This is a genomic window from Rhizobium sp. RHZ02 (genome assembly GCF_014851575.1).
In the GTDB taxonomy this organism is placed as follows: domain Bacteria; phylum Pseudomonadota; class Alphaproteobacteria; order Rhizobiales; family Rhizobiaceae; genus Rhizobium; species Rhizobium altiplani.
The window spans coordinates 1-57671 of sequence record NZ_JACUZX010000020.1; the positions used below are offsets into that span (position 1 = coordinate 1).

48 protein-coding genes and 1 tRNA gene (1 of these 49 running past the window's edge) are annotated in these 57671 nt (G+C 59.6%); 26 read left to right on the top strand and 23 right to left on the bottom strand.

Annotation, left to right across the window (positions count from 1 at the left end; all coding sequences use genetic code 11):
- On the top strand, positions 1-267 hold a 267-nt coding region (locus IB244_RS31910; RefSeq protein WP_210334312.1), incomplete at its 5' end, for a hypothetical protein.
- A 127-nt stretch (positions 268-394) separates the two neighbouring features.
- Here the strand turns inward: IB244_RS31910 and IB244_RS22805 are convergent.
- Positions 395-1381, bottom strand: a complete 987-nt coding sequence (locus IB244_RS22805) for a sterol desaturase family protein (protein WP_246734602.1) — start codon at positions 1379-1381, stop codon at positions 395-397.
- A gap of 230 nt (positions 1382-1611) precedes the next feature.
- Between IB244_RS22805 and IB244_RS22810 the strand changes: the two genes are divergently transcribed.
- The 19 genes from IB244_RS22810 to IB244_RS22900 all read left to right on the top strand — a co-directional run bounded on the left by IB244_RS22810 (position 1612) and on the right by IB244_RS22900 (position 20442).
- Positions 1612-2514 carry a DMT family transporter gene (locus IB244_RS22810; protein WP_192305675.1) on the top strand — a complete coding sequence of 301 codons (903 nt, stop codon included), beginning with the start codon at positions 1612-1614 and terminating at the stop codon, positions 2512-2514.
- 273 nt (positions 2515-2787) lie between these two features.
- The gene (locus tag IB244_RS22815) at positions 2788-3537 is read left to right on the top strand and encodes a GntR family transcriptional regulator (protein WP_192305677.1); all 750 of its coding nucleotides are present in this window, start codon (positions 2788-2790) and stop codon (positions 3535-3537) included.
- Positions 3538-3605: 68 nt separating this feature from the next.
- Positions 3606-5123 carry a putative N-acetylmannosamine-6-phosphate 2-epimerase gene (locus IB244_RS22820; protein ID WP_192305679.1) on the top strand — a complete coding sequence of 506 codons (1518 nt, stop codon included), beginning with the start codon at positions 3606-3608 and terminating at the stop codon, positions 5121-5123.
- Between the two features lie 45 nt (positions 5124-5168).
- On the top strand, positions 5169-6500 hold the full coding sequence (locus IB244_RS22825) for an extracellular solute-binding protein (protein ID WP_192305681.1): 1332 nt from the start codon (positions 5169-5171) through the stop codon (positions 6498-6500).
- Between the two features lie 52 nt (positions 6501-6552).
- Entirely contained in the window at positions 6553-7419 is an 867-nt protein-coding gene (locus IB244_RS22830; RefSeq protein WP_192305683.1) for a carbohydrate ABC transporter permease, read from the top strand.
- A gap of 2 nt (positions 7420-7421) precedes the next feature.
- A complete protein-coding gene (locus IB244_RS22835) occupies positions 7422-8243 on the top strand; it encodes a carbohydrate ABC transporter permease (protein ID WP_192305685.1) in 822 nt (273 codons plus the stop codon).
- A 103-nt stretch (positions 8244-8346) separates the two neighbouring features.
- The gene (locus IB244_RS22840) at positions 8347-8718 is read left to right on the top strand and encodes a hypothetical protein (protein ID WP_192305687.1); all 372 of its coding nucleotides are present in this window, start codon (positions 8347-8349) and stop codon (positions 8716-8718) included.
- 421 nt (positions 8719-9139) lie between these two features.
- Complete coding sequence (locus IB244_RS22845; protein WP_210334313.1) at positions 9140-10579, top strand: exopolysaccharide biosynthesis polyprenyl glycosylphosphotransferase; 1440 nt, start codon at positions 9140-9142, stop codon at positions 10577-10579.
- Between the two features lie 305 nt (positions 10580-10884).
- Complete coding sequence (locus IB244_RS22850) at positions 10885-11256, top strand: VanZ family protein (RefSeq protein WP_192305689.1); 372 nt, start codon at positions 10885-10887, stop codon at positions 11254-11256.
- 106 nt (positions 11257-11362) lie between these two features.
- A complete protein-coding gene (locus tag IB244_RS22855; protein WP_192305691.1) occupies positions 11363-12400 on the top strand; it encodes a LacI family DNA-binding transcriptional regulator in 1038 nt (345 codons plus the stop codon).
- Positions 12401-12785: 385 nt separating this feature from the next.
- Positions 12786-13016 (top strand): hypothetical protein, encoded by a 231-nt coding sequence (locus tag IB244_RS22860; RefSeq protein ID WP_192305693.1) that lies wholly within the window; start codon positions 12786-12788, stop codon positions 13014-13016.
- 188 nt (positions 13017-13204) lie between these two features.
- Positions 13205-13280 (top strand) — tRNA-Val (locus IB244_RS22865).
- 280 nt (positions 13281-13560) lie between these two features.
- Positions 13561-13833 (top strand): hypothetical protein, encoded by a 273-nt coding sequence (locus tag IB244_RS22870; RefSeq protein WP_192305695.1) that lies wholly within the window; start codon positions 13561-13563, stop codon positions 13831-13833.
- A gap of 411 nt (positions 13834-14244) precedes the next feature.
- The gene (locus IB244_RS22875; RefSeq protein WP_210332916.1) at positions 14245-15324 is read left to right on the top strand and encodes a Gfo/Idh/MocA family protein; all 1080 of its coding nucleotides are present in this window, start codon (positions 14245-14247) and stop codon (positions 15322-15324) included.
- A 12-nt stretch (positions 15325-15336) separates the two neighbouring features.
- A complete protein-coding gene (locus IB244_RS22880) occupies positions 15337-16239 on the top strand; it encodes a sugar phosphate isomerase/epimerase family protein (RefSeq protein ID WP_025658231.1) in 903 nt (300 codons plus the stop codon).
- Between the two features lie 65 nt (positions 16240-16304).
- Complete coding sequence (locus IB244_RS22885; protein WP_018856680.1) at positions 16305-17537, top strand: ABC transporter substrate-binding protein; 1233 nt, start codon at positions 16305-16307, stop codon at positions 17535-17537.
- 111 nt (positions 17538-17648) lie between these two features.
- Positions 17649-18551, top strand: coding sequence for a carbohydrate ABC transporter permease (locus tag IB244_RS22890; RefSeq protein WP_018856679.1), 903 nt, complete (start codon positions 17649-17651; stop codon positions 18549-18551).
- Positions 18548-19375: a carbohydrate ABC transporter permease gene (locus tag IB244_RS22895; protein WP_192305697.1), complete on the top strand. Its 828-nt coding sequence runs from the start codon at positions 18548-18550 to the stop codon at positions 19373-19375. The genes IB244_RS22890 and IB244_RS22895 overlap by 4 nt, the downstream gene beginning before the upstream one ends.
- Complete coding sequence (locus IB244_RS22900) at positions 19372-20442, top strand: ABC transporter ATP-binding protein (protein WP_192240006.1); 1071 nt, start codon at positions 19372-19374, stop codon at positions 20440-20442. The genes IB244_RS22895 and IB244_RS22900 overlap by 4 nt, the downstream gene beginning before the upstream one ends.
- A gap of 39 nt (positions 20443-20481) precedes the next feature.
- Here the strand turns inward: IB244_RS22900 and IB244_RS22905 are convergent, their stop codons facing one another.
- Genes IB244_RS22905 through IB244_RS22915 form a run of 3 tightly spaced genes read right to left on the bottom strand, consistent with a single transcriptional unit; the run spans position 20482 to position 25279 of the window.
- A complete protein-coding gene (locus IB244_RS22905) occupies positions 20482-21513 on the bottom strand; it encodes an aldo/keto reductase (protein ID WP_192305699.1) in 1032 nt (343 codons plus the stop codon).
- Positions 21514-21560: 47 nt separating this feature from the next.
- The gene (locus IB244_RS22910) at positions 21561-23459 is read right to left on the bottom strand and encodes an ABC transporter ATP-binding protein (RefSeq protein WP_192305701.1); all 1899 of its coding nucleotides are present in this window, start codon (positions 23457-23459) and stop codon (positions 21561-21563) included.
- Between the two features lie 11 nt (positions 23460-23470).
- Positions 23471-25279: an ABC transporter ATP-binding protein gene (locus IB244_RS22915; protein ID WP_192305797.1), complete on the bottom strand. Its 1809-nt coding sequence runs from the start codon at positions 25277-25279 to the stop codon at positions 23471-23473.
- Positions 25280-25730: 451 nt separating this feature from the next.
- Between IB244_RS22915 and IB244_RS22920 the strand changes: the two genes are divergently transcribed.
- Positions 25731-27137: an FAD/NAD(P)-binding protein gene (locus IB244_RS22920; RefSeq protein ID WP_192305703.1), complete on the top strand. Its 1407-nt coding sequence runs from the start codon at positions 25731-25733 to the stop codon at positions 27135-27137.
- Here IB244_RS22920 and IB244_RS22925 read toward each other — a convergent pair whose 3' ends face one another.
- The 5 genes from IB244_RS22925 to cyoA are packed head-to-tail and all read right to left on the bottom strand — an operon-like array spanning position 27138 to position 32185.
- On the bottom strand, positions 27138-27893 hold the full coding sequence (locus IB244_RS22925; protein ID WP_192305705.1) for an SURF1 family protein: 756 nt from the start codon (positions 27891-27893) through the stop codon (positions 27138-27140).
- 47 nt (positions 27894-27940) lie between these two features.
- Positions 27941-28342, bottom strand: a complete 402-nt coding sequence (gene cyoD, locus IB244_RS22930; RefSeq protein ID WP_025658240.1) for a cytochrome o ubiquinol oxidase subunit IV — start codon at positions 28340-28342, stop codon at positions 27941-27943.
- Positions 28339-28959 (bottom strand): cytochrome o ubiquinol oxidase subunit III, encoded by a 621-nt coding sequence (gene cyoC / locus IB244_RS22935; RefSeq protein WP_018856668.1) that lies wholly within the window; start codon positions 28957-28959, stop codon positions 28339-28341. Before cyoC ends, cyoD begins: the two co-directional genes overlap by 4 nt.
- 4 nt (positions 28960-28963) lie before the next feature.
- Entirely contained in the window at positions 28964-30967 is a 2004-nt protein-coding gene (gene cyoB, locus IB244_RS22940; RefSeq protein ID WP_192305707.1) for a cytochrome o ubiquinol oxidase subunit I, read from the bottom strand.
- 45 nt (positions 30968-31012) lie between these two features.
- A complete protein-coding gene (cyoA, locus tag IB244_RS22945) occupies positions 31013-32185 on the bottom strand; it encodes a ubiquinol oxidase subunit II (RefSeq protein ID WP_192305709.1) in 1173 nt (390 codons plus the stop codon).
- A 378-nt stretch (positions 32186-32563) separates the two neighbouring features.
- Between cyoA and IB244_RS22950 the strand changes: the two genes are divergently transcribed.
- The gene (locus IB244_RS22950) at positions 32564-33895 is read left to right on the top strand and encodes an MFS transporter (RefSeq protein ID WP_192305711.1); all 1332 of its coding nucleotides are present in this window, start codon (positions 32564-32566) and stop codon (positions 33893-33895) included.
- A gap of 945 nt (positions 33896-34840) precedes the next feature.
- On the opposite strand, the gene IB244_RS22955 is transcribed toward IB244_RS22950, so the two are convergent.
- The 10 genes from IB244_RS22955 to IB244_RS23000 form a co-directional block, all read right to left on the bottom strand.
- Complete coding sequence (locus tag IB244_RS22955) at positions 34841-35311, bottom strand: cyclic nucleotide-binding domain-containing protein (RefSeq protein WP_018856664.1); 471 nt, start codon at positions 35309-35311, stop codon at positions 34841-34843.
- 93 nt (positions 35312-35404) lie between these two features.
- Complete coding sequence (locus IB244_RS22960) at positions 35405-38119, bottom strand: ABC transporter ATP-binding protein (protein ID WP_192305713.1); 2715 nt, start codon at positions 38117-38119, stop codon at positions 35405-35407.
- 195 nt (positions 38120-38314) lie between these two features.
- Positions 38315-39448 (bottom strand): glycosyltransferase family protein, encoded by a 1134-nt coding sequence (locus IB244_RS22965; RefSeq protein WP_192305715.1) that lies wholly within the window; start codon positions 39446-39448, stop codon positions 38315-38317.
- Positions 39445-40692 (bottom strand): glycosyltransferase, encoded by a 1248-nt coding sequence (locus IB244_RS22970; RefSeq protein ID WP_192305717.1) that lies wholly within the window; start codon positions 40690-40692, stop codon positions 39445-39447. The genes IB244_RS22965 and IB244_RS22970 overlap by 4 nt, the downstream gene beginning before the upstream one ends.
- Before the next feature lie 11 nt (positions 40693-40703).
- Entirely contained in the window at positions 40704-41912 is a 1209-nt protein-coding gene (locus tag IB244_RS22975; protein WP_018856660.1) for a glycosyltransferase family protein, read from the bottom strand.
- Between the two features lie 90 nt (positions 41913-42002).
- Entirely contained in the window at positions 42003-43175 is a 1173-nt protein-coding gene (locus IB244_RS22980; RefSeq protein ID WP_192305719.1) for an ABC transporter permease, read from the bottom strand.
- Positions 43176-44174, bottom strand: coding sequence for an ABC transporter permease (locus tag IB244_RS22985; RefSeq protein ID WP_018856658.1), 999 nt, complete (start codon positions 44172-44174; stop codon positions 43176-43178).
- Between the two features lie 3 nt (positions 44175-44177).
- On the bottom strand, positions 44178-46088 hold the full coding sequence (locus tag IB244_RS22990; protein WP_192305721.1) for an ABC transporter substrate-binding protein: 1911 nt from the start codon (positions 46086-46088) through the stop codon (positions 44178-44180).
- Complete coding sequence (locus IB244_RS22995; RefSeq protein ID WP_192305723.1) at positions 46082-47974, bottom strand: ABC transporter ATP-binding protein; 1893 nt, start codon at positions 47972-47974, stop codon at positions 46082-46084. The genes IB244_RS22990 and IB244_RS22995 overlap by 7 nt, the downstream gene beginning before the upstream one ends.
- 152 nt (positions 47975-48126) lie before the next feature.
- The gene (locus IB244_RS23000; protein WP_018856655.1) at positions 48127-49470 is read right to left on the bottom strand and encodes an adenylate/guanylate cyclase domain-containing protein; all 1344 of its coding nucleotides are present in this window, start codon (positions 49468-49470) and stop codon (positions 48127-48129) included.
- A gap of 432 nt (positions 49471-49902) precedes the next feature.
- On the opposite strand from IB244_RS23000, the gene IB244_RS23005 reads away from it, so the two are divergent.
- On the top strand, positions 49903-51258 hold the full coding sequence (locus IB244_RS23005; RefSeq protein ID WP_192305725.1) for a nucleotide sugar dehydrogenase: 1356 nt from the start codon (positions 49903-49905) through the stop codon (positions 51256-51258).
- Here the strand turns inward: IB244_RS23005 and IB244_RS23010 are convergent.
- Entirely contained in the window at positions 51248-52426 is a 1179-nt protein-coding gene (locus IB244_RS23010; RefSeq protein ID WP_192305727.1) for a DUF3095 domain-containing protein, read from the bottom strand. The two genes, IB244_RS23005 and IB244_RS23010, sit on opposite strands and share 11 nt — an antisense overlap.
- 126 nt (positions 52427-52552) lie before the next feature.
- Between IB244_RS23010 and IB244_RS23015 the strand changes: the two genes are divergently transcribed.
- On the top strand, positions 52553-53032 hold the full coding sequence (locus IB244_RS23015) for a class I SAM-dependent methyltransferase (protein WP_192305729.1): 480 nt from the start codon (positions 52553-52555) through the stop codon (positions 53030-53032).
- Here IB244_RS23015 and IB244_RS23020 read toward each other — a convergent pair whose 3' ends face one another.
- Both IB244_RS23020 and IB244_RS23025 read right to left on the bottom strand, forming a co-directional pair.
- The gene (locus IB244_RS23020) at positions 53033-53908 is read right to left on the bottom strand and encodes an FkbM family methyltransferase (protein WP_113113156.1); all 876 of its coding nucleotides are present in this window, start codon (positions 53906-53908) and stop codon (positions 53033-53035) included. It abuts the gene before it with no gap.
- Positions 53905-55626, bottom strand: coding sequence for an adenylate/guanylate cyclase domain-containing protein (locus IB244_RS23025; protein ID WP_192305731.1), 1722 nt, complete (start codon positions 55624-55626; stop codon positions 53905-53907). Before IB244_RS23025 ends, IB244_RS23020 begins: the two co-directional genes overlap by 4 nt.
- Positions 55627-55819: 193 nt before the next feature.
- Here IB244_RS23025 and IB244_RS23030 point away from each other — a divergent pair, with 193 nt between their 5' ends.
- Both IB244_RS23030 and IB244_RS23035 read left to right on the top strand, forming a co-directional pair.
- Entirely contained in the window at positions 55820-56908 is a 1089-nt protein-coding gene (locus tag IB244_RS23030) for a glycosyltransferase family 4 protein (protein WP_192305733.1), read from the top strand.
- Positions 56905-57654, top strand: a complete 750-nt coding sequence (locus IB244_RS23035) for a polysaccharide deacetylase family protein (RefSeq protein ID WP_192305735.1) — start codon at positions 56905-56907, stop codon at positions 57652-57654. The genes IB244_RS23030 and IB244_RS23035 overlap by 4 nt, the downstream gene beginning before the upstream one ends.
- On the opposite strand, the gene IB244_RS23040 is transcribed toward IB244_RS23035, so the two are convergent.
- Positions 57651-57671, bottom strand: partial view of an MBL fold metallo-hydrolase gene (locus IB244_RS23040; RefSeq protein ID WP_192305737.1) — the 3' end only. It continues 810 nt past the right edge of the window; only the last 21 of its 831 coding nucleotides appear in the window; its start codon lies off the right edge, out of view — the gene reads right to left on this strand; its stop codon occupies positions 57651-57653. The genes IB244_RS23035 and IB244_RS23040 overlap by 4 nt on opposite strands.

Here is a 57671-nt window from a genome sequence, read left to right on the forward strand (position 1 = left end):
CAGGGAAACCTCAAACTGATTTTGCAAGGAAACAGCCCGTTCGGTGGCTGTTTCCGGCAATTAGAAGATCTGCAGATCCTTCGATTCCTATGTCTAATCAGCAGCTTCCGTGTTCTTCACGGCCGACTATTTACCCAAAATCGCGCGCAATATATTGTCAGACCAAAGGGAACAATGCCCTTTCCAATCGAACCATTCTTTTTTGCGGTGTTGATAACAGTCGGCTGTGCGACTAATGCGCCCAGAGGTTTCTGCGTCGAGTTTTAGTCAGGCGGGCGTCGCTACGGGAGACGCCATTCGATCGGTTATCGGAACCATAAGGCAGCCCTTAAACCGCATTGAGCGCTGCAGGGCCGATCGTTGTCAACTGACAGTTCCTCGCAGAATGGCCACTCTATTCTAGTTCGGGGTTACCGTTGGGTTCGTAACGCGCCTGCCGAGACGCACCGCTCGCAGGATGACCTTTGATCGATGGCGGCTTCCGCCCCAGGATCTGCCTGAACCCTTTCGCAGAAAAGGGCTGCACAAGTTGCGCCAGAAAGCCCTCGGCAACCCTTCCGCTGATTCCGATCTCGGCTGGCGGTCGGCGCGCGGGATTGAAATAAGTGCCGAATATCTGATCCCACAATACGAGATTTTCGCCGTAGTTGGTGTTGCCTTCGGCCAACACTCTGGAGTGATGCCATCGATGTAATCGGGGTGTACTGAAAATCCGGTCGAGGGGACCTGTCCTGACATCGATGTTGCAGTGGGTGAGAAGGCCGATGAAGGCCGTAACGGCGCTGGTCCAGAGAAAGACCGGCAAGGGCGCGCCCAAGAGATAGAGGGGGATCTGGCTAAGCGCGATCTTGAAGAGCGAATCGACGACGTGAAAGCGGCCGGTGTTGACGACCCACAGGCGCTCGACGCTGTGATGCAGGGCATGAAACCGCCACAGCGAAAGAAACTCGTGCGCAGCACGATGCGCAACGTAGAGACCGAACTCAGCGATGATCAACCCCAGCACGACCTGAAAGGCGACAGGCCAGTGATCCGGCCAAATTGATGTTGGCGATGTGACTGCCGGCTGCACAACAGTGGCAATCGCAATCGGGGCGGACGCTCCGATCGCCGCGGCAAGCTGCACGCCCCCCTTTGTCAGGAGCGTATGTGCGATGTCGTTGAATGTTTCGCCATCATGCTTCAGCCATTCCTGTTCATAGGGCATCAGCCGCTCGAAGCCTGCGATCGCCGCCACGATCGACAGATAGACAACGTTGAACCACAACAGCGGTGCCTCACTGTTAAAAGCCCAACCCGCCCCGATCAATCCAGCCGCAAAGATTGCGGGCCATAGTGCCCACGACGCCGCCAAGTAAAGCGCCGACTTGCCTTCATTCATCACGCGCACCCTTCTGCCTTGCGTCAGATGGCGCATGATACACCCCAGTTGTGCCCACGAGGCAAGGCCCGATGCGAGGTTCTTCCCACATCATCAAAGCATTGGCGTCACCGCGAGCGCCAAGACGCCGGATTGGCCGAGGCAGCTTTGCACTATGATTTCTTGCGATTGTCACGAGGCGAGCTTCTTGCTAGGCGTCACGCACAAGACGTAACTCCCGCCGCAGGCCAATGCTCCAACGATCCCCTGACCCCGCCCCGAGCCCGCTCGTCGGAATTGCGCTCGCATGTTCGGGTTATTCACTGTTTGCCATCCAGGACGCAGTCGTGAAGTGGCTCGTGGCGGACTACGCTGTTCCGCAGATCCTCTTCATGCGCAGCATCATGATTGTTGTTATCGCCGGCATCATGGTCCGCCGGCTGCGCCATCCGTCAATACTCAAGAGCCCACACCGGAAATCGCTGCTGTTGCGGGCGGGGCTCATGCTTTCGGCATGGATGGCCTATTATACGGCTGCACGCCATCTCGGTCTCGCCGAGATCACGACGATGTATTTCTCAGCACCCATCATGGTCGTGGTACTGTCGATCCTCATTCTCAAGGAAAATGTCGGGCCGATGCGCTGGCTCGCGTGCATCGGCGGGTTCGCCGGCGTGCTGCTTGCCGCTAATCCAGCAGAAGCGCCAAGTCTCGTACCGGCGGGGATGGTCATCTTCGCAGGCTTCTGCTGGGCGTGGAGCACCGTCCTCGTTCGTCTTGTCAGCCGCACCGAAAGCACGCTGAACCAGATGATGGCAACAAGCTTCCTGTTCGTTGTCGCCTGCGGCGCGATGCTGCCATGGCTGTGGAAGACGCCGGATCTGTTCGGTTGGGCATTGATGATCGGTCTCGGCATTGTCGCTGCAGCCGGCCAGTATTTGCTCTACGAGGGCTTCCGCCATGCCCCCGCCTCAACGCTTGCGCCGATGGAATATAGCGGCCTCGTCTGGGCGTTCCTGTATGGCTATCTGATCTGGTCGGAGGTCCCGACGGTCAATGTCGTGGCAGGCGCAGTCCTCATCGTCGCCTCCAGCCTCATGCTTGTATGGTGGGAGCGCCGACAGGTGCTCTCTGCCCGTCGCCTGACGGCATAGATCATAGCCACGCTGTCAGTTGTGAGGTTCTGCGCGCGTGCCTCTGGCCTTGCGCGTGTCAGAACAAACAGACCTCAGGCCACTATCGAGCCTGTGCATCAGCACGGCCGGTCGCAATCATCCTTCCACCGTCAGGCTGGCTCTCGAAGACCTTGCAGGTGCAGCGCGATCATCGCAATTCGAGAGCAATTGCATGACCGGCATAATACCAGTATAGCTCCAGATGGCGATTTCCAAGAATCTTTTGGCAATCGATCTGTTGCGAGGATAGGCATGCCAGGTATCAGCTTGATCGAACTTGTAGCCAAGGAACTGAGCCTGACGGCGCCCGATGTGCCGCTTTACAAACGGCTCAAATCGGCCATTGAAGCAGCCATTCGCTCCAATGCCGTGAAGGCAGGCGCCGTTCTGCCGGGAGAGCGGGTTCTTGCCGAGAGCCTGTCCCTCTCACGCGTGACGGTTCGCAAAGCCTTGGCATTGCTTGAGGAAGAGGGTCTTCTCAATCGCCGCCACGGCTTCAAGACGGAGGTCGGATCGCGCGTCGAGAAGTCGATGTCGACTTTGACGAGTTTTTCGGAAGATATTCGCGCTCGCGGCATGGTGGCCGGATGTGTGTGGATTTCCAAGCACATAAGCCGCCCTTCGCCAACGGAGATGATGGCGCTCGGGCTGTCAGCCAATGCAAATGTGATCCGCATGAAACGCGTTCGCACAGCGGATGGCGCACCTATCGCGGTCGAAACGTCAACCGTGCCGACGCGCTTTCTTCCCTCGCCCGATCTGGTCCGGGATTCACTATACGAAGCGCTTGAGGCGCGTGGCTTCATGCCGCAACGGGCAATCCAGCGCATGCGTTCGAGAGCAGCAACCAGCGAAGATGCGCGCCATCTTCATTGCGAGGTGGGCGCACCACTTCTGATGACCGAAAGACGGTGCTTCCTGCCTGACGAGCAGATCGTGGAATACTGCGAGACACGCTACAAAGGTGACGTCTACGACTTCGTCTTCGAGCTTCAGCGATAAGACCAGATACAAACTGGTTGTAATCTGGTATTTTCCTTTTATCGTGATACCGAAATGGAGTGTCACGAGTGCAACGGGAAGACATCAGGAATAGCCTTATCGTATCCTGCCAGCCGGTTCCCGGTGGGCCGATGGATCGTGCCGATTTCGTCGCTGGCTTTGCGAAAGCGGCACTGAACGCCGGTGCCAAGGCACTGAGGATCGAGTCAGTTGCCTATGTGAAAGCTGTTCGTCCCGTCGTTTCCGCTCCGATTGTCGGCATCGTCAAGAGGGATCTTCCAGACAGTCCGGTCCGCATTACACCTTTCGTCTCCGACGCCGAGGCGCTTGCCGATGCCGGTGCCGACGTCATCGCCTTTGACGCGACGGATCGGCCTCGCCCGGCTTCGGTGGAGGAACTGGTCCGCATCATCAAGGCGAGGGGCAAGCTGACGATGGCGGACTGCTCCTCTCTCGATGACGCCAGGCGGGCCCTTGCCGCAGGCGTCGATTTCGTTGGCACGACACTCTCGGGCTATGTTGGCGGACCGGAACCCGTGGACCCGGACATTGAGCTCATCGCGGCGATGCGACAGCTCACGCCCTATGTCATCGCCGAAGGTCGCATCCGTTCGCCGGAGCAGGCTCTGGCGGCCGCGCAAGCGGGGGCGTTTGCGGTCGTCGTTGGTTCAGCCATTACCCGCACCGAGCATGTGACATCATGGTTCAATGAGGCGATCGCCAAGGCCTATAATAGCGCAAACCGCGAAACCGTCCTCTCGATCGACATTGGCGGCACCAAGACGATGGCAGCACTCGTCAGCGGCAGTACCGTTCTGGAAGAGATCGTCGTTCCGACCGCGCGCGACGCTGGACCGGACGCCTGGCTTCTAAAAGTGGCCGAGAGTACCGCAAATTGGCGGAACCAGTACGAACGGATCGGGATTGCAGTGACCGGCTTCATCGAAGGCGGCGCCTGGTCGGCGCTCAATCCGGCAACGCTTTCAATTCCTGATCGCTACCCTCTGGTCGATCGCGTCGCTGCACTGTTTGGCAAGCCCACTTTTGCCGTCAATGATGCGCAGGCTGCAGCCTGGGGCGAGTACAGGTTCGGGGCGGGGTCAGGTGATGATCTTGTTTTTTTGACGATCTCGACCGGTATCGGAGGAGGGGTTGTCATCAACGGCAAGCCGTTGTCAGGGCTTGCCGGCCACTTTGGCCTGATCCGGTCACCATCGCAGGGGCAGGCTCCGTTCGAAGATCAGACGTCCGGCAGATGGATTGCGAGCGAGGCCCTGAAGACCGGCCACCCGATCGACGCCGTCGAGGTTTTTGAGCGCGCGCGCAACGGTGAAACTTGGGCAGCCGATATCATGTCCCTTTCGGCCAATCGCGCCGCGACGCTCTGCCGGGATATCCAGCTGATGTTCGATCCCGATGTGATCGTGATCGGCGGCGGCATCGGCCTGGCGGAAGGCTATCTCGATCTGATGCGCAGCCATCTGTCTGGCATGTCGCCTCGGCTCACTCCGCGTCTGGTGGCTGCAAAGCTCGGCCGCCGCGCCGGTATCATTGGCGCTGCAGATCTTGCTGGTGAGGGCAGGTAGCGGCGGGCGAATGGCATGAAACCTGATAAAAGAAAGGGAACGACGATGAAATCCATAACCAGGTCTCTTCCGACACTGGCTGCGCTCCTTGCGAGCGTCGCACTGCCGGGTATTGCAAACGCGACTGTAACGGTGCTCGGCTGGCCCGGTGGCTCGGAGGAAACCGCGCTCAGAGCAACGGTCGAAGCCTACAATGCTCAGGCCGGCATCAGCGACGCCGACAAGGTGCAGTTGCTGTTCTTCAACCGCGATGGCTTCTTCGACAAGCTGCAGGCCGACATGGCCGCCGGCTCCGATGCCTTCGACGTCAATCTGGTTGCCACTTATTCGATCGGCCGTTACGCGCCTTACATGGAGCCTGTCGAACTGGGCTCGGACGCAGCAAAGGTGTTTGGCGAATCCGTCCTCAAGACGATGCAGTTCGATGGCAAGCAATATGGTGTGCCAACGGATCTTTCCCTGCACTTCATGTACTACCGCAAGGATCTCATCGACGCCCTGATGAAGGACGAGGCGGCCAAGAAGACCTACGGGGAAATCGCCCAGAAGTACCTCGGCAAGGAACTCCAGCCGAAGGACCCCGACAGCTGGACCTGGGACGATTGGGCAGCAACTGCGCTCTATTTCAGCAAGCAGGCGAATTCGGCAAGTCCCGTGCGCTACGGCACTGTCCTGCAGATGAAGAACCTGCTTTTCAACATGATGGTCTTCCAATCCCTGCCACGCTCCTACGGCGGCAACTGGATGGACAAGGACGGCAAGATCACCGTCGATTCCGATGCGTACAAAACCGGCCTCGAGCTCTACAAGAAGCTCTATGATGCAGGCGCTTCCCCGAAGGATTCGCTGAGCTACGAGTACGCCGAGACCAATGCCGCCTATGGCTCGGGCCAGGCTGCAACTGCGCTGCAATGGAATGCAGCAGCGGCCGATCTGACCAACGCTGAAAAGTCGCCGGCCGTTGCCGGAGTGACCGGCATCGTCGCGCCGCCCGCTGGCCCCGACGGCCGCGCGGATCACATCCACGGCCTCGGGCTTGGCCTTAACAAGAATGCCAAGAACAAGGAAGGTGCCACCAAGTTCCTGAAATGGCTGGCAAGCGAGGATGCCGCACTTCTCTACGCCAAAAGCGGTGGTTCTCCGGCCCTTTCGCCCGAAGTCGTAGCCAAGGTCGCCAGCGAGCGTCCTGATCTCGTCAAACTCGGCGAGTTCGCGAGCAAGTATGGCTATGTGATGAACGGCGCCACCTCCGCCAATGCCTTGTCGGTCTATGAACTTCAGGCAAAGGAATTCACGGGCTACTGGGCGGGCCAACAGGGCCTCGACGACGCGCTTGCCCATGTGAAGACGGGCATGCAGGATCTCCTGAAGAAGTAAGACGAACCCGGCGTCAGGTTTCGCCTGGCGCCGGCACACCCGGCGGACCATAATGGCTATTGTAAAACGTGCCGAAGGCAGAGCTTATCTCGCACCGCTTGTGGCATTCCTGCTTCTCTTTCTGGGCTTTCCTGCTCTCGTCAACCTCATCTACTCGGTCTCTACCGTGAGCTTCGAGAACCTGCGCAGTCCGAGCCTCAGCGGGCTTGGCAACTACGCATCTGTGCTGGTCGACCGAGAGTTCTGGCAGGCTGTATCCTTCTCGATGCGCTTCGGCATCCTGACCGCGCTTGCCGAATGCCTGATCGGCCTGTTCCTTGCGATCTTCCTTGCGCCACTGCTTGCGAAGCGATCGTTTCTGATGGCGCCGTTGATGCTGCCATTGATGGTGGCTCCCGCAATGATCGGCCTGATGTATCGGCTTGTGCTGCACGAGTTTGCCGGGCCGGTGCCCTATTATCTTTTCCTGTGGTTCGGTGACAGCCCGGCCTTCCTCGACATCAATAATGCCTTTCGCACGCTGATCGTCGTCGAAACGCTGCAGTGGACGCCGTTTGCCTTTCTGCTCTTTTATATGGCCTACGTTGCGATACCGCTCGATGTGCGGGAAGCGGCCGAGCTCGACGGCGCCCCCTGGTTCAAGATCCTGTGGTGGATCGAACTGCCGCTGATGCTTCCCACACTCGTCATCGCCTTCTTCATCCGCTTCATCGATGGCTTTCGCGTATTCGACAACGTTTACGCGCTGACCGGCAGTGGCGCCGGGGGATCAACGACATCGCTTTCGATCTACATCTACCAGGCCTTTTTCAAGGAGGGCGCCATCGGCAAGGCGGTTGCGGCATCCGTCATGCTGTTCGTCGCCTCGCTTGCGGTGCTCTATGCTCTCAACTGGCTTGCCGGTCGCAGGAGGAGATAGCGATGCTGAACACTGCTCGTTGGCTCGTCTTTGCAATTGCTACGCTCGCAATGAACTTTCCGGTCATCGTTACACTCGTCACCTCGTTGAAGAGCGCGAGTGAACTGTCAATCAATCCCGGTCTCTGGATAAGCCAACCGACACTTGAGAACTACCTTCGGGTTCTGACACACACGGATCGGTTCAATATTTACTCGTATCTCTTCAACAGTACCGTTGCCTCGCTCATCGGAACGAGCCTTGCGATCCTTCTGGCCTTCCCGGCGGCCTATGCCATTGTTCGAAGCGAGGCGGGCAAGCGCACCCTGTTGCCTGTGATCATCAACCTGCGAGCCGTGCCACTGATCATTTTCGCCATCCCGCTTTATATGATGTATCAATGGCTTGGCCTCCTGGATACGCGGCTTGGGCTGGGCCTGATCTTGACGATTGTCAATACGCCACTTGCGCTCGTCATCATGGTCAATGCCATTTCCGACGTGCCCCTGGAACTTGACGAAGCAGCGAAGGTGGATGGCGCCAGCTCCTGGCAAGTGATGCTGATGATCATCCGGCCCGTCGTCAGGCCGGCATTGGTGACCACCTTCATCTTCGGCTTCATCACCGCCTGGAACGAGTTCCTGTTTGGCCTCATGCTGACGACCAGCCAGGCCGTTCCAATGACCGTCGGCGCCTCCTTCTTCTTTGCCGCCAGCGGAGGCGGGGTGCAGTGGGGAACCGCATCGGCCGTCATGATGCTCGGCGCGCTGCCGCCTGCGGTGCTCGGTCTCGTCATGTACAGGCAGATTTCCGGCTCAATGACCGCCGGCGCCGTGAAGGGGTAGGGACACCTGCAAGCCCCAAGATCTCTTCCGAAACCCGGAGGAATCTTGTCGCTCAGCGTTTGCTAATATACCTTTGCAGGGTTGGCAACGAAGGAGCCGGGCCATGCTGAGACTATCTCTTGTCGCCTCCGCCCTGCTGTCATTATCCGTGCTCAGCGCTTTCGGTGACAGCCCCTGGTATCGGATGGTTCCGGTACCAAATGCGCCAGGCTGCAACGTTCTTGCCGACCCGGGCGGCCGGCCCATTTTGCAGCGTTACGAAAAAGGCGGCACGCGCATGTATGGCATCGGTGGCAAGGCATGCCCGGAAAAGTTCCCGGGAATAGACTCCGCCAAGATTTCGATCGCGCGGTCGATCACGACGGACGGGAATTTTGCGCGTATCACAACAAGGACACGCAAGCTGGTGGTCACCCGCGCGGGCACCGGCAACAACTATCAGTTCGCAGTCAACAAGCTGGACGTACCGAGATAGCCGAGCCCAGCGGTTTGCCCGAAAACCTCAATGTTTTCAGGTTCGACAGCGATCCCGGTTACATGGTAGGGCAGGAAGCGCGGTTCCGGCGCGCAAATCGCAAAACGACCTGGCTTCCGCTCGGCAAAAATGGCGCAGGTCGGCGACGAATCCGGCGCATGTAACGCCGCTCTGAGATAACGACACGCGAAAGTGGGCGGATCCAAAGAACAGATCTGAATCAGAGACCATACGCGAATACAAATTAATAGAAACCCATCACAAAAATACAATCTATGCTGCGTATTCTCAAACTATACTTTCCATGATTCGAAATATATTCAGACATTGTCTCAACGTTACGCAATAAGGCGTATTCGAGGATAATTGTTGGGCACGTTTAACCCATGCTAACTATACGGCAGGGTTGAGGGTGTGCTTCATGACCATTCCAGTCGAACAGAGCTGGGGCCCGCATCTTTCGGTCAAGAGCGACCGGAAATGGTTCGGCTTCCACAGCATCGCGATTACCTGCATCGCAGCGGCGTTCGATTTTGTCGTCCTCCTTGCGGCGAGCGCCGCAGGGCATTTGTTCTATGAGCAGATTACCTACGGCACCCTGGCTGACCCGTCACGCTACATCGGGATCGGTTTGCTTGTGGCAACGATTTTCGTACTGGCGATGTTCAGCGTCCACGCTTATCGACCAAGCGAAATGTTCTCCTTCCGTCGCCAATTGTTGCTGATCGTCGCGTTCCTCCCGGCCGCCCTGTTCTTCCTTTTCGCAGTCATCCTGTTCCTTAAGATCGACATGACGATTTCGCTGGGCGCAATCGTCACAAGTGCGGCCCTCTCTTTAAGCGGACTGACGGCGTTGCGCTTGTTCTGGTATCGCTACCTTAACAGGGCGATGGCGCGCGCGGTGTTCCCCACCCGTCGGGTCCTGCTTGTATGCCCAGGCGCGATGTCGACGGAACCGGTCGTTCAACGTGCCGCACTCAGCGGTCTCTCCGTTGAGCATACGATGCGAATTTCCGAGGGTGATCATTCGCTGGCTTCCACGAGCGACGCTTATGTGAAAAGCGGCATAGGCGACGTCGATGAGGTCTTGGTTGCGTGGAGCGACTACGGCAATTTGCGGGCGCTCGAGGAGTGTCTGAACACCCTGCGCCAGTTCTGTGTGCCGGTAAACGTCATGTTCGGTGGAGTGGTCGGTGATGTCGTCGAGGGCTTCGCGCAGACTGTCGGAGAACGGCGCGTATTTCAGACCCATCGCCCACCGCTCGAGCTTTACGAACGCGGGCTGAAGAGAGCGTTCGATATCGCCTTCTCGATAGCCGCGCTTGTGGTCATGTTCCCGATCTGCGCTGCGGTTGCGGTCGCCATCAGGCTCGACAGTCCCGGACCGATTTTCTTTGCGCAGTCGCGAAAAGGATATAACGGACGGACATTTCGGATCCTCAAGTTTCGTAGCATGTCTGTCATGGAAAATGCCGGTGACGTACGCCAGGCGACACGCAATGATCCCCGCGTCACCCGAGTTGGCGGCTTTATTCGATCAACAAGCCTGGATGAGCTGCCGCAGTTCTGGAACGTTCTTAGAGGTGACATGTCTGTGGTTGGCCCGCGTCCGCATGCGTTGGCGCACGATGATCTCTACGGAGCGCTTATTGCCCAATACGCATCCCGTCGCCACGTCAAGCCGGGCCTGACAGGCTGGGCCCAGATCAACGGATGCCGAGGCGAAACCCCGACCGTGGATCGCATGGTTGACCGCGTTCGCCACGACATCTGGTACATCAATAACTGGTCGCTGTGGCTCGACGTGAAAATAGTCTTCATGACGATGGGCACCGTGATTGGCCGCCACAACGCCTACTAGCTCGTCATCGTTTGCAAGTGTTTGCAAGGTGCGTACGTGATACGTCCGTTTCGCCCACGGCTTTCCTGCACTCACCGATTCGGAGCAATTCCTCTACAGATCACGGACGTCTATTGGCCCGAGAACGAGCGTGCAGCCATCTGTATGACACCTCGCTGAAGGCGATGGGATGATGACTGCCTTTCACAAAAGGACGGTGCTCTTCAAGAGATGCCGAGGGTTTTGCAGATGGACGGTATTCTTGAGGCTTTCGCTTTCTTCGCATAGTTGTAATTTGCAATCTCTTGCAAACCGGCGATGACAGGATGTCCGACGTGTCCGACCAAATTGCCAGCGGGCTGACCTTCGTCGTCGTTGCCCAAGCAGTTGCATGGCTACTGCTTGTCTTCATCCTCTTCGTGACGATCGCTCCCATACGGCTGCGTCCGCGGACGATCACTCACGTCAATCTTGACAGAAGCCTTGCTTTCGCGGCGATGGCTTTCTTCTTTGTGCTTGGCTATTCGCAGTCTCCGATGCTGATTGCGATCAGTTGCACTGTTGGCGCCGGCCTTTCGGAATTACTTCAACTGCTGTCGCCGTCACGACATGCGCGACTGCCAGACGCCGTGGCGAAATCCGTCGGAGCCGCCGCCGGCGCTTTGGCAGCGATAGTAACGCTGTCGACCGCTGTGTGAGCAAGAATTGACGCTACGGCTGCGGGTTGCAATCGCGCTTTCCGGAAACGTTTTTGTATGGCAGATAGGGACCTGACGCGTTCAATCCGGAGGAAGATTGCCGCAAATGAAGGGAATTCGCCAACTCGCCAAGCATCTCGACATTTCGATCGGGACCGTTTCGCGTGCGCTGAACGACAGGCCCGACGTCAACGAGGAAACCCGCAAGCGCGTGCTCGCGGCGGCAGAGGAGCTGGGTTATGTGGCAAACCAGTCCGGCCGGAGCCTCCGACAGGGCACGACCAATGTCATCGGCCTGATGATCGAGTCCAGCAAGGAAACGGTCGAAAACAGCGACAACTTCTTCCTCGGCGTTACTGGTGGCCTGCAGAGTGTGCTGTCCCGTCACAAACTTGATCTGTTGATGTTGCCGTGCCCAAACGACGAGGATCCGCATGAATACCTCAAGCGCATGGTCGCGCGACGCATCGTCGATGCGATGATCATCTCGGCGACGCAGCGGGTCGACAAGCGCATCGATCTTCTGGTGAAGGCCAAGATCCCCTTTGTCGCGCTTGGCCGCAGCACCTCCGGCGGAAGCCACCCCTGGATCGATCTGGACTTCGAGGGCGTTGCAGCCTGCGCTGTCGATCGTCTCGTGTCGAAGGGACATCGCCGTATCGCGATCGCGGCGCCATCCAATGACATCAACCTCGGCTATATTTTCGTCGATGCCTATCGCCAATCACTGGAGCGCCACGGCATAGCGTATGATCCGTCGCTGGTGATCCGCGTCAAATCGAGCGAGCAGGGCGGCTATCAGGCCGGTCATGAGATGCTACGGCTCGACAGCAAGCCGACGGCCATCATTCTGATCTACGAGTTGATGGCGATTGGTCTCTATCGGCGCATGAACGAGGCGGGCATCGTTCCTGGTCGAGATCTGGCCGTTATCGGCTTTCGTGAGGAACCTCGCGGAAAATTTCTGCAGCCATCGCTAACCTGCTTCCGTATGTCACTGCGCGATCTCGGCGTCGAGCTCGCCGAGACCTTGCTCGCGACGATGCCGGCTTACGCCGAGCATTATCCCAGGGGTGCCCGCAACACGATCTGGCCCCTTGAGCTCGTCGCGGGCGAGAGCGACGCCTTTTCGCTGGAGGCATAGTCTCCAGCGTGGTCGGAAGGCCCTGCTCATCGCTTTCCAGTGCAGGCGGTATCTCGCTCCGCGTGAACGCGCGTGAGGTGAAGACGAAGTTCAGCAAGACGAGCATCGTCGACTGCTTTCCGATAGGAGACGGCGTCGAAGGTATTGTAATCGACTGGATCACCCGAGTTGAAGGCAATGCGCGCCGGAGGAGATGCCCCTCTCTTCCTACGACACCATTCAAGCCGTGGATCGGCCGGCACAGCATCGAGCTTGAATTCCTGACCACGGCTGCTCCCGTGCGCCAGGTCCTACGGAAGGCGGCCGCTGCCGCAGGTGTTCCCTACTTCACGCCACATGCGATCCGCTCCACAGTCGCTAAGCCCTGTGATGAAGGGCCGCTTCTTTGCGGGATATGAAGGCGCTCAGCCAGAACCTCGGTCAGAAGCAGGTGAGCACGACGTCGAAGTACTATGGTGATGTCGAGCCTCACGTGAAACAGGAGCTGTTCCGGAAGATGCGTGACAAGCAGCGGAACCCGGGCGCCCGCGACATAAGCGACCTTGCCGAGCAGGTCGACCTGGAGACGCAGGATGTGGTTCGTAAGATCCTGCAGATGGCGCTGGACAAGAAATAGTGACATGTAGTGCGCAGTGGCAGACATTTGCCACCGCGCATCGGCTTGGTTGGCCCCTAGTGGTTCGAGCCCTGCAAAGCGCTTCCGAAAAAATAAAAAAAATCTTCACAAACGCTCTTGCGGTTTCCCCACGATCCGCATAAATCACGGCCACCGACGCGGCGGACCAAACGGGACCGATTTCGCGAGGGCGATTAGCTCAGTTGGTAGAGCGCCTCGTTTACACCGAGGATGTCGGGAGTTCGAGTCTCTCATCGCCCACCATTCCTTCTCCTTGAAATGGTTGAACTATCTGATCTTGCTGCACTTTGCGCCATCCCTCTTGGTACACAAAGGTGGTGCACATGGGTCTTGCGATGCCGTGAACGTCGAGTTCCCATCCATCCCGAGTTACTGAAAGAGGGGCTGATAAGCCCCTCCACCCCGTGGGTGTATCCGCTCGATTCGAACTTCGCCATTAGGGCGACGGTAAGCCTCTTCGACGTTGCAGCTTGTCGCAGAATTAGACTTTGCCGATACTCTCCTCGGTTTCTGGAGGGTCGCAATGCAATACGTGATGGCTGCTGTTGTTGGCGTAGGCATCGGCTTCTTCGCCTTTTGTTTGCTTGCGCCGCTGCTCCAGAGGGTGCGCCTTGCTACGATACAATTGGATGGCCTGTCAGAGAGCGAGAGGCGCTTCAGAGCGGTCTTTGCGGTCATGGCAGAAGGGCAGCGGCAGTCGCTCCTCGACCACCACATGCAAAGGCTGGGGTGCAGTAGAGAGCAGGCGATGCGATACGCGGTTGAAGACAGAGAGCGCGATATCAATCGATGGTGAGCTCAGGCCGCGCTTACGAGCGCCTACCCGTTGCCAATTATTTTGCCTGCCTGACGCTCGCGGCTATCGCTCTCAGGCTCCCCAACCGCCCGCTTGTCATCTGCTGACTTCTCTTCAGCGTGATGCTTGCGCTCTGCCTCTTGGTCTTGGGCCTTGCGCTGATCGTGGTTGTCGGCACTCGGCATAGCGATGTCCTCTCTGTCGCTCGCATCGGGAACGGGCGGGCCGGACACGCGCAGGGTCCGAAGCCATTTACCGCGGCGAAATCAGTCAGATTTTTTCCGTGCTGCGGTGCAGCACGTATTAATCTAAAGCCCTAGGTTTGCAGGTGTTTTCCGCAGCATTTCGCACTGTTTGAACCACTATTGACACCAAGAAACGTTTCCGCTTAGTATCGTAAACGTTTACGGGATGCGTTTCGGGAGGAAAACCGGAAACGATCCACCGGAGGAAATCGTGATTTTGAATGCCGTTCTATGCGGGTGCGGAGCCATGTCCAAAGGCTGGTTGCGCGCCATCAAGGAAACCCCGGCTCTTGCAGCCGCGATCGAGGTCAAGGGCCTCGTCGATGTTAATCCGGCAGCCGCGGAAGCACTTGCCGCCGAGTTCGGTCTTGAGGGCGCTGTCATCGGCAGCGATCTTGCCGACGTCATCGCCAGGACCAAGGCCGACATCGTATTCGACGTCGTCATACCGACAGCCCGTTTCAATGTCGTCTCGACGGCGCTGAAGGGAGGTTGCCATGTTCTCAGCGAAAAGCCGATGGCGACCTCGCTTGCAGAAGGAGCCGCGCTGATCGATCTCGCCGCCGAGACCGGCAAGATCCACGCCATCATCCAAAACCGCCGCTTCATCTCCGGTGTCCGCCGCATGCGCCGCTTCGTCGAGAGCGGGGCGATCGGTGACCTGACCGCCATCCATTGCGACTTCTTCCTCGGCCCGCATTTCGGCGGTTTTCGCGAGGAGATGGACAATGTGCTTCTGCTCGACATGGCTATCCATACCTTCGACGCAGCACGCTATGTCGCTGACAAGAAGCCGCTTGCCGTCTATTGCGTCGAACGCAATCCGACCGGATCCTGGTACAAGCACGGCGCATCCGCCAATGCCACCTTCGAATTTTCCGACGACGTCGTCTTCACCTATCGCGGCTCCTGGTGCGCCGAAGGTGAGCGCACGAGTTGGGAAAGCGAATGGCGTCTCGTCGGCTCGAAGGGCATGCTGACCTGGGATGGCGGCGATACATTCAATGCAGCTGTCGCCGGCAAGGATCCCGGCCTCCTGCACGGCTTTACGCCCGTAAACGTTCCCGAGCCCGCGCACGAAGAAGAAACGCACGGCCATGCCAGCGTCATTGCAAGCTTCGTCGAGGCGATCAAGACAGGCAAGCGGCCCGAAACCGCAAGCTCCGACAATATCAGAAGCCTCGCCATGGTCTTCGGCGCGATCGAAAGCGCCAAGACTGGCAAGCGCATCGAAATTTCAGCATAAGGAAAAGCGATTGTGAGCAACCCCGCCAAGTCCATTCGTATCGGCACCATGGTCAGCGCCTCCAAGGGCGGCGCCGACAAGCGCATCGGCCAGATTGCCGATATGGGCTTTGAAAGCTTCGAACCCTTCTTCTGGCAGACGACCAACGGCCAGGATCTGGCCGAACTCGGCAAACGCTCACGCGACGCCATCGGTGACCGTGATATCACGATCTCGACGCTCGGCATGTTCGGCAATCCGCTGGAAACGACCGACATCGACCTGCAGACGCTGCAGGGCTGGAAGGATTGCATCGACAATGCTCACCATTTCGGCGCAACCTGCGTTGCCGGCTTTACCGGTCGAATCCGCAACAAGCCGCTTACCGACAGCCTGCCGCGCTACAAGGAAATCTGGAGCGAGCTTTCAAAGCGCGCCGCCGACAAGGGCGTCAAGATCGCGTTCGAAAACTGCGCCATGGACGGCAACTGGGCGACCGGCGACTGGAACATCGCGCACAACCCGGATGCCTGGGAACTGATCTTCAACGAAACGCCGGACGATCATATCGGCCTTGAGTGGGAGCCCTGCCATCAGATGGTCTATCTGATCGAGCCGCTGCCGCAGATCCGCAAGTGGGCCAAGAAGATCTTCCACGTGCACGGCAAGGACGCGACGATCCGCTGGGACGTCATCAAGGAACATGGCATTTTCGGCAAGGAGAAATTCGTCTTCATGCGTACTCCAGGCTTCGGCGACAGCAACTGGACGGACATCATCTCCGAATTGCGGCTTGCCGGCTGGTCCGGTTCGATCGATATCGAAGGCTGGCACGACCCTGTTTATCGCGACGCGCTGGAAATGACCGGTCAGGTCTATGCGCTCAACCATCTCAAGCATGCCCGGGGCGCCGATTTCGTCGTCGATCCGGTTTGATGACATCGCGGCCGGCGAGGAGGAATCGCCGGCTTCCGACAGGATAACCACAAAGGAGGAGAACTATGGGTATCCGCAAGTTTGCAATGATCGGCGCCTTGGCGCTCGCAGGCGTTTCTCTCTTCGGCCTGGCCGCCAAGGCCGAAGACGTCACCTTGACCCTCTGGTCGCTGGACAAGGACATCCAGCCGGCGCCGAACCTCGTCAAGGAATTCAACGCCCAGAACAATGGCATCAAGATCGAATATCGTCTGATCCAGTTCGATGATGTCGTCACCGAGGCCATGCGCGCCTATGCCACCGGCCAGGCCCCTGATATCATCGCCGTCGACAACCCCGAGCACGCGATGTTCTCTTCGCGCGGGGCCTTCCTCGACATTACCGACATGATCAAGGGATCGTCGGTCATCAAGCCGGAAAACTACTTCCCTGGTCCGCTGAAGTCGGTCGAATGGGACGGCAAGTACTACGGCGTGCCGAAGGCGACCAACACGATCGCGCTCTACTACAACAAGGACATGTTCAAGGCGAAGGGCCTCGACCCGAACAAGCCGCCGCAGACCTGGGACGAGCTTGTCGAGGATGCCCGCAAGCTGACCGACCCCGCAAAGAACGTCTATGGTCTCGCCTTCTCGGCCAAGGCAAACGAGGAAGGCACCTTCCAGTTCCTTCCCTGGGCACAGATGGCGGGCGGCGGTTATCAGAACATCAATGCCGAAGGCGCGGTCAAGGCGCTTGAAACCTGGAAGACGATCATGGACGAGAAGCTTGCTTCTCCGGACACCTTGACGCGCGGCCAGTGGGATTCGACCGGCACCTTCAACTCCGGCAATGCCGCGATGGCGATCTCCGGTCCTTGGGAACTCGACCGCATGACCAAGGAGGCGAAGTTCGACTGGGGCGTTGCCCTGCTTCCGGTTCCGAAGGAAGGCGCTGAGCGATCCTCGGCAATGGGCGACTTCAACTGGGCTATTTTCTCCAGCACGAAGCATCCGGCCGAAGCCTTCAAGGCACTGGAGTTCTTTGCCTCGAAGGACGACAAGATGTTCAAGAACTACGGCCAGCTTCCGGCCCGTTCCGACATCACCATCCCGGAAACCGGCGAGAAGCTCAAGGATGAGGCGCTGAAGGTCTTCATCGAACAGCTGAAGTACGCCAAGCCGCGCGGCCCGAATCCGCAATGGCCGAAGATCTCCAAGGCGATCCAGGACGCGATCCAGGCTGCCCTGACCGGCCAGATGAGCCCGAAGGACGCGCTCGATCAGGCTGCCGACAAGATCAAGGCTGTGCTCGGCTAATCCACTCTGCATAACCGGATGGCTTTCGGGCCGTCCCTACCATTTCCTCCCGGCAGGGGCTGTCTTGCAGCGCAAGCTTCAGGCAGCCCCGTTCGGAGTATTGGAGGATCGATGAAACGGATTCTTTCAAGCGTCAGAGACGGCCGCGGCTTCGACATCACGCTGGTCGCCTTTCCGCTGGCCTTCCTGTTCCTGATGGCGGGACTGCCGCTCATCTACAATGTGGTGATGAGCTTCCAGGAGGTTGACATGTTCAGCCTCGGAACCTTCTCGCGCCCCTTCGTCGGCTTCAAGAACTATACCGATCTCTTTGCCCAGCCGGAAACCTGGCCGATCCTCGGCAATACGGTGATCTTCGTCGTCGGCTCGATCGCAGGTCAGTTTCTGATCGGATTTGGCCTGGCGCTGTTCTTCTGGGTCAATTTCCCCGGCGCCTCGTGGCTGCGCGGCCTGTTTCTCGTCTCCTGGGTCATGCCCGGCCTTGTCGTCGGAGCGATCTGGAACTGGATTCTCTCGGGCGATTTCGGCGTCCTCAACTTCATCCTGAAGGAGAGCGGCATCATTAGTAGCAACATCTTCTGGCGCTCCGATCCGCATTTTTCGCTCTATGCGGTCATCATCGCCAATGTCTGGCTGGGGACTGCCTTCAACATGATCCTGCTGTCGGTCGGCCTGTCCGGCATCCCCGGTGACCTCTATGAAGCCGCCGAACTCGACGGTGCCAATGCCTGGCAACGCTTCTGGACGATCACGCTGCCGATGATGCGTTCCACGATCGGCGCCATCATCGCACTTGGGCTTATCTTCACGCTGCAGCAGTTCGATCTCTTTGCCGCCATCACCTCGGGCGGCCCGAACAACTCATCCAACGTCACGCAGTACTGGGCCTGGGACCTGTCCTTCCGCCAGTATGATTTCGCCAAGGGCGCGACCATCTCCGTCATCATGATCATCTTCGTCATGTTCGCCTCGGTCGTCTATGTCCGCTCCACACGTCATGAGGTGCGCGGATGAGCGATACGACACGCAACCGCCTTATGCTCGTGATCGCCATCCTCATGGCGGCGATCTATCTGTTCCCGCTCTACTGGATGTACATCACGGCCCTCAAGGGCGGGTCCGAGATGTTCGCAACGCCCCCGAGCTTCTGGCCGGGCGACCCGCAATGGGGAACCTTCGGCTATGTCTGGGAAAGCCGCGGCATGGGCCGGTATCTCTGGAACTCGCTGGTCATCGCCGTCGGCGCCGTTACCCTGATCACCGTTCTTGGCGTCGGCTGCGCCTATGTTCTGGCGCGCTACCGCAACGTCTGGGTCGATATCGGTCTGTTCATGATCCTGATGCTGCAGGTCCTGCCGGCATCGTTGATGGTGACCCCGATCTTCGTCGGCTTCTCGCAACTGGGCATGCTCGACTTTCCGCGCCTTGCCGTCATCATCGCGATCGCCGCCAAGAGCATGCCCTTCTTCGTCGTCCTGGTGCGCGCCACCTTCATGGCGGTGCCGATGGAACTCGAGGAGGCCGCGCTCGTCGATGGCAACAGCCGCGTCGGTGCCTTCTTCAGTATCGTGCTGCCGCTTGCCCGCAACGGCATCCTCGTCAGCGCCATCCTCATCTTCATGCAGGCATTCGGTGAGTTCGTCTACTCGAAGTCGATGATCCAGGCTGCCGAGCTTCAGCCGGCGAGTGTCGGTCTCAACTCCTTCATGGGACCGAATACCAACGAGTGGAACAACATCATGGCCTACGCCACGATGTATGTGACGCCGATCCTCGCCATCTTCGTTCTCTTGCAGCGCCGCATCGTATCCGGCCTCACCTCTGGAGCCCTTAAATGACCAATCAGATCGAGCTCAGCGGCGTCAACAAGCACTACGGCGCGTTTCATGCCCTGAAGAACATCAACCTGTCGATCGCAAAGGGCACCTTTGTTGCACTCGTCGGTCCGTCCGGCTGTGGCAAGTCCACACTGCTTCGTTCGCTCGCAGGCCTTGAGAGTATCTCTGAGGGTGAGTTGAAGATCGCCGGCGAGTTGATGAACAACGTGCCGCCGCGCAAGCGCGATGTCGCCATGGTCTTCCAGTCCTACGCGCTCTATCCGCACATGACCGTCGAGGAGAACCTGACCTACAGCCTGCGCATTCGCGGCGTCGCCAAGGCGCAAGCCAAAAAGGCGGCGGAGGAGGTCGCTGCTACAACTGGCTTGTCGCATCTGTTGAAGCGTTACCCGCGCGAGCTTTCCGGCGGCCAGCGCCAGCGCGTTGCAATGAGCCGCGCCATCATCCGCCATCCGAAAGCATTCCTGTTCGATGAGCCCCTCTCCAACCTCGATGCCGCACTGCGTGTTCACATGCGCAAGGAAATCCGGGCGCTGCACGACCGTCTGCATGCCACCTCGGTCTATGTCACCCACGACCAAATCGAGGCCATGACAATGGCCGACCATGTGGTCGTCATGCGCGAGGGCGTGATCGAGCAGCAAGGCAAGCCTCTCGATCTCTACGACAAGCCCGCCAACAAGTTCGTTGCAGGTTTCATCGGCTCACCGGCCATGAACTTCATCCCGGCGGTAGCAGGCGAAGACGGCAGGAGCCTGACCATCGATCTCGGCAGCGTGAAGCACAAGATCGCGATCGACCATCAGATCCAGCCAGGCCGCAAGGTGACTGCCGGCATTCGTCCCGAGCATATCGGCGTAACCGCACCCGGGCAGGGCACCTTCGATGTGCCTGTCGCGGTGGTGGAATCCACCGGCTCATCCACCTTCGTCACGGCGGCGACGACCCCCGAGCTGACGATCGTCGAGACGGGCCGCGGTACAGCACGCGCAGGCGAAACGGTCGGCGTGACCGTCGATCCGTCGCAACTGCACCTCTTCGACGACGCGAGCGGCGTGCGCCTCTGAAGAACAAGGCGGCCGGAAAATTCCGGCCGCCCGCCAATCCTACCGCCCGCCTTCGATCTTGCGATGGCGCTGGTTTGTGCCGCCAGCCCCATAGGGATAGTCGGCCACATGCGGCTGGCTGACATCGCTAAGCTTCGTCATCTCCTCTTCGGAAAGCAGAAGCTTTGCAGCAGCGAGATTGTCTGCGAGCTGCTCGCTCGTCCGGGCTCCGAGAATGACGGATGTTACCGCCGGTCGCGCCGCAGTCCAGGCAAGGGCGACCTGTGCCATGCTCACACCACGGGCCTTGGCGATCGCCTCTACCGTCTCGATGATCGCCCACGTCCGCTCCTGCGCATTCCGCTGGGCGTAGGATTCCATGCCGCGGCTCGGGTTTTCCCCGAGGCGGGTAGCGCCCGTCGGCGTCTGGTCGCGCCGGTATTTGCCCGTCAGCCAACCGCCGCCGAGCGGCGACCACGGCAGTAGCCCCATGCCGGCATCCTGGCATGCCGCGACGATTTCCAGCTCGATGTCGCGCACCAGCAGATTATATTGCGGTTGCAACGTTACCGGACGAGTGTAGCCGCGTGCCTTGGCGATTTCGGCTGCCTTGGCGATCTGCCATCCGACATAGTTGGAGAAGCCGTAATAGCCGATCTTGCCGGCAGAGACGGCGTCGTCGAGGAAGCGCAGCGTCTCCTCGATCGGGGTCAGTGCGTCCCATGCATGCATCTGATAGAGATCGATATGCTCGACGCCGAGCCGCGAAAGCGAGGCGTCAAGCGCCTGGTTCAGGTGGCGGCGCGAAAGGCCGATGTCGTTCGGACCTGCCCCCATCGGAAACCGTCCCTTGGTCGCGATCACGGCTTGCTTTGCCTCGCTCGGGCGCGCCTTCAGCCATCGCCCGATGATTTCCTCGGACTTGCCGGCACTGTAGACATCGGCCGTATCAATGAAGTTTCCGCCCCAGGCGAAGTAGTCGTCGAGCAGTTTGTGCGAAGCAGTTTCGTCGGCCTCTGCGCCGAATGTCATGGTGCCAAGGCAGTAAGCGGTCACGATAGCGCCGCTATGGCCGAGCTTGCGGTAATCCATGGAAGATCCTCCTCTTCGAATAGTGACGTTGCTTGGAAGGCTTGATTTTAAGTCGCTGAACCGTTCGCCGTCGTCTCTTCGAGCACGGCATCCGGAATATCGTCGAAGGACGCGTAGTTCAGGTTATAGAGCCGCGAATAGAGCTTGCGGTTTTTCATCAGCTGCTGGTGGTTACCGCTTTCGATCAGCTCGCCATTCTGCAGGACGATGATGCGGTCCGCCTCTCTGATCGTGGCGAGGCGGTGTGCGATGACCAGCCCTGTTCGGTTTTCGAGCAGCTTGACGAGCGCCTTCTGGATCAGCATCTCGGTATAGCTGTCGATATTGGCGGTTGCCTCGTCCAGCACCAGGATTTTAGCATCGGCGACCAGCGCACGGGCAAAGCTCAAAAGCTGGCGCTGGCCGAGCGAGAGATTGCCGCCGCGCTCGCCGAGCATGCTGTCATAGCCCTGTGGCAGGCGCATGATGAAGTCATGAGCGCCGACCGCCTTGGCCGCCTCGATGACCTGTTCGCGTGTCGCTTCCACCTTGTGATAGCGAATGTTCTCGAACACCGTGCCCGTAAACAGGAACGGCTCCTGGAGAACCATGGCGATCTGGTTGCCAAGCGAATCCTGCGTCAGGTCGCGCACATCATGCCCACCGACCAGGACTTGTCCCTGCTGAACATCATAGAAGCGATGGATCAGCGACATGCAGCTCGACTTGCCGGAACCGGTTGGCCCGACAAGGGCCACGGTTTCGCCTGGGTTCACCTTGAAGCTCACATGCTTCAGGACCGGGTGCTTGGGATGATAGCCGAAAACCACATCGCGGAACTCGACGGAACCATCCATATCGGCGGAAAGCTCCTTTGCGTCAGGCGCGTCCCTGATTTCGACTGGAACATCAAGAACCTCGGTCAGTCGTTGTCCGGAGGCCATGGCGCGCTGCATGACCGAATATTGCAGCGTCAGCGAGCGAATCGGATCGAAAAAGCGTTGGATGTAGAACAGGAAAGCGACGAGCACGCCGACATCGAGCGCCTGATTGAGAACGCGTGCACCGCCAACGACAATGACAAGCGCCATGGCAACGCCGGTCAGGGAATCCACGATCGGCACCATCACCTGGGCGTAGCGCGCTGCTGTGAGGTGCGTCTTCAGGTTTGCCCTGGCCTTATCGTCGTAGAGCGTGAAATTGACGCCCTGGCGATCCATGCTCTGGACGGCGCGCACGCCGTGGATGGCCTCGGCCAGCGCCCCTGCGGCAACGGAATTGGTCTCATGTGCTGCCATGAAGGACTTGCGCGCCAGCGGCAGCCAGAAGAGGCGAACGACAAACAGGATCGGCAGGACCGAGAGCGTCAGAAGACCGAGCTTGAAGTCGAGATAGAGCATGACGAAGACGATGCCGAACAGAAGCGTGATATCGCCGACAGACAGGACCGACGTTTCCAGGAACTCCTGCATCGAATTGACGTCGCCCTGCAGGCGCGACATGAGACGGCCGACCTCGGTCTTGTCCATGAAGGAGAGCGAAACCCGCTGGAGATGCGAAAACATCGCCTTGCGGATGTCGAAGAGCACCTCTTCCGCGACGTTGCCCACCAGCGTCTCTTGCCAGTAACTGGCGCAGTAGTTGATGAGGATCGCGGCGAGAAAGGCGATCATCGCGAAGGTCAGCGCCTGATGACTTCCACCCGGCTGCATGCCGTGATCGATGGCGTAGCGGATGATCAGCGGGATCAGCAGCTGCATGGCCGTGAACGTCAGGACGGCAGCGACCGATAGCAGAACCTGCCTGCGGTATGGGTGCACGAACGCCCAGATGCGCTTGATGATGTTGCCATCGAAGGCCTTGCCGAACATCTCCTCTTCAATGCGATGCGAGCCAACGACGGCGCGCGGCGGTCGGCGCCCATCCTCGCGAACGTCGGAGCGTTCGGTTTCCAGTTCCTCGGCCATTTCATTCCTCCCTAGGCGCTAAGCGCCTCATCGCCCGGCCGTACCTGCAGATCGTAGAGCGCCTTGTAGCGCCCGCCCGCGGCCAGCAACTCCTCGTGCGTGCCGCGTTCGACGATTTCCCCGTTCTCGACGAACAGGATCTGATTGGCATGCATCAGCGAGCTCAGGCGATGCGCAACAATGATGGTCACGCGATCAGCCGCGTACTTGCGCATCGCTGAGCGAATGCGCTGTTCGGTGGCCGCATCAATTGCCGCCGTTGAATCATCGAAGACCATGACGGCGGGTTTCAACATCAGGGCACGGGCGATCGACAGGCGCTGGCGCTGTCCTCCCGAGAGCGACACACCGCGTTCTCCAACGACCGTGCCGTAGCCGGTCGGCAGGCCGAGCACGTAGTTGTGCAGTTGGGCACTTTCACTCGCGCGCTCGATTCGGCTTTCCTTCGCCCAGGGGTCGCCATAGGCGATGTTGTTTTCAATCGAGGTTGTGAACAGGAAGGAGTCCTGCTGGACAACGGCGATCGCACGGCGAAGCGACTGCAGCGTCGCCTTGCGGATATCCTGTCCATCAATGGTGATCTTGCCCCTGGTGACGTCGTAGAAGCGCGGGATCAGATGGGCAAGCGTCGACTTACCGCTACCGGGCGGCCCGACGATGCCGATCGTCTCGCCGCGCTTTGCCTCGAAGGAGACGTTGCTCAGGACCTCGTGCATCGGTGAGCTCGGATAGGCGAAGCTTACATTCTCGAAGCGCAGCGTCCCGTCGCTGAGCACCAGATCCCTGGCGTCAGGGGCATCCCGCACGGCAATTTCGAGGTCGAGCAGGTTGAACAGCCGGGTGCCGCAGGTGGAGGCGCGGGCGAAAGCGTTGACCATCAGGCCAAGCTGGCGGACAGGCATCTGCAGGATCGTCATGAAGGTCAGGAACGAAGTAAGCGTACCGACCGTCATCTCGCCAGCCATCACCTTGCCGCCGCCAACCCAGAGGACGAGGCCCATGGCAGCGAAGAAGGAGAAGGTCATGGCGCTGGTATTGATGACACGGATGCCGACGCGTTGATGGGCGAGCGTCAAGGCGTTCTTCGAGGCGCCCTCGAACTTCATCATCTCGTGCGCCTGGGCGGCAAAGGCCCTGACCACGCGGATGCCGCCGAGATTTTCCTCCATGATCCGGGTCAGCACCGACAGCCGTTCCTGCAGGTCGAGCCAGGTCGCGCGCAACCGCAACTGCGTGACCGAGGAGCGCCAGGCAACGAAAGGCACGAAGCTCAAGGCAAGCAAGCCGAGGACGACATCGGTGGAAAGCAGCATGTAGGCGCCGATACCGATCAGCATGGTCAACAGCACCATGCGCACCAGCGCCGTCGAGAAATACATGCGCACGCCTTCGAGGTCGAGCAGACCGACGGTGATCAGATCGCCAGAGTGGACGCTGTCATGAAAACTGAAGGAAAGGCGCTGGATTTTCTCGTAACAGGCAAGACGCAGCTCGTAGCCCATGTGGTGGCCGACGCTCTCGCTGTAGTAGTTCTGGATCATCGTGAAGATGCCACGAAGGACGCTGGCGCCGAGCAGCATCAGCGCCGTGGTCAGCAGCGCATCCTGTGCGATCTGTCCCGCCTGGCCGCCTTCCATCGCAACCTGCGTGTGGTCGACCGCCCGACCGAGCAGACGCGGGATCATGAGCTGGAAGGTTGAGGCGACAAGGGTTGCGCCGATGGCGAAACCGGATTGCCAGGGATGGCGGAACGCCATGACGGTGATGCGGACGAGCGTAAAGAGGCCCTTGCCCCAGCCTGCCGCAGTCGCCTTCGCCATCGAAGCGGATGGCTTCGTCGTGCGTGTTAAAGCATTGCTGCTCACGGTCATATTCCAAAACAGAGGTGTGGTCGGACGTTGGTCCGGAAAGACGTCGAATCCATGAAGGGATTGATTAGCACCCTTACTTTTGCCGATTCCTTTCGGCCCTTCAAGTCAAGAATTCACCAACTGGTTATTTTATCGTGAGTGCAACAAAGACTAGGAAGCACCATTTTGACCGCCCATGGCGTCTCGAAATGTCGAAACGGTTTCAGACACTTATCCGCTCCAGACGCTGGCACTCGGCACAAAGGCTTGCCTAAATCATCTTTTGGCGCTTTGATACACGACCAGTTTGATAGACTATAGGGCGGTTCAAAACCGCGTGAACCAGCTCAACGCGCGAGCGTTTTTTCCCGCGTTGAAACCAATCGAGACACGATGCGCAGACGGTCGCAAGGGAGTTGAGATGACGGTTCAAGGCCTGTTTTCTTCGAAGTCAGCGGCGGCAGCAAAGATCTCCGCCATGCCGCGTTTTGCCATTGTCGGCCGCGGCTTTTCCGGAATGATGATGGCGATCGCGCTGATGAAGACAGTGCGCCTGCCTTTTCATCTGCAACTCTTCGACCCCAACTCTTCGGTGAGCGGGGGGCAGGCACTCTCGTCGGCGCGGACCTCCACGATCCTGAATACGCGTGTTCGCGATCTTTCCGTCTCCGTGGGCGATACGGATGATTTCAACGACTGGCTTTGTAGCAACGCGGAGTTCCGCGCCGCCGTGCCTGCGGCGATCCCGGGATTTCGCCAGATCTTCGTGCCGAAAGACATTTTCAGCGACTACGTCTACCAGCGCTTCTCGGAAGCCTTGTCCGCCCGCAAGGACATTACGGTTCAGGTCTGCCATGAACCGGTTGTGGCGATCCGCAAGAGCCACGGCAACCGTTTCCTTCTCGAAAGCGCCAATCCAGCCAATCCCCTGTTCGACACCGTCATACTGGCCACTGGCTATGGTCTGCCTGAGACCGAGGAGACTGAGCAGGAGCCGTCGCAGGTGAGAGCCCAGCGCCTGGTTGCGCGCCCACACACGGTCCTTCTCGGCAGCGGCATCAGGGTTGTCGATCAACTCCTGCAATTGCGCGACGCCGGCTACGCGGGGCAGGTTACCATCCTTTCCCGACATGGCTTCCTGCCACAGAGCCATACGCCGAACTCCGCCGACCCGGTTTTTCCGGCCGACGCGCTGCCAACAAACCTCCCTGACATCCTGCGCTTCATCCGCACGGCCTGCCGCGAGGCAGAGGAAGAGGGCAGAAGCTGGCAATCCGTCATGAACGGGCTGCGCAAACACGCTCGCTCTCTGTGGCGCGCACTGCCAGCCCATCAGAAGCATCAGTTCAACCGGCACTTGCGGGCGATCTATGACAGCCACCGCAACCGCTTGCCCGAGGCCATCTACGCCCGTCTCCAAAGCGAGCTCGCCAGTGGCAATACCGTACTGCGTCGTGGCGTCGTGGGTCGGCAGGGCCTGAGCGGTCTCTTCTTCCGGCCCGCCGGCTCGCACGCCGACGAGATCGTTCATGCCGAGCGTATCCTGGATTGTCGCTGCCGCGCGCCGCAACTGACCTCGCCATTGCTGGCAAGCCTTGTGAGCGGAGGTTTGGCCCTCGCAGACGAATTGTCGCTCGGACTTGCCGTCAATCAGCGGGGACAGCCCTGTCTCGAGGATGGATCAACGGTCGATGGACTGTTTGCCGTCGGGCCCCTCGGCCTCGGCAGTCTGCCTGACATCGACCTCGTACCCGAGATCGTCAGCCAGGCCTATGCGGTCGGCGAACATATGGCTGAGCGCTTCTATCCCCGGAGCAAGGCCGTCTGATCAGGATCGACGCGCGCGAAACTCGCCGCGGACGACGAAAGCGAGCAGTCCAGCGGCCATGAGCGCAAGTGCAAACCAGGTGATCGCGTAAACCAGATGGTTGTTGGGGAAGGCGATCTGCGTCAGCCCACCGACCGGCAGGCCGCCTGGGTTTGTTGTCGCATCAGCATCGATAAAGTAGGGGGCGGGATCTGCCACGCCGCGACGATCGGCGATCGCGGCGACATCGCGTGAATACCAGCGATCATTGGCCGGATCATTGGACTTGACCAGCGTGCCTCCAGGCTCGGTAATCCGCAGCAGTCCGGTGATTTTCACCGGGGTTGCAATCTGCCCTTCGCTGCGTGTTGCCGGATCGCGCTTTTCCGTCGGGACGAAACCGCGGTTGATCAGGACCGAGGTGCTGTCGGCCAGCTTGAGGGGAGTGATCACCCAATAGCCGGGCCCGAGCGACGTCGACGCGTAGATCAGCGTTTCCTCGTCGTTTTGCAGGATCCCTTCGGCAGTCACATGGCGATATTCGTCATTGGCGCGGCTGACCTGTCCCCACTGCGCGCGCACTGGCGCGGGAACCGGCTCCGCATCGACGCGCTGATCGACGCGGGCAATCAGATCCTCTTTCCAGGAAAGCCGCTCGACCTGCCAGACACCAAGCGCAAGCAGTGCTGCAATCAGCACCAGCATGAGACAGGAGAATATCGCAAGCCCGGCGGCAGTATGCTGTCTTTGTGCTTTCTCGGAGGGGATGTCGGCCATTGCCAGAAAACCTTGGCGGGCGGCGTCACCACCGCCCGCTCTTGCCTTTAGGGCATATTCTTCATCATTTCCGGGCTCATCGGCATCATGTTCGTATTCAGATGATGCATGACCCAGAGCGAGCCGGCGAGCGCGATGGCGACGAGCAGAAGCGTGAAGATCAACGCCATCATCGTCCAGCCGCCTTCCGAGCGCGGGTTCATATGAAGGAAGAAGATCATATGAACGACGATCTGGACAGCGGCGAGCCCCATGACCCACGCGGCCGTTACCGAGGGATTTTCGAAGACGCCGGCCATGACCAGCCAGAACGGGATCGCTGTCAGGATTACCGACAGCACGAAGCCGATCATATAGCTTTTGAAGGTGCCGTGGGCGGCCACGTGTCCATGGCTGTGACCATGATGGGCTTCGTGAGCGTCCTCGGTTACTGGTGCGTTAGAGGTCATCCGAGGACTCCCATAAGGTAGACGAAGGAGAAAACGCCGATCCAGACGACGTCAAGAAAGTGCCAGAACATCGACAGGCACATCAGGCGGCGGCGGTTTTCCGGGATCAGGCCACGGATCGACACCTGCACCATCAGGGTGATCAGCCAGACGATACCAAAGGTGACGTGCAGACCATGTGTGCCGACCAGCGTGAAGAAGCCGGACAGGAAGGCACTGCGGGTTGGACCTGCGCCCTCGTGGATCAGGTGCGAGAACTCGTAGAGTTCAATCCCAAGGAAGGCCAGGCCGAAGAGGCCGGTAATGGCCAGCCAGAAGAGTGTGGCACCCTTCTCCTGCCGCTCCATCTGCAGCATCGCAAAACCGTAGGTGATGGAGGACAGAAGCAGCATCGAGGTGTTGATCGCCACCAGCGGCAGATCAAAGAGATCGGCCGGCGAGGGCCCGGCCGCAAAGTTGCGGCCGAGGACGGCGAAGGTTGCAAACAGCACCGCGAAGATGAGGCAGTCGCTCATCAGGTAGAGCCAGAAGCCCAGCATTGTGCTGCCTTCCGGATGGTGCTCTTCGGTGAGGTAGAATTCAGGCTTGTCTGCCTTGTCGATCACAGCATCGCTCATGGTCTTACACCTGCTCGGCAAGCAGCGCGGTACGCTTGCGTTCCGTTTCCGTGACTTCTTCGGCGGCGATATAGAAGTCGCGATTGTAGTTGAAGGTATGGCCGATCGCGACGGCGATCATGGCGACGAACGAAAGCACGACCAGCCACCACATGTACCAGATGAGGGCAAATGCCAGCACGACGCTGATCGCGCCGAGGATGACACCGGTTCCGGTGTTCTTCGGCATGTGGATCGGCTTGAAGCCTTCCAGCGGACGGGCATAGCCGCGCGCCTTCATGTCGTACCAGGAATCGTGGTCATGGACGACGGGGGTGAAGGCGAAGTTGTAGTCCGGCGGCGGCGACGAGGTCGACCATTCCAGCGTGCGGCCATCCCAGGGATCACCGGTCGTATCCCGCAACTCCTCGCGCTTGAAGAAGCTGACGACGAGCTGGATGATGAAGCTGGCGATACCGATCGCGATCAGGACGGCGCCGAAGGCGGCAAGGATGAACCAGATCTGCAGCGACGGATCTTCGAACTGCGACACGCGGCGCGTGACGCCCATGAGGCCGAGCACGTAGAGCGGCATGAAGGCGAAGTAGAAGCCGATCAGCCAGAACCAGAAGGACATCTTGCCCCAGAACGGATCGAGCTTGTAGCCGAAAGCCTTCGGGAACCAATAGGTGACGCCAGCCATCAGGCCGAACACCACGCCGCCGATGATGACGTTGTGGAAGTGGGCGATCAGGAAGAGCGAGTTGTGCAGCACGAAGTCGGCGGGCGGAACGGCGAGCAGAACGCCGGTCATGCCACCGATGACGAAGGTCACCATGAAGCCGAGCGTCCACAGCATCGGCACTTCGTAGCGAATGCGTCCCCTGTACATCGTGAACAGCCAGTTGAACATCTTCGCCCCTGTCGGGATCGAGATGATCATCGTGGTGATGCCGAAGAAGGAGTTGACGCTGGCACCCGAACCCATCGTGAAGAAGTGGTGCAGCCAGACGAGGTAGGACAGGATCATGATCACGCAGGTGGCGTAGACCATCGAGGCGTAGCCGAAGAGACGCTTGCCGCAGAAGGTGGCAACGACTTCCGAGAAGATGCCGAATGCCGGCAGCACAAGGATGTAGACCTCCGGGTGACCCCAGATCCAGATGAGGTTGACATACATCATCGGATTGCCGCCGAGGTCATTCGTGAAGAAGTTCGTGCCGGCGTAACGGTCGAGCGACAGCAGCGCCAGCGTCGCCGTCAGGATCGGGAAAGTCGCGACGATCAGGATGTTGGTGCAGAGCGCGGTCCAGGTGAAGACCGGCATCTTCATGAAGCTCATGCCGGGTGCGCGCATCTTCACGATCGTCGCGATCAGGTTGATGCCCGAAAGCGTCGTGCCGACACCGGCCACCTGCAGACCCCAGATGTAATAGTCGACACCGACGCCCGGGCTGTAGGCGGCTCCCGACAGCGGCGGATACGCAAGCCAGCCGGTCTGGGCGAATTCGCCGACGAAGAGCGAGATCATGATGATGATCGCACCGGCGGTCGTCATCCAGAACGAGAAATTGTTCAGGAACGGGAAGGAAACGTCGCGGGCGCCGATCTGCAGCGGCACGACGAGGTTCATCAGGCCCGTGACGAACGGCATGGCCATGAAGAAGATCATGATGACGCCATGGGCCGTGAAGACCTGGTCGTAGTGATGCGGCGGCAGGTAGCCGGCGGATCCGTTGAACGCGATTGCCTGTTGCAGACGCATCATGATCGCGTCGGAAAAGCCGCGCAGCAGCATGATGAGCGCCAGGATGACGTACATGATGCCGATCTTCTTGTGATCGACGCTCGTCAGCCAGTCGCGCCAGAGATAACCCCAAAGCTTGAAATAGGTAACAACACCCAGAAGCGCGATGCCGCCAAGTGCGACTGCCGCAAAGGTCACGACCAGGATCGGCTCGTGATAGGGGATCGATTCTAGGGTCAACCGACCGAAGATGAACTTCAGGAGGTCAGGATTGGAAAACATGGATGAACCCGTTCATTGATGTCGTATCGACGCAAAGCGCCAGGTCTAATTGCTGTTTGATTGCGCAGGCGCCGGGTCGCTGCCGGTGCCGTGGTCCATGCCGGGCATCGTGTGCCCGTCATGCTGCATTCCTGGCATCTGCGTGCCGCCAGACTGGCCGGCGCCGTTTTGAGCGTCTGCCGGCTTGGTTTCGCTGGCATCGGGGCTTTCGCCCGCAGGCGTTTCGTGACCGCCACCGGCCTGATCGGAGTGGCGGTTGTCGTAGAGCAGCTTCTCGCGATTTTCGGCGCTTTCCTTGCCGCCGCCACCCATCCGGTCGATGTGCATCATTTCGTTCATGCACATCTGACCGGGGGCCGCGCACATGTTGAGGATCGCGTTGAAGAGATCCTTGTCGACGGTCGAGAAGTAACGCACCGGCTCCCTCTCACTCGGCCGTTCGAGCTTGAGATAGGTATCCCTATTGAGCGCAGTTCCCTTTTCCCTCACCTGCGCAACCCATTGGTCGAAGCCCTGCTGGTTTACGCCATGGAACTTGAAGCGCATGTGGGAGAAACCCGCGCCGCTATAGTTGGCCGAAAAGCCGTCGAAGATGCCTTCCTGGTTGATGACGGCATGAAGCCTGGTCTCCATGCCGGGCATTGCATAGATCTGGCCCGCAAGCGCAGGCACGTAGAAGGAATTCATGACCGACGAGGAGGTGATCCTGAAGCTGATCGGAACATCGACTGGCGCTGCCATTTCATTGACGGTCGCAATCCCGAGTTCGGGATAGAAGAACAGCCATTTCCAGTCGAGTGCGACGACTTCGACGGTCAGCGGCTTGGTATTGGCCGGGATGGCGCGCTCGGCATCAATCCGATCGAGCGGACGAAATGGGTCGAGCTTGTGCGTGCTGATCCAGGTGATGGCCCCGAGCGCGATGATGATGGCCAGCGGTGCTGACCAGATGACCACTTCGAGACGGGTGGAATGGTGCCATTCCGGATCATAGGTGGCAGCCGTATTGGAACGGCGATAACGCCAGGCAAACAGCAGCGTCAGGAAGATCACCGGAACGATGATCAGCAGCATCAAAACCGTCGACACGATAATCAGGTCGCGTTGCTGCATGGCGATATCGCCCGAAGGCGACATGACCACCAAATTGCATCCCGCCAGCGTCAGAAGCAGGGGCAGAATGAGGAGATGGCGGGAAAACTTTGGCAGTTTTTGCACGTCTCTATGCTCTTGTTGTTTCGTCCAGACCGCGACTAAAGCACCGTACCTGATAGCAACATGAGGTGTTTGGTCGCAGTGCAGCAGAAATGCCGCACTGCGGGATAAGGCACGTGGCGCAGGATGTCAAAATCCTGATGAAAATTCGAAGGATTTTTGCGCACAATCCATTTTGAAGGGCTAATATATCCGCACACGCCGATCATGCCAGTCTTTTGCAGGCTGATTTCGCGGCATGACCGTGATTTTTCATCCACATCTGATTTTCAAGCCGGATGATGAACTATTTGCGTCGATCGGACTTGATAAGCGCAGTGGTTTGATCAAGATCGCTAGTGAGGCGCTTTGCCACAGGTGCCTCAACGAGGGAGGCATTTAATGGCAGGTACAACACACTACGGACCATCGTCCACATCGATGGAGCAGGACGCGCGGCGAATTCATGCCGACAAGCCGATATCAGCCGGCAGTATCGCGATGGGCGTCGTCATCGGGCGCGCGTCCGAATTTTTCGATTTCTTCGTCTATGGCCTGGCATCCGTGCTGGTCTTCCCTCAGCTTGTCTTTCCTTTCGCGCCCGATCGCCTGACGGCAACGCTTTATTCCTTTGCGATCTTTTCGCTCGCATTTCTGGCGCGCCCGGTGGGATCGCTCGTGTTCATGACCATCGACCGCTTCTATGGCCGCGGCGCCAAGCTGACCATTGCATTGTTCCTGCTTGGGGGCTCGACGGCTTCGATCGCTTTCCTGCCAGGCTACAGCGAGATTGGAGCCTGGTCGATCGCGTTGCTTGCCCTGTTCCGGCTCGGCCAGGGCTTTGCGCTCGGCGGCGCATGGGACGGCCTGGCGTCGCTGCTGGCACTCAACGCGCCGCCAAACCACCGCGGCTGGTATGCGATGATCCCGCAGATCGGTGCCCCGATCGGCTTTGCGCTGGCAAGCGCGCTTTTCGGCTATTTCATCGCCAATCTGTCCAGTGAGGACTTCCTGAGCTGGGGGTGGCGCTATCCGTTCTTTGTCGCCTTTGCGATCAACGTGGTTGCGCTGTTTGCGCGTTTGCGTCTGGTCATGACGCCCGAATTCGGCTCGGCACTGGAACAGCACGAGCTCGAGGCGGCACCGATCCGCGACGTGGTGCGCGTCCATGGTCGCGACATCCTGCTCGGCGCCTTCGTGCCGCTCGCGAGCTTCGCGATGTTCCACCTCGTGACGATCTTCCCGCTGGGCTGGGTGTATCTTTACGGAACCCAGCCGATCGGCGGTTTCATGGTCGTGCAGATCATTGGCGCCGTGGTCGGTCTCGTCGCCATCGTCGTCTCCGGCATGATCGCAGACCTCATCGGCAGGCGTGCCCAGCTTGCGATCTGTGCCGTGCTGATTGCGATCTTCAGCTTTGTCGGTCCGCTCCTGATGGCAGCCGGCTCCGGGGGACAGAGTGCATTCGTGATCATTGGCTTCGGCGTCCTCGGACTGTCCTTTGGCCAGGCGACCGGCTCGATTTCGTCGCGGTTCGGCAGAGGTTATCGCTATACCGGTGCGGCCTTTACCTCCGACCTTGCCTGGCTCGTCGGCGCCGGCTTTGCCCCGCTCGTCGCGCTGACCCTGTCCAGCCACTTTGGTCTGCCTTTCGTTGGCTACTACCTGCTGTCTGGCGCGGTCTGTACGCTTGCGGCATTGGCCTTCAGCAGGGCGCTCGAACAGCGCGAGTAGAGAAGATCCTGATCAATCCGGTTCTAACCTGCAGCTCTGAAGTAGGTTGTGCGTTCTGCAGACGTGAGCGGGGATCGCGCCAACCGCGTTCCCTAACCACCTACCCTGCGCTCCGCCCGGCCCGCGACATGGCTTTCAATTTCGCGAACAGGCTTTCGATGGCATTGCGGTCGGGCCAGTAAGGCAGCAGAAAATATGAGTGATCCCAGCGTGCGCGATAGCCTCGCGCACATCAGCTGTTTTGCGGACGACAGGTTGTCCATAACGACAACCTCGCCAATTCGAGGATTGCCGTCACCACTTGTTCGACATTCAAGCAGGAAGATCCTGCCGTTCATCGCTTCATCCTGAAAAAACGGCGCGGTCCTGCCGGTAAGGCGCAAGGGTCGGAACGTCGTTAATTCCCAACCTCCCTGCAGCACGCAAGCGAGACACCCGCTCCCCTCGAGGCACGCGTCCCGCGCAAGCGGTCAATCAGGGCTCTGGCGGTAACATGCTCGCTCATGCGACCATCTCTGACGCAGGGTCCGGCCAATTTAAAGTGAACGCCCGTCCAATCTAAAATCAAAGCGCGTCCGTTCTAAACACGGGCGGCCTTTCGCACCCGTCGAAGTCCTGGATCCCGCCTATTGCATCGGCTTGCGGAATACGAAGGGCGGAGGATGATATTGGCGAGCGTTGACCACGATGTGCTGATCGCGACCCCGATCGGCCGAAGCTGAGAGCGATCCGCGACCAGCTCGTTGCTGCGCTGGTTTACGGGGTTCGTTCGCTGTGCCGCGAACGCGCCCAGCAGCCTCTGGACACCTGCAGAATGCGCAAACTGCGAGGGGCTGCAGATATGACCCCGGATTGAACAGGATCTGTTCCAAAGTCACGAAAAACAGCAAAGGCCTGCCTCAGGTTTCTGTAGGCAGGCCTTTGCATTCAGAGACGATGAAATCGCTACATCGCGGCTACCTGCGGCTGCTTCGCCGCGCGCGCTGCGGTCAATTCCGCTGTTGTATGGTTCAGACGGTCTGCCAACACGCGCATGATCTCGACGGCCATTTCGGGGAAATCACTGAGCAATTTCAAAAAGTGTTCCTTGCTGATGCGCAGCACTTCCAGGGGCGAGGTGGCGCGAATCGTCGCGGTGCGCGAGACGTCGCACAATATGGCGATTTCACCGACGATGGAGTTGGGCTCCACATCGGCGACCTTGATGTCGCCTGCAGGTGAGTGGACAAGAATGTCGGCCGTTCCGGACAGGACGACATAGGCTGCATCCCCCGGATCTCCCTGATGGAAGAGGTCCTGCCCGACGTTGTATGTCATGCGATCGGAAGTGAAGGCCAACAATTTGAGTTTTGCAGGTGCAATTCGCGAGAAAATCGGCACCCGCCGCAGCATTTCAACTTCGTCTCTCAACAACATATACGTACTACCCCCGTCACGCTTTCCGGTGCGCGACGCTTGACCGTGGCACCTCGCAAGGAGGCACCATCTTTATTGTCCCTCTTTAGGATATTACGATAACAGTTCCTTGAACATACCGTTTTGTTCGGAAAGCTCCGGAAAGTTGCCTGCCTCGGCCAGCGCACCGCGGTCAAACAGCAGGATTCGATCAAATATTTCCGCAAGTTTTGCGTTCGAAAGCACCCAGATGATGGCCGGCTGTTCGCCCTCCTTGTGCAGTCCGTCGACCACATTTCGGGTAATCTGATCCTGAACACGCTGGTCGAGCGCGGATAACGGCCGGTTGAAGACAAAATAGTCAGATCGTTTGAGAAGCGCACGGGCAAGGTTCAGCTTCTGCCGTTGCGCCATCGTCAGGCGCTTGCCGCCAGAACCGACATCAAACTCAAGCCCAATCGACAAGACGTCGTCGAAGAGTTCGAGAGAGTCGAAGAGTTCGCCCATGATGGCCCGGATGCGGTCGGACGCGTCAGCCTGCTGATAGGCGATGCGCCCGAACAGGACGTTGTCCATCAGGCTTGCCGAGGAGATGAAGTCCTCCGGATCATACCGCTCGATGACGGCGGAAAGATCATCCGGAATATTCTCATGGAACTGTTTGCGGGCGCTGACGATCTTGGCCATCAGCGCGTCGGTCAGAAGACCGAAACGGTGCCGCGGCTCGATATAGGCAAAGCTGAGACGGATGATTGCGGAGCGTTCTTCGGGCGTTGCATCATCAAACCGTCGGCTCTGCAATTTCTGCAGCAGCGCCTGATAGGTCGGGATATCGTCAGCCGTCATGAAGGTCAGCTGCTGGAAGAACGGGTGATCCGGCGGCAGATCATGGAAGAGTTCAACGGCATTCTCCGCAATCTCCAGACCCATGGCGTAGAGATCGTCGCTGAGGCCGGTGTCGCGGAAGAGCGCCTGGAAATAGGGGTGAGCCGCCAGCCGGCGATTGTTCATCATCGGCCGTTTCATCGAGCCGAAGAGCAAATTCTCGCCGACGGTGGCTTGCGGATTGAACGCATCGAAATCGAACGGCACGACGATATTGCCGAGCTCCGACTCCTGCATGCGCTTGCGAAGTGCCGTACGCAGATCGACGATATGTCCGGCAAGCGTCACATGCACGCTCGTGTTGACGGTCGATCGAAGCGCCAGGTCGAGAATGTCCTGTGAAATGAGGACCGCATCGAGCACAGGACGGATTGCCGTCAGGATGTCCTCGGGACCGGTTGCGCCGGCGGCCTGGTAGTCCACCCAGTCGCTGTTGATATCCATTGTCGGGTTGCCGGCCTTGACGGCCTCCTCGGCATGCCACTTGGCTTCAAGAGCCTCCTTGCCGTCGTACTGCGGGTCGCGCATCGGGGCATGCTTCAAGCCGTAAAGAAGATTGTCCCTAAGCGTCCCGTGGAAGAAGTAGGCGTCAGCGGAGGCGTAGGACATGCGCCGGCCGGTAATGGATTCAGGCAGATCGAGAAGGTCATGGCCATCGATCGTCACGCGGCCGGAATCCGGCCACACAAGCCGGCCGAGGGCTTCCGCGAAGGCTTCGGCACCACTCGAGTTCGGGCCGACAACCGCGACCGTTTCGTTGGGTTTGATTTCGACCGAGACGTGGTCGACCAGCCGCGCGCCACTGTCGTCACTCACAGTGAGATTTGTGACCACGAGCGGAGCCGTCAGGGCGCCGATCGTTTCTGACGAGATATCCTGTATCTTGCCGTCGATCAGCGGCTCGACATTGAACTGCTCGTAGACCTGTTGATACTTGACCTGCACATCCTGGCGCATCTGATCCCAGTCGATCAGTTCCTTGAGCGGCCCCGGCAGATCCTTGTAGGCGCTGATGACCGCAACGAGCTGACCGATGTCCAGTCGGCCCTGCAGCGCGAGATAGCCGCCGATTGCGTAAAACAGGAATGGAGTGACCTGGGCCAGGAAGTTGTTCAGGAACTTGACCAGGAACTTCCACTGGTAGAGGTCATAACGGATCGAGAAGATCAGCCCGAGCCTGGTGGCGATGTCGGCGCGCTCGAAATTCGATGTGTCGTTGCCGTGAATCGTGCCGATGCCGTCGACGATTTCGCCGACACGTCCGGACAGCTCGCGGGCTGTCAGCTGACGCTGGCGGCCAAGCTCGAGCAGGCGCTTTCTCATGCGCGGGATCACCACCGCCTGCACGCCGACGATCGCCGCGGCAATCATCCCGAGCCAGAAATTCTGCACGATGATGAAGGCGAGCGCCGTCAGCGCCTGACCGCCGAGCAAGGCAGGCGAAACGAAGGCATCCCCCGTGAAGCCGCCCATCGGTTCGACTTCATCCTTGATCATCGTCGCGATCTCGGCCGACTTGACGCGCTTGAAATGCGACGGCGGGAAGCGGAGTACCCGGTCGATCAACTCGAAACGGATGCGGCGCAGCATGCGCTCGCCAAGCCGTCCCTTGTAGGTGTTGATGTAGAATTTGAAGAGGCCGTTCAAGACGACCAGCGCGAGGAAGACGAGGCTGAGCCCCATCAGCATTTGCAGCCGATCAAGCTGGAGGCCCTTGAAGAACTCTACCTCGCCGATGAACGGAAAGGTGTAGGACAACCGCATGAACGTTTGCGTTGCGCCTTCGCCCTCGAAGCCCGAGCCCTGAATCGGTCCGTTGACGATCTGCTTCGGCAGGTCGAAGGACAGAAAATAGGGGATCATCGAGACTGCAACGACTGTCAAAATCCAGAGCTGCTGCAGCCGCGTGTTCGACCAGATGTAACGCGCGAGGCTTTTTTCCATTGCTAACCGTCAGTTGCCTGGGAAATCTGGGGGCAGTTAACCTGCGGCGAAGCCAAAGGGAATGCCGAAAACAGGATCATGCAACCGGACCGCCGTATCTCATAACGAAAACAAGGCGCATCGGATTTCCATCGTCATGCCGATTCTCGCCGGGACGTTGTTTATATCACATCATTTTTGCAAAGTGCGAGGCTTTCACCCAATCATGGACCGAATGATTGATGCCGTTTTGCCGGCCCCCCCGAGATCAAGCAATGCCGAGGCTGCCCGCGGTTTTGCGAGCGCCGCGCTGACCGCATTGGCAACGATCTCGAACGTCAGACCGGCCTCCGGCAGGATCTCGGCGAGCCCGAGTGTCCTCAACCGTTCCGCGCGGACCGTTTGTTCCGTCTCTCCACCGGCAACGAAGGGAATGAGGATCATCCGGCAGTCGGTCTGAAGCAGATCGCCAACGGTGTTATAGCCCGCCTGCGAGATGGAAACCCGCGCGCCGCGAAGCAGCGATGGGAAATCCTTTCGAAACCGGGTCAGCGTCACGTTCGAGGGCGTTGCCTTCGAAAGGCTGGCGAAGTCCGCCTCGGGAAGGTTCGGCCCGCTGATCAGCAGCCACCGCAGGTTCGCCGGCAACATCGCGGCCGCGCCATTGGCCGCACGAAGCAGGTCGAGGCCGACGGCTCCGCCACCAGCGGATGCAACAATGTCGAAGGTCTCTTCAGGATCAGCCGCCCGCGCGGCGGCCACCAAGCCGGTATAGAGGAGCTTGGAGGCAATTTCGGCCGTCAGCGGAAAGGTATCTTCCAGGCGAACGAAGCTCGGATCCCCGTGCACCAGGACGCCGTCGAAATGATCTCTGACCAGCGCCACGGTCTCCTCGTCGCGCCCGGGTTTCCGGTTCTGCTGGAGGATATCGCGCACCGAGCTGAAAAGCTTCGGCCGTGGATGCGCTTCCTCGATTGCATCAAGAAGCGGGAGCAGCTCGAACCGCATCTGCCGGCGGCCAAAAGGAAACGCTTCGATGATGACGACGTCGGGCGCTGTATCATGGAAGGCCGCGAGCAGCAGATCCCGGCGTTTGCGCAGGAACGCCTCGTCGGCGGCAACACCATTGCTGTCCGCAAGTCCGGAAAAGCCGGCATTGCTTGCCACGACCGCTGGAAGAGCCACCGTCCTGATGCCGTCTCCCGGGAAACCCGGAACCGGCAGCCCACCGGTCACGACAGTGACGTCGAACCCGTCGCTGACAAGCGCGCTCGCGATGCGGCTTGCCCGGGCAATATGCCCGATGCCAAGCAAATGCTGGACATAGAAAAAGACCCGGGGCGCGTTCATGAGGCTTTCTGCCATTCCTGTTCAAACAGATGGCCGAGCTCGGTGATGCTCACCTCGTGGTCAAAATGCTCGCGCACGCGTCTTTCGGCCGCATCTCCCAGCCGCGACCGTGAGGCAGGATCGCGGATCAGTGTCTCGAGTGCCGCCGCAAACGCCGCAGGATCCTCGGGTGGCACGAGCCTGCCGTTTTCACCGTCGACAAGAAGCTCCGGCACGCCGGATACCGACGTCGAGATACAAGGCAGGCGCTGGCTCGATGCCTCCACCAAGACATTCGGCAAACCATCGCGATCGCCATTGGATGCAATCCGGCAGGCCAGTGCGAAAACATCGGCCTGGCGGTAGTGATCGAGCACGTCCTCCTGTGCGAGTGCGCCCTTCCAGCTGATCCGATCCGTCAGATTGAGATCCGCAGCAAGTGCCTTCAGCTTCGGCAGCTTGTCGCCGCCGCCGATGTGCTCGAAACGCCAGTGCACGTCGCCGGGCAGCAGTGCGAGTGCCTTGAGCAACGTCTCGTAGCCCTTCTTCTCGACGGCACGGCCAACACTGAGAATAAAGACAGGGTCCGCCGGATTGCTGCCGTCGCGCTGCGATCGCTGGCCGCCGAAATGCCCGAAACGCGCCAAATCGAGGCCGTGATAGCTCAGATGTACGGCGTCCTTGCGGGGGGTCAAGGTGCGCATGTGCTCATAGCCGCTTCGTGTGCAGGTCACCGTCCAGCGGGCGCTGCCAAGCTTCTCATGCAACTCCCAGTCCGGCGATGTCCAGATGTCCTTGGCATGGGCCGAACAGGTCCAGGGCACACCGGTGAGGATGCTCGCATATTCGGTCACGGAGGCAGGGGTATGGATGAAATGTGCGTGCAGCCACTCACCGCTATCCGGCCATTCGCGTGCGAGCACCATCGCCTGTCCAAGCCGCCTGAAGCGGTTGCGAGAAATGTCACGTGGGAGGTCCTTGAGGAAGCGCTGCCAGAGAGCCTTGATCCCGGGCCGCAGGAAGCTCGCAAACAGCCCCTTCAGCACGCGGATCGGCTCTTCGTGAAGATACTCGGGCAGATAGACGACGCGTGCCCTGATCTCGTCATGCACGGGATGCCGCTTCTTGTCGGTTGGCCGGCGCATCGAGATCAAGGTCAGGTCAAACCCCGCCTTCTCCAGGCCGAGCAGTTCCTGGGCGATAAAGGTCTCCGAAAGGCGCGGGTAGCCTTTCAGCACAACGAGAATCTTACGACGCTTCGACAAGATCTTGTTCTTCACTCGGCCCCGACGACGGACAGATGCGGGCCCCGGCCATCCAGCCAATGTCCGACCGTCTGCGAAATGTGATCGAGGCCCTGCAACTGCAAGGTACAGCCACTCTTGGACGGCGGCGCGCGTTCGGGAAGCCGTTTCAGGGCCTCGGACATCACCTTGGGATCTGCCGACTGGTCCGGCAGCAGCATGTCGATCAGTCCGAGTTCGCTCGCTCGCCTGGCGCGCAGCAGCTGCTCTTCGCGTGGTTTCACCCTGGGAACAATGAGTGCAGGCTTGTCGAATGAAAGGATCTCGCAATAGGTGTTATAGCCACCCATGGCCACAACGCCGGTGGCCCCCACGATCAGCTCTTCCATATTATTGTCGAACTCGATCACCTCTATGTAGGGAATGCGGGACCCTTTGGCCACCAGCTTGGAGCGCTCGGCAGCCGGCATATAGGGGCCGAGCACGACAAGCGCCTTTTGCTGCAGGGAAGGGTCTTGCTCATAGGCGTTCATGACATCGTGGACGAGATCGGACCCATCGCCGCCACCGCCGGTCGTGACCAGAATGTAATTGTCCGAGCGCGCATTGATCGAGGTCTTGCTCGTGGAAACACTGCGCTGCAGAAATCCGACGAAATCCATCTTTCTGCGCACACTTGCCGGAACGTCAAGGCCGATCAGCGGATCGTAGAAATCAGGCGGTCCATAGACCCAGATGGAATCGTAATACTGGTCGATCTTCTGCATGATGCCGTTCCGCTTCCATTCGGCATCAAGCAGGTGGGGGGCATCCATGATCTCGCGCAGGCCAAGCACCAGAACGGTGCCCTGCGCCTTCAGATAGGCCAGCGTCTCCTCGACTTCGCCCTTCAGTCCCATCGGTTCCTTGTCGACGATGAAAATGTCGGGCTGGAAGGTTTCGGCGGTGTGTCGAATACTCGACTCACGCATCTTCAGCGTTTCATGCAGATCGATATGGCTCGCCATCGACGTATATTCGCCGTTGCGAAGCTTGATGACACTCGGGATCTTCACGAAGTCGACGCGCGCCCGGTAATCGAACGCGCCGGCAATCGTGGCTCCGGAGATGATCAGAATATTAAGCCCGCGATAATCCTCGACCAGAGCATGCGCGATCGCGCGGCAGCGGCGCAAATGGCCGAGCCCGAACGTGTCGTGGCTGTACATGAGGATACGGGCATCTTCCAGGCGCCGTGCCATGGGCAATCCTTCTGCGCTGTGGATCATACGAGCACCGCCGGTTTTTTGCTGGCCGTCAAAAGACAAAGCAGTGCTCCGCCGGGCTGGCCGCTATTTGTAGGGATCTGCCGCATCGCGCAAGCCGTCTCCCAGAAAGTTGAACGCCAAAATCACCAGAACGACAGGTATAATCGGAAAAAGCAACCATGGATAGAAAGCGATGACGCTTACGCTCTTTGCTTCTGTCAGCAGAATGCCCCAGCTGGTGATCGGCGGGCGCAGACCGAGGCCAAGGAAGCTGAGCGCCGTCTCGCCGAGAATCATGCCGGGAATCGAGATCGTGGCAGAGGCGATCAGGTGGGACATGAAGCCTGGAACAAGATGCCGGCCGATGATGCGCGGCGTGCTGGCGCCCATCAGCTGGGCAGCCTGGACATAATCCTCTTCACGCAGGGCCAAGAGCTTCGAGCGCACGGCTCGCGCAAGACCAGTCCAGTCGATGATACCGAGGATGACCGTGATCCCGAAATAGATGACGATGGGGCTCCACGTGACAGGCATGATCGCAGCCAGCGCCATCCAGAGCGGAAGGCTTGGCAGCGACTGAAGAACTTCGATGACGCGCTGGACGATCAGATCGAAGACGCCGCCCCAATAGCCTGCCAATCCGCCGATGACGATCCCGAGGCAGAAGCTGATGGCGATACCGATCAGGCCGATCGTCAGCGAAATGCGGGCGCCGTAGAGAATGCGCGACAGCACATCACGGCCGAGGCGGTCAGTGCCAAGCAGGAACATCTGCCCGCCGACTGCCGGACAAACCAGGTGAAGATCCGATTTGACCAGTCCCCAGAACTTGTAGGAATCGCCGCGGCAGAAGAAGCGGATCGGGTGCACCTCATCCGGCTTGTCCGAGTAAAGCCGATGGAGGGTGTCGAGATCGAGCGACATGGAGCGCCCGTAGACGAAGGGGCCGACGAATTTGCCATCGTGGAAGAAGTGCACGCGCTGTGGCGGGGAATGGATGAAGTCCACATTCTTGGTATGCAGCCCATAGGGCGCAATGAACTCGACGATGATAATCATGGAGTAGAGCGCAAGCAGAAAAATGCCGGAGGCAAGTGCCAGCCGGTGCTGCTTGAACTTCCACCACATCAACTGCTTCTGCGAGGCAAGGTGGATGCGCGATTGCGCAGCCGTCATCCCCTCGGTCGCCATGGGATCGAAGGGTGCGGTCGAAACATAATGCGGCATTGGCGCGCCGGGCGGTGGCAAGGGCGACATCTATTTGGTGCTCCTGCCTTGCAGGCGGATACGCGGATCGAGAAAGCCAAGTGCGATATCGGAGACGAGCACCCCGATGACGTTGAGGAAGGCGAGGAACATCAGGAACGAACCCGCAAGATACATGTCCTGGCTCTGCAGGGCCTTGATGAGCATGGGGCCTGTCGTCTCGAGCGACAGCACGATGGCGACGATTTCCGCCCCTGAGATGATCGAAGGCAGGATCGATCCGATATCGGCAACGAAGAAGTTGAGAGCCATGCGCAGCGGATACTTCACGAGCGCGCGAAGCGGGTGAAGCCCCTTGGCACGGGCGGTGACGACGTATTGTTTCTGCATCTCGTCGAGCAGATTGGCGCGAAGCCGCCGGATCATGCCGGCCGTCCCCGCAGTGCCGACGATAATGACCGGAATCCACAGATGCGAGAGAATGGACCGCGCCTTTTCCCAGCTCATCGGTTCGTTGAGGAACCTTTGGTCCATCAAGTGGCCGATCGAGACGCCGAACCAGATGTTGGCGAAGTACATCAGGATCAGAGCCAGCATGAAGTTCGGGATGGCGATGCCGAGCAATCCGAGAAAGGTCAGCCCGTAGTCGCCCCAACTATACTGATGGGTCGCCGAATAGATCCCGATCGGAAAGGCGATCAACCACGTCAGCAGGATCGTGGTAAAGGAAACGAGCATCGTCAGCCAGAGGCGATCACCGACGACTTCCGAGACCGGCAACTGGTATTCGAACGAATAGCCGAAGTCCCCGTGCAGCATGCCGCCGACCCAGAAGAAGTAGCGGACGATCTCGGGCCTGTCGAAACCGTATTGTATCCTGAGTTCTTCGATTTCCTGCAGGTTGGCGCTCTCGCCCTGCGCCCGCAGTTCGGCGATCTGGCTTTCGAAAAAGTCGCCCGGCGGAAGTTCGATGATGGTGAAGACCAGCGCCGAGATGATGAACAGTGTCGGCACCATCGCAGCAATGCGCCAGAGGATGTATTTCAGCATCCCTCAAGCCTCCTTGAACCAGAAGGCATCCGGCATGTAGAGGCCGAGATAGGATGTCGGGTCAAAACCATAGAGGCCCTCATCCGGCACGTTCTGCAATCTGGCGGATCGGACGATCGGCTGCAGCGTGCTGTTGATGAGGCCGATCGAGAAGACCTGCTGTGTATAGAGCGCCAGCATCTGATGCCAGATCACCTCTCGCTCCTCGAATCTCGTGGTATCACCCCACTGTTTGAGAAGCGCGACGAGCTGCTGCACTTCCTCGAGGTCCGGGGCGCTGCCTTCCTGCCCGGCCGACAGGTGATACATCCCCCAAAGCGGCCATTGCAGTTGATCGTCGACGGTTGGCGCAAGCTGCCCCGGAGGCATGTCCGCGGTCGCAACCCCATTCTCGATGCCGTACCAGATCGACATCATGATCGTGCCGCTCATGGCGCGGCTGCGGAAAACGTCGCGTTGTGAGGTGCGGGTATAAAGAGCAAGGCCGACCTCAAACCAATGATCACGCACCAGTTCCAAAACGTCCGTGTCGAGGTTGCTTTCGCCAGCGGTCTCCACGGTGATTTCGGCACGGCGACCATCCGGCAACAGCCGAATGCCATCGGCGCCACGGTTCGCCAGCCCGAGCTCGTCCAGGAGCTTGTTTGCCTGATCGGGATCATGAGCAATGAAGGCTTCTGCATATTCGGGTCTGAAGAGGGGGCTATCGGGCAAGACGGTATCAGCGCTTGCCTTGCCGAGACCATAGAAGGCAACCATGTTGATCTCATGCCGATCGATCGACATCGACAGTGCGCGGCGGAAGCGCGTATCCCGGAACAGTTTGCGCCAGACCTCGTCGGCGCAGTTGAGGTTCGGCAGGAGCGCCACGCGCGATCCGCGCACCTGCTTCCACAGGTTGACCTTTACGGGGAACCGCTTTTCGGCATCCTTGAGGAAGGTGTAATCGTTGAAGTCGACGCCAGTGGCCTGCAGGTCGGATTCACCGGCGCCCGCCTTGGCGGCGATGATCGAGGATGAACTGACGTTGAGGATGAACTTGTCGATGTAGGGGAGTTGCACCCCGTTCTCGTCGACCCGATGGAAAAACGGGTTTCGCACGAACACGAATTGGTCGGCCGGCAGCGGCGTCGTGTTGCGCCAGGGATCGAGCGTCGGCAGGTCCGGATTTTCAGGACGCGAGGAACGCGACATCTTGATGTGCAGATCCGCCCACTTCTTGACGCGGTTTTCCTTCATCAGCGCCGAAATACGGAAATCGTCCTGGTATTTCTTGTGAAACTGCTTGAGATAGTGCCCCGGCCCGAAGATCACGAGCGGCAGCGGACCGGCAAGCGCCGGCAGGAACATCGGATTGGGTCGCTCCCAGGTGTAGCGAACTGTCAAAGCGTCGAGCACTTCGAATTTCGGCAATGTGCCATGGGGTCGCAACTCGAGCGCGCCACCACCAGGTGTCAGGTCCTTGTTGAGGATCACGTCCTCCCACCAGTAGCGGAAATCGTCCACCGTAAAGGGTGCGCCGTCGGACCAGCGGTGACCTTCGCGGAGATAGAAGGTGAAGACCGTGTCATCCTTGGATTCGAAACCCAGGAGAATATCAGGCTGGAACATCAGATGCTTGTCGTAACCGACCAGGCGCGAATAGCCATAGACGGTCATGTAGCGGATATCCTTCTGGCTGCCGATGATCGTGCGCACCGTGCCGCCATAGACGCCCGGCTGGCGCCCCGTATCCTTCATCTTGACGATCCGGGGATGCGTCGGCAGGCGATCCACCATGGGAGGAATGCGCCCTGCGCGCAGCCAATCCCTGAGGAACTCGGGTTCGATATCGCGATCCGCCGCCGCCTTGACAGCCGAGGGCAACACTGCCGAACCGATAAGACCACCGAGAAACGTACGCCGCGTTACCATGAGCGAAGCTCCTTTGCGTCTGCACCCTTGCGGGCACGCACAAGATGGCCGTTGCCGAGATCAGCGTAGGCGAGCTCGGACGCATCATCATGCTCCGCCGTAAAGGTAATGCCCCAGTTCTGCTTGTCTGCGGCGCCGTTTCTTCTCAGCGCCTCGAAATCGAGCGGACGGTTGAGGTCGGGGAAGGGGACTGCCGCCAGGAGCGACTTCGTATAGGGATGCACCGGATCGCGCAGAATGATCTCACGCGGGGCAATCTCGACGATGCGCCCCTTGCACATCACCGCGATGCGGTCGGCCATGTAGTCGACGACCGCCAGATTGTGCGAAATGAAGAGATATGTCAGTCCGAGATCCTTCTGCAGGTCTTTCAAAAGGTTCAGGATCTGTGCCTGGACGGAAACGTCGAGGGCCGATACAGGCTCGTCGAGAATGATGAGCTTTGGCCCGAGTGCCAGCGCGCGCGCAATGCCGATGCGCTGGCGCTGCCCGCCGGAAAAACTGTGCGGGTAGCGGTTCAGATAGCGCCGGTCGAGGCCGATCGCACCCATCAGCGCCTCTACCCTCTGCTTGCGCTCGGCGCTATCCCCGCGGTCATGGATCTCCAGCGGCTCGCTGAGGATGTTGCGCACGGTCATGCGCGGTGACAGGGACGAGACCGGATCCTGGAACACCATCTGTATCTTGGTGCGCAGCTCCTGCAGATCGTCGCCCGAAACAGACAGGACGTCGATCACGTCCTTGCCATCATTGAAGACCACCGAGCCACCGTCCGGCCTCACGGCCCGCATCAAGATCTTGCTGACCGTCGTCTTGCCGCAGCCGGATTCGCCGACGAGCCCCAGGCATTCCCCTCGGCGGATGTCAAAGCTGACATCGTCGACAGCATGAACGAGCGCAGCTTCGCGCGTTCCAAAAAGGCCGCGATTGCGGGTCTTGAAGGTCTTGGAGAGGTTATTGACGGAAAGCAGGATCTCCGGCCCTTCTGCCTTCACCTTCTTCTTGCCGATCAGGGACTCGAGGTTGACAGGCACGTCGCGCAGCGCCTTGAGACGTTCGCCGGGCTTCATGTCGAAATGCGGCACGGCGGCCATCAGGCCCTTGAGGTAAGGATGCTGCGGGTTGCGGAAGATCGACTCGACTGGTCCCGCCTCCATGATCTCGCCATGATAGATCACCACCACCTCGTCGGCCATGTTGGCAACGACGCCGAGATCATGCGTGATCAGCAGCATCGCCATTCCGAGCTTGTGCTGCAGGTCGCGCAGCAGCTCCAGGATCTGTGCCTGAATTGTAACGTCGAGCGCCGTCGTCGGCTCGTCGGCGATCAGGAGCGCCGGATTGCAGATCAGCGCCATTGCGATCATCGCGCGCTGGCGCATGCCGCCCGAGAGCTCGAAGGGATACATGTCGAAGGTGCGCTTCGGATTGGCAAAGCCGACAAGAGCCAGCATCTCCTCGGTCTTTTCGCGCGCCTCCTTCTTGTCGGCTTCCGTGTGGATGAGGAGTGCTTCACTGATCTGATTGCCGACGGTGTGGAGCGGCGACAGCGAGGTCATCGGCTCCTGAAAGATCGTCGCCATGCGGCGGCCACGCAGGTCACGCATCTCCTCGCTGTCGCGGGAATAGCGCAGAATGTCTGTCGTCTTGCCATCCAGCGGGTCGGTAAAGAGGATCTGCCCCTCGGCCGTTGCCGGGTTTGGCAGGATGCCCATGATGCTTTGGCTGATGACCGATTTACCTGAGCCGGATTCTCCGACGAGCGCAGTGACCTTGCCCGGCAAAATACGGATATTCGCGTTTTTTACGACGCGCAGGCGATCGCCGAAAACCGAGAAAGAAACGTCGAGGTTCTCGATGCGCAACAGATCCGAGGCGGACGCCATACCAATGAAATTCCCCAGTTTTTCCATGTTCCCGTTAAGGCACACTACCGTACCGCAATCGGGGTGTCCAGTTGATGACGGACACGTGAAAACCCTGGCATTTTACAGGCTGAGGAAGATTAAATCTCGGCTGAATCTGCGCCCTGGTATCTCTACTGGACGAATTCCTCCACCGTCGGTCTTTTGGCCTGCTTTCTAGCATCGCGATGAAGCAGAATGACCTGCTCCGCCTCGGAAAGTGCGGCCGGTGCGACCTCGCGGAAATTCTCCTCGACATGCAGGACGGGCGCTGGCACATGCGGCTGCAAGACCGTGACTTTTTGGCGGATGCCGCGGAGCTTTTCCTCGCCGAGAGTGCGCCACTCACCGCCGCAGTAGCCGGCAAAGGCCTGGCTTGCGATGACCTCGCTCGAATATTTCTTCGTCAGCGATTGCAAGCGCTGAACCTCGTTGACGGCCGAGCCGAACGCCGAAAAAGTCAGGCGATCCTTGAGGCCGACATTGCCGAACATGACGTTGCCGACGTGCAGGCCGATCCCGTAGGAAACCTTGGTCAGGCCGGCATCCAGTCGCTCCCGGTTCAATTCCGCGACACGGGCTTGCGCCTGGTGGACCGCGGAAAGGGCTGCCTGACAGGCAATCTTGGATGGATCCTTGTGCCGGCCACAGGGATAGACGGCCAGGAAGCCGTCACCGAGGAAGCTCAGGATCTCGCCGCCATTGCGGTTGAATGGCGCAGCGATCGCGTCGAAGAACTGGTTCAGCGTATCGATGTAGGCCTGCCGCCCCTCCTTTTCGGCATACACGGTCGATTGGCGCATATCCCCCATGACGAGAGCGGCACGGATCGTCTCGCCGTCGCCACGGCGGATCTGGCCATTCAACACCCGCTTGCCCGCATCGCCGCCGAGATAGGTGGTGAGCATGTTGTTGGCGAGCTTGCCGAGAACTGCCATCTTCGCGGCAACGGCAAGATGGTTCTGCATGCGCAACAGCGCATCGATCATGTCGTCGGAGAAGCCGGCGTGGCTATCCGTCGACCATGAGCCCATCATGCCCTGGACGGAGCCATCGCCGAATGGCTGGACGAAAGCCAGATAGTCGGTGATGCGCTCATCGCGCAGATCGAGGAAGACCGGGAATTCGGCGGGGCCATCGGCCGGTATACGGCGACGGATGTGCTGCAGGTTGTTGTCCAGGAGATAGTAGTAGGGGCTCTGCAGGAAGCGGTCCGGCTTCTGCCCGGCGGCATGGCGATAACCCTCGATCGTGACACCGCTTGCGCGTCGCCATGTAAAGCTCAATGCGTCGTAAAGCGGGTGCAGCATCGAAAAGGTCAGATGCACGCGCGCGATCGGCAGCCCTGCCGCCGCAATACGCTCGCAGAATCCGCGAACGATGCTTTCGAGGTCATCTCCGGCCAGCGACGAATTCGTCAGCCATTCAGCGACCCGATCCAACAAAATAGAGGAGACGCTGGATTCGATCGTGCCCATTCTTGGTAGTATCCTCATAAAGCACGTCCATTCCTGAAAAGCGTCGGCAACCCTGCCTGCAGCAACGCCGTGCGCAGGGCGGGAAGGAGGATGGACGAGCGGTAATATTGTGTCAACGATCTGCCGGGAACCCGGCAGCGGCACCTGTCAAACCCTTGATAAAGTGGGTAGGATAGGCAGTCCTTTCTCGTGGTTCGTTATTCGATGTAGATAGGCACGGGGCCAATCCCAAACAATGGTATCTGCGCATTTTCTGACCCTGCAGTGAAATCTCTTGGCGCATCCGCGCCTTTTTGGTCACACTGGTCGGGACTGCCGGAGGATCGAGGCACAGCCGCAGCGCGAGTTTTTGCGGTTGCGTCAGCGGGCATTGCCCTGGCGGCGGGTTTCAATTGGTGCGCTCTTACATTAGATCAAGGTACCTTCAGCACTATGATGAGACCTGCCTTGGCGAGTTCCTCCACCTACGACGTCCTTTCAAACAAGATCGAAACCCGCAATGCCCGAGCCGGTGTCATTGGGCTCGGCTATGTCGGCTTGCCGCTGGCAATCGCCATTGCCCGCAGCGGCTTTGCTGTCACCGGTTTTGACATCGACCCGAACAAGATCGTCTCGCTGGATGCGCGGCGTTCCTATATCGATGCGGTCGCAAGCGACGACCTCGCAGCCGAAATTGACGGCCAGCGCTTTTCGGCCACGACGGATTTTGCCGGGCTTGCGGCCTGCGACGTCATTGTCATCTGTGTTCCGACGCCGCTCACCAGGCACCGCGATCCTGACCTTTCCTTTGTGGAGGCAACGTCACGGTCGATTGCAGAGCACCTGCGTGCCGGCCAGCTTGTGGTGCTGGAATCGACGACCTATCCGGGCACCACGGATGATGTCGTCAAGGTCATCCTGGAGAAAACCGGCCTGAAATCCGGCCGCGACTTCTTCATCGGTTTCTCGCCCGAGCGTGAGGATCCGGGCAACCAGCACTATCATACGGCGACAATTCCGAAGGTTGTCGCCGGCGATGGCGCAGAGGCCCTGGCGCTGATGAAGAGCTTTTACGGCGCTGCGGTCAAAACCGTCGTTCCGGTGTCTTCCAACGCCACTGCAGAAGCCGTCAAGCTGACCGAAAACATCTTTCGGTCGGTCAACATCGCGCTCGTCAACGAGCTGAAGACCGTCTACGCCGCCATGGGAATCGATGTCTGGGAAGTGATCGACGCGGCCAAGACCAAACCGTTCGGCTACATGCCCTTCTACCCGGGCCCGGGCCTTGGCGGCCACTGCATTCCGATCGATCCCTTCTACCTCACCTGGAAATCCCGCGAATACGAGTTGCCGACGCGCTTTATCGAGCTCGCTGGCGAGATCAATTCGGCAATGCCGCGTTATGTCGTCGGCAAACTTGCCGAAACACTCGACATCAAGGCCGGCAAGGCGCTCAGCCGCTCGCGGATCCTGATCCTTGGCCTCGCCTACAAGAAGAACGTCGCCGACATTCGCGAGAGCCCTTCATTGCGCCTGATGGAGATCATCGAAGAGCGCGGCGGCAAGGCCGACTATCACGATCCCCATGTCGGTGAGATCCCCTCGACGCGCGAATACCAGCATTTGAAAGGCCGGAAATCGGTCGATCTCACGCCTGGGGCCCTGGAAGCCTACGATGCAGTTCTTGTCGCAACCGACCATGACAAGCTCGACTATGCAGTGATCGCAGATCGTGCGCCGCTGATCATAGACACCCGCAATGTCTTCACGCGCCTCGGGCTGTTCGCCGACCACATCGTCAAGGCGTGATATCGACCGCTGACAGTGTCTTGCCCGTGATCTGGCTGGCAGCGACGGCGTAGCCGCCGCTGGCACCGTCGACAAAGTGCACGTGGTCGCGTGACACCGGTGTCGGGACAAAACAGGTCATCAGCGCCGAGGACTGCCGGTGCAGGCCGTAACGGGCAATGCCCTTTGCTTTCGCCTCTTCGAGGAGCGCCTGGATACGGCCAAGATGGCCGGCATCGACGTCGATCGTCATCTTCAGCCCGTCGTCGAACTTGCGGAAATCTGAATTTCCGGAGACGTCTTGGGTGTAGCGCCGGGCGTCGAAACGGCCAAGCTTGATGCCCAGTCTGTGGAGCGCGACGACAAGCGCGATCTGCAACAGGATGATCACCTTCCGCAGCAGTCTCTTTCCCGGCAGTGCGGTTGCCCGTGCCTCACGATCAACGCCCTGCAGTGAAAAGGCAAATTCAGGGCCATCGGCAGGGATCGGGTGGCCGCCACGGCCCTGTTCTGAAGAGATAGCCACGACGTCCATCACGAGCTTGCGAAACTCCGGGCTGGGGCGCCCGCCCTCGGCCGGTACGGCGATAATGGAGACGATCTCGCCATTATGCGCCGCAATCGGGCTCCACCGACAGGAGAGACCGGTCAGATCCGGCCGCGTCCCTGGCGGTGCAGGCTCGACACCATAGCGGCCGGTCTTCATCTGGCGCTCGGCCCAGCTGGCTCCGCCGCCGGCAAACATGGCATAGGTAACGAAGGGACTGGCGGCGTGCCGGGCGACGCGAACGTCCAGGCCTTCCTTGCGAATATCGGCAAGCGGGACGACCGCAATGCGCAGCGTCAGGCCCATTTCCTCCTCTACCCATCGCTGCGTAGCCGCGAGTGCACTTCGCGCCGCATTCTCGAGGTTCCCCGGCAGCGCAACCACGGCACCATCGCCGCCAAACACGAACGGGTAGTCACCCTTGTCAACCGCATTCAGGACGGCTGAAATGACGCTGACGCCCGCCATGTTGACGTCCTTGTAGCGGCCGGCGGCGATCGCCTGCGTCGAACCGACGATGTCGGCAAGGGCCAGGAACCAGCCGTCGGGAAGCGGGTGATAGTTGCTCGTATCGGTTACCCGCTCGAAATCGGTGAAAACGGGTACGTCGGCAAAGAATCTTTCATTCGAGATGTCGTTCATCTGAGAAACCTAGCACAGACCCATGCTGTAACTGCAACGCCATTTTCCCATCTACGGCAATCGACTTCATACAGTTTCATGTGCTAGCACCGCTTTCGAAAAACGATTGAATGGACAAGAACATAGATGAGCCGCCTGGACAGCTTCATCCGCCGATTGACGGCTCAGCGTGACATATTGAATGCGATCGTCGAGCTGGTAAACGGCACCGAGGGGCCGGTTCTGGAATTCGGCCTTGGCAACGGCCGCACCTATGATCATCTGCGCGAGCATTTTCCTGATCGTCGCATCATTGCCTTCGACCGCGACGTTCGCTCCTATTCGTCTTCGACACCCCCGGCGGAGAATATGGTGACCGGCGATATCCGCGAATCCGGCCAGGCCTTTCTGGGTATCGGAGCGGCACTCGCCCATGCCGATATCGGCACCGGGCATGACGATATCGATGCCGTCACATTGACCTGGCTGCCGCAACTCATGGCGGGCGTACTTGCCAAGAATGGCATCGCCGTCAGCGGTCTGCCGCTGGATCGCCCGGAACTGGAGCCGCTCGAGCTACCGGCGGGGGTCAAGGAAGGCCGTTACTATCTCTATCGGCGGAAATAATCAGGGAAGAAACAAGACGTCGTACTGTTCGATGCTGCCCGGCAGGTTGACGACCTTCATCTCCTGTTCTTCCTCCTCGAAGAAGACCAGGCAATCCTCGTAGTAGCCGGCGAGCGTCCTGATGAAATCGCGGGTCTGTTCCGGTCCGTAAAAGAGCGGCGTGAATTCCATGTAGAGCGGCACGCGGCGCGACAGGAGCGGTGCCATCGAGGCGCAGGCGACAGGCTCATAGCCCTCGATATCCATCCAGACGAGGCCGATATCGAGGGGATCGATGGAGAGCTCATCGAGGATCTCTGTCACCGGTCTGACCGGGACGCTCGTTTTCTGGTCGCTTGCACTTTTCCGGTACGCGCTGCTCTTGCCGTGATTGTCGGCGTTCATGAAGAAGTCGATCTCGCCAGCCGTCGCCCCGGCGGCGCAGTTGACCAGCGTCACGATTTGATCGAGCCTGTTCTGGCGAATATTGGTCTGCAGCAGGGGGAAGTTGCGCGGGTCGGGCTCGATGCTGACGATGTGATCATAGGCGCCGCTCAGTGCGAAATAGACGGTCTGCGTCCCGATGTTGCCGCCAATCTCCAGAAGATGGCGCCCGTGCATGAGCCCGCGCTCACGCAGCACCGCAATCAGGCGGTCCACATGCTCGCGCTCGAAGTGCCCCTTTCGAAAGACCTTGCGCCCAATGTAGTCGGACGGCGAGAACGTCATCAGGTGATCGCCAGCATCGACCGTCATCGACACGACGCGCGGCCCGATGCTCTCGATCAGCAAGCGCCTGCCGGTACGGGTATTGAAGAACCTTTTTGCGACAGCGTTGCGCGCCTTTCGCAGCCGTTTCTGCCAGAATTTGGTGTTGAGCCAGCCGCGGCTCGTCATGCATCTTTTCCTTCGATCAGTTCGGCGGCCTTGTCGCTCGGAATCACATAGACTTTCAAGGGCAGGGCGCGACCGCGCACGCTGATTTCACGGCTTTCCACACCCGCCGTGTCGGCCCCGGAAAGGCTTGCGACCGCGTCGGAAATGACGATGGCTGCATCGAATTCCTTGGCTGCGGTCTCCAGCCTGCTTGCAACGTTGACGGTGTCGCCGATCGCCGTGAGACTGCGCACCCGACCATAGCCCAGCGTTCCGACGACGGCGGGCCCCGTGTGAATTCCGATGGCAATGTGAAGCGGCATGGATAGTTCGTCCGAAAGCTCGACGCCGAGCCTTTCGATGTCGCGAACGATGGCCGCTGCCGCGGCAAGCGCCTGGCGACATGCCTCTTCAGGCGCACTGCCGATGCCGAAGAGCGCCATGGCGCCGTCACCGATGAACTTGTCGACACGGCCGCCTGCCTTTTCAACGGCGTTGCCAACCAGGGCGAAATAGCGGTTGAGCAAAAATACGATGTCGAAGGGCAGACGCATTTCCGTCAGTGACGTGAAATGGCGAATGTCGCAGAAGAGAACCGTAATCTCGCGCTCGCGTCCGGGGCTAGTTTCCTGTGCGTTTGGCGGCAATGTCGCCTCTGGCGCGGCAACGAGCAGCGGTGCAACCGTCACGTCATGAGTTGGCCGCAGCTGGCAGGCAAGCCGCACATCGGGCGCTGCCTTGATCCTCTTCAGCGTCGTTTGCTCGAGCTTGTCAGGCGGCGGCAGATCCTCGTATCGGCCAAGGATCTGGACGCGGCAGGTCGAGCATTGCCCCTTGCCGCCGCAGACGGAATAGTGCGGCAAACCACCGAGCCGGCTTGCCTCCAGAACCGTAAAGCCGCGCGGCACGCTGATCGCCTCGCCACCCGGATAGCGCACTGTGATCTGATTGACCCGCTCCCTCCACCGTCGCCATGTCCGCGCGCCGACGACGATCAAAAGCGCGCCCGAAAACGAGCCGTAGAGGCCAGCGCGGATCATGGTAAGCTGGCGCTGTGCCTCAGGGTTCGAGTAATAGCGCGTATTGAGATTTTCGAGATAGCGGTTGGTGTTGACCATGCCCTCGTAGGCCGGCTCCGCGATCGTCCTTCCCATTTCAATGAAGCCGAGTATGCCAAGCACCGGCAAGAGGATCGCGACTGCGAGAAGCATGGCGGCGATGGTGTCGTACCAAGGCCGGTAGCGAAGCCAGAAATGCAGGCCGATACAGCCGTGGATCCAGACGGCAAGCAGTGCGATGATCTGGCGCCATCCGTTGCCAGGAGAGGTAATCCAGAGCAACCGGACGATGGTCTCGTAGTCGTCCCGGTAGTGAAACAGCGTATGGGCGATTCGCGTGCCGATGACATGGTCGATCAACAGCAGCGGGATCGCGATCCCGAGCACGATCTGGGTCATCTCGCCCGCCGGCATGACAAGGCTGCGGCGCCTGTAGACCGCCCTCAGCACCAGCGTGATGTGAACGAGGACGGCGCCGTAGAAGACGACGGTTCCGACAGGGTTGCGCCAGATCGCCAGGAAAAGCCTCCGCCCATCGTCGGCTACCGGGACGGAGATCAGACCCAGCGCATGGTTGGACAGATGCAGCAGGACAAAAAGAAACATGACGAGGCCGGAACCAAGCCGAGCTCTTCTGATCGTCCGCTCTGAAAAAATACTGGTGGCAGCGACCGTCGCCATTCATTCCCGTTCTTGAATACCAAATGACAAATACAATAGAGAGGACGGAATTGAGGTGGAATTGCCGCCGTCTCTGATTGTGATCGCCTTTCACATGCTATCAGCAAAACCTAAGGAAGCCGACAATAGCGGAATTTCTCGTGGCAAGCCCAGACATCGATTGTAAACAGTGTGTGTCCACGGAGGCGCTTTGATGCGGGTTGCATTCTATGCACCGTTGAAGTCCCCGAACCATCCCGTTCCCTCAGGTGACCGTCTGATGGCGCGGCTCATCATGAAGGCTCTGGAACTGGCCGGACATTCCGTCGAGGTCGTCTCGGAGTTCCGCAGTTTTGCAGCCACCGCCGAGGATGCCGCCGGGCTATGGCCGGCGGCACAAGCCGAACTGCAACGTCTCCGCAAGGACTGGTTAGGCGGGCTGCGCCCGGATCTCTGGTTCTGTTACCATCCCTACTACAAGTCACCCGATTTCTTCGGACCGACGCTCTGCCGGGAGTTCGCCATTCCCTACGTCACGGCCGAGGCATCCTATTCGGCGAAGCGGGACGCCACCGATTGGGCACCGCTGCAGAAACTGGTTGTGGACGGAGCCGGTAACGCGGCCGTCAACATCGCTTTTACGGAACGCGACAGGGCGGGGCTGGCAGAAGTCCTGCCGACCGGCTCGTTCGCCGTACTCAAGCCCTTCATCGACACTGCGCTTTTCGAGACCGCCTTGCATAAGGCAAAGCCACAACGACTGATCGCCGTCGCCATGATGCGCAGCGGCGACAAGATCAAGAGCTACACGATGCTGGCCAAGGTGCTGAGGCTTCTTGGCGATCGCGCCTGGACACTGGCGATCGCCGGTGATGGGGCGATGCGGGCCGACGTGGAGCAACTGTTTGGCGCCTTCGAACCGGGCCGTATTGAATGGCTCGGCGAGCTGAATGGCAGACAAGTCGCTGCTGAACTCAGCCGCTCCGGCATCTATGTGTGGCCGGGTTGTGGGGAAGCCTATGGGCTTGCCTATCTGGAGGCGCAGGCGGCCGGGTTACCGGTGGTCGCCCAGAGGACGGCGGGCGTTCCTGAGGTGGTCATCGACGGCACGACCGGCTATCTGACGGCAGAGGGCGATCTGCCTGGCTTTGCCGCGGCAATCGCGGCTTTGCTCGACGATCCCGGCAGGCGCTCGACAATGGGTGCAAATGCGCGCCAATTCGTCCTGAAAGAACGTTCGCTCAAGGTCGCGGCGAAAGCCCTCGACACCATTTTGCAGACTTACGTGAGACGAAAAGCATGACCGACGATCAGATCTGGGTGCCGCTCCGACGGGAACTCGACCGTTGGCAGGCGGCGGGGCGCCGGGCACGGCTTTGGCTTCGCGACGATGATGCAATCGAGCCGACCGACGCACTCGAGAGCCTGCTCGCCCTCACAGGTCAAGCTTCCATCCCGCTGACCATTGCCGTCATTCCAGCCTCGACCGGCGAAGCACTGGCAACGCGCCTGTTGCGCGAAAACCATATCCTTGTCGCCGTTCACGGCTGGTCACATGCAAACCATGCCGGCCCGGAGGAAAAGAAACAGGAGCTTGGCCGCCATCGGCCGGCGGACCTCGTGCTCGGCGAATTGCGCGATGGCCTTGTCACCCTTCAAGGCCTTTACGGCCCCAGGCTCGTTCCAATGCTCGTGCCGCCCTGGAACAGGATTAGCGCCGAGCTCATCCCGCTGCTTGGAGCACAGGGTTTTGATGTGCTGTCGATATTTGGCAGGTCCACGGCTCACAGCCCGATCCGCCTGTTGAACACGCATGTCGATGTCGTAAACCAGCGTGGACAGCGAGGGAACCGTCCGCATGGCGACCTTGTCGCAGAATTGGTGGCAGAATTGAAAGCGCGCTTTGGGCGAGACGACGAGCCCGTTGGCATTCTCACCCACCATCTGGTGCACGGTGCATCGGAGTGGGAATTCCTGACCCGCCTCTTCCAGGAGACCGGGAAACATCCGGGCGCCGCCTGGATGTCGGCGCGCAATCTGCTGGACTAGATTTCGAGGACCTGATT

Bases quoted from the DNA above. Each gene is read 5' to 3' on its own strand.
- IB244_RS22805 (WP_246734602.1), bottom strand. From the start codon at position 1,381: ATGAATGAAGGCAAGTCGGCGCTTTACTTGGCGGCGTCGTGGGCACTA.
- IB244_RS22810 (WP_192305675.1), top strand. From the start codon at position 1,612: ATGCTCCAACGATCCCCTGACCCCGCCCCGAGCCCGCTCGTCGGAATT.
- IB244_RS22815 (WP_192305677.1), top strand. From the start codon at position 2,788: ATGCCAGGTATCAGCTTGATCGAACTTGTAGCCAAGGAACTGAGCCTG.
- IB244_RS22825 (WP_192305681.1), top strand. From the start codon at position 5,169: ATGAAATCCATAACCAGGTCTCTTCCGACACTGGCTGCGCTCCTTGCG.
- IB244_RS22830 (WP_192305683.1), top strand. From the start codon at position 6,553: ATGGCTATTGTAAAACGTGCCGAAGGCAGAGCTTATCTCGCACCGCTT.
- IB244_RS22835 (WP_192305685.1), top strand. From the start codon at position 7,422: ATGCTGAACACTGCTCGTTGGCTCGTCTTTGCAATTGCTACGCTCGCA.
- IB244_RS22840 (WP_192305687.1), top strand. From the start codon at position 8,347: ATGCTGAGACTATCTCTTGTCGCCTCCGCCCTGCTGTCATTATCCGTG.
- IB244_RS22845 (WP_210334313.1), top strand. From the start codon at position 9,140: ATGACCATTCCAGTCGAACAGAGCTGGGGCCCGCATCTTTCGGTCAAG.
- IB244_RS22850 (WP_192305689.1), top strand. From the start codon at position 10,885: ATGTCCGACGTGTCCGACCAAATTGCCAGCGGGCTGACCTTCGTCGTC.
- IB244_RS22855 (WP_192305691.1), top strand. From the start codon at position 11,363: ATGAAGGGAATTCGCCAACTCGCCAAGCATCTCGACATTTCGATCGGG.
- IB244_RS22870 (WP_192305695.1), top strand. From the start codon at position 13,561: ATGCAATACGTGATGGCTGCTGTTGTTGGCGTAGGCATCGGCTTCTTC.
- IB244_RS22875 (WP_210332916.1), top strand. From the start codon at position 14,245: ATGCGTTTCGGGAGGAAAACCGGAAACGATCCACCGGAGGAAATCGTG.
- IB244_RS22885 (WP_018856680.1), top strand. From the start codon at position 16,305: ATGGGTATCCGCAAGTTTGCAATGATCGGCGCCTTGGCGCTCGCAGGC.
- IB244_RS22890 (WP_018856679.1), top strand. From the start codon at position 17,649: ATGAAACGGATTCTTTCAAGCGTCAGAGACGGCCGCGGCTTCGACATC.
- IB244_RS22895 (WP_192305697.1), top strand. From the start codon at position 18,548: ATGAGCGATACGACACGCAACCGCCTTATGCTCGTGATCGCCATCCTC.
- IB244_RS22900 (WP_192240006.1), top strand. From the start codon at position 19,372: ATGACCAATCAGATCGAGCTCAGCGGCGTCAACAAGCACTACGGCGCG.
- IB244_RS22905 (WP_192305699.1), bottom strand. From the start codon at position 21,513: ATGGATTACCGCAAGCTCGGCCATAGCGGCGCTATCGTGACCGCTTAC.
- IB244_RS22910 (WP_192305701.1), bottom strand. From the start codon at position 23,459: ATGGCCGAGGAACTGGAAACCGAACGCTCCGACGTTCGCGAGGATGGG.
- IB244_RS22915 (WP_192305797.1), bottom strand. From the start codon at position 25,279: ATGGCGAAGGCGACTGCGGCAGGCTGGGGCAAGGGCCTCTTTACGCTC.
- IB244_RS22920 (WP_192305703.1), top strand. From the start codon at position 25,731: ATGACGGTTCAAGGCCTGTTTTCTTCGAAGTCAGCGGCGGCAGCAAAG.
- IB244_RS22925 (WP_192305705.1), bottom strand. From the start codon at position 27,893: ATGGCCGACATCCCCTCCGAGAAAGCACAAAGACAGCATACTGCCGCC.
- cyoD (WP_025658240.1), bottom strand. From the start codon at position 28,342: ATGACCTCTAACGCACCAGTAACCGAGGACGCTCACGAAGCCCATCAT.
- cyoC (WP_018856668.1), bottom strand. From the start codon at position 28,959: ATGAGCGATGCTGTGATCGACAAGGCAGACAAGCCTGAATTCTACCTC.
- cyoB (WP_192305707.1), bottom strand. From the start codon at position 30,967: ATGTTTTCCAATCCTGACCTCCTGAAGTTCATCTTCGGTCGGTTGACC.
- IB244_RS22950 (WP_192305711.1), top strand. From the start codon at position 32,564: ATGGCAGGTACAACACACTACGGACCATCGTCCACATCGATGGAGCAG.
- IB244_RS22955 (WP_018856664.1), bottom strand. From the start codon at position 35,311: ATGTTGTTGAGAGACGAAGTTGAAATGCTGCGGCGGGTGCCGATTTTC.
- IB244_RS22960 (WP_192305713.1), bottom strand. From the start codon at position 38,119: ATGGAAAAAAGCCTCGCGCGTTACATCTGGTCGAACACGCGGCTGCAG.
- IB244_RS22965 (WP_192305715.1), bottom strand. From the start codon at position 39,448: ATGAACGCGCCCCGGGTCTTTTTCTATGTCCAGCATTTGCTTGGCATC.
- IB244_RS22975 (WP_018856660.1), bottom strand. From the start codon at position 41,912: ATGGCACGGCGCCTGGAAGATGCCCGTATCCTCATGTACAGCCACGAC.
- IB244_RS22980 (WP_192305719.1), bottom strand. From the start codon at position 43,175: ATGTCGCCCTTGCCACCGCCCGGCGCGCCAATGCCGCATTATGTTTCG.
- IB244_RS22985 (WP_018856658.1), bottom strand. From the start codon at position 44,174: ATGCTGAAATACATCCTCTGGCGCATTGCTGCGATGGTGCCGACACTG.
- IB244_RS22990 (WP_192305721.1), bottom strand. From the start codon at position 46,088: ATGGTAACGCGGCGTACGTTTCTCGGTGGTCTTATCGGTTCGGCAGTG.
- IB244_RS22995 (WP_192305723.1), bottom strand. From the start codon at position 47,974: ATGGCGTCCGCCTCGGATCTGTTGCGCATCGAGAACCTCGACGTTTCT.
- IB244_RS23000 (WP_018856655.1), bottom strand. From the start codon at position 49,470: ATGGGCACGATCGAATCCAGCGTCTCCTCTATTTTGTTGGATCGGGTC.
- IB244_RS23005 (WP_192305725.1), top strand. From the start codon at position 49,903: ATGATGAGACCTGCCTTGGCGAGTTCCTCCACCTACGACGTCCTTTCA.
- IB244_RS23010 (WP_192305727.1), bottom strand. From the start codon at position 52,426: ATGAACGACATCTCGAATGAAAGATTCTTTGCCGACGTACCCGTTTTC.
- IB244_RS23015 (WP_192305729.1), top strand. From the start codon at position 52,553: ATGAGCCGCCTGGACAGCTTCATCCGCCGATTGACGGCTCAGCGTGAC.
- IB244_RS23020 (WP_113113156.1), bottom strand. From the start codon at position 53,908: ATGACGAGCCGCGGCTGGCTCAACACCAAATTCTGGCAGAAACGGCTG.
- IB244_RS23025 (WP_192305731.1), bottom strand. From the start codon at position 55,626: ATGGCGACGGTCGCTGCCACCAGTATTTTTTCAGAGCGGACGATCAGA.
- IB244_RS23030 (WP_192305733.1), top strand. From the start codon at position 55,820: ATGCGGGTTGCATTCTATGCACCGTTGAAGTCCCCGAACCATCCCGTT.
- IB244_RS23035 (WP_192305735.1), top strand. From the start codon at position 56,905: ATGACCGACGATCAGATCTGGGTGCCGCTCCGACGGGAACTCGACCGT.